This is a genomic window from Leeuwenhoekiella palythoae, from assembly GCF_900130045.1.
Taxonomy (GTDB): Bacteria; Bacteroidota; Bacteroidia; order Flavobacteriales; family Flavobacteriaceae; genus Leeuwenhoekiella; species Leeuwenhoekiella palythoae.
This window is the reverse complement of the sequence record NZ_FQXT01000001.1, coordinates 461,372-519,042: the sequence shown is the minus strand read 5'-3', so window position 1 is coordinate 519,042 and position 57,671 is coordinate 461,372. Positions and strand designations below refer to the sequence as shown.

The 57,671-nt window shown below is 41.5% G+C and carries 46 protein-coding genes (2 of these 46 running past the window's edge); 23 read left to right on the top strand and 23 right to left on the bottom strand.

Translation table 11 applies throughout. The features are described 5' to 3' along the window. On the top strand, positions 1-3,640 hold the 3' portion of the coding sequence (locus BUA96_RS02190) for a DUF7379 domain-containing protein (RefSeq protein ID WP_072979902.1). Its footprint begins 1,640 nt before the window's first position; only the last 3,640 of its 5,280 coding nucleotides appear in the window; the start codon falls outside the window, past its left edge; it ends in the stop codon at positions 3,638-3,640. Positions 3,641-3,670: 30 nt separating this feature from the next. Here BUA96_RS02190 and BUA96_RS02185 read toward each other — a convergent pair whose 3' ends face one another. Then, the gene (locus BUA96_RS02185; RefSeq protein ID WP_072979900.1) at positions 3,671-4,327 is read right to left on the bottom strand and encodes an endonuclease III domain-containing protein; all 657 of its coding nucleotides are present in this window, start codon (positions 4,325-4,327) and stop codon (positions 3,671-3,673) included. Positions 4,328-4,416: 89 nt separating this feature from the next. On the opposite strand from BUA96_RS02185, the gene bcp reads away from it, so the two are divergent. From bcp to BUA96_RS02160, 5 genes are all read left to right on the top strand, one after another. Then, positions 4,417-4,872: a thioredoxin-dependent thiol peroxidase gene (gene bcp / locus BUA96_RS02180; RefSeq protein ID WP_072979897.1), complete on the top strand. Its 456-nt coding sequence runs from the start codon at positions 4,417-4,419 to the stop codon at positions 4,870-4,872. A gap of 297 nt (positions 4,873-5,169) precedes the next feature. After that, positions 5,170-6,738, top strand: coding sequence for a PhoX family protein (locus BUA96_RS02175; protein WP_072979895.1), 1,569 nt, complete (start codon positions 5,170-5,172; stop codon positions 6,736-6,738). 76 nt (positions 6,739-6,814) lie between these two features. Next, positions 6,815-8,635, top strand: a complete 1,821-nt coding sequence (locus BUA96_RS02170) for a cytochrome-c peroxidase (RefSeq protein ID WP_072979893.1) — start codon at positions 6,815-6,817, stop codon at positions 8,633-8,635. 75 nt (positions 8,636-8,710) lie between these two features. After that, on the top strand, positions 8,711-9,076 hold the full coding sequence (locus tag BUA96_RS02165; protein WP_072979891.1) for a hypothetical protein: 366 nt from the start codon (positions 8,711-8,713) through the stop codon (positions 9,074-9,076). 158 nt (positions 9,077-9,234) lie between these two features. Beyond that, positions 9,235-9,738 carry a hypothetical protein gene (locus BUA96_RS02160; RefSeq protein ID WP_072979889.1) on the top strand — a complete coding sequence of 168 codons (504 nt, stop codon included), beginning with the start codon at positions 9,235-9,237 and terminating at the stop codon, positions 9,736-9,738. Positions 9,739-9,822: 84 nt separating this feature from the next. On the opposite strand, the gene BUA96_RS02155 is transcribed toward BUA96_RS02160, so the two are convergent. The 8 genes from BUA96_RS02155 to BUA96_RS02120 all read right to left on the bottom strand — a co-directional run bounded on the left by BUA96_RS02155 (position 9,823) and on the right by BUA96_RS02120 (position 20,307). Beyond that, positions 9,823-12,069, bottom strand: a complete 2,247-nt coding sequence (locus BUA96_RS02155; protein WP_072979887.1) for a S9 family peptidase — start codon at positions 12,067-12,069, stop codon at positions 9,823-9,825. Positions 12,070-12,072: 3 nt separating this feature from the next. After that, positions 12,073-13,464, bottom strand: a complete 1,392-nt coding sequence (locus tag BUA96_RS02150; RefSeq protein WP_072979885.1) for an aminopeptidase P family protein — start codon at positions 13,462-13,464, stop codon at positions 12,073-12,075. Positions 13,465-13,657: 193 nt separating this feature from the next. Further along, positions 13,658-14,050, bottom strand: a complete 393-nt coding sequence (locus BUA96_RS02145; RefSeq protein WP_072979865.1) for an acyl-CoA thioesterase — start codon at positions 14,048-14,050, stop codon at positions 13,658-13,660. 105 nt (positions 14,051-14,155) lie between these two features. Beyond that, positions 14,156-17,179 carry an SbcC/MukB-like Walker B domain-containing protein gene (locus BUA96_RS02140; RefSeq protein ID WP_072979864.1) on the bottom strand — a complete coding sequence of 1,008 codons (3,024 nt, stop codon included), beginning with the start codon at positions 17,177-17,179 and terminating at the stop codon, positions 14,156-14,158. Position 17,180: 1 nt separating this feature from the next. Further along, positions 17,181-18,398 (bottom strand): exonuclease SbcCD subunit D C-terminal domain-containing protein, encoded by a 1,218-nt coding sequence (locus BUA96_RS02135; protein ID WP_072979863.1) that lies wholly within the window; start codon positions 18,396-18,398, stop codon positions 17,181-17,183. A 124-nt stretch (positions 18,399-18,522) separates the two neighbouring features. Beyond that, positions 18,523-19,341 carry an oxidoreductase gene (locus BUA96_RS02130; protein ID WP_072979862.1) on the bottom strand — a complete coding sequence of 273 codons (819 nt, stop codon included), beginning with the start codon at positions 19,339-19,341 and terminating at the stop codon, positions 18,523-18,525. Positions 19,342-19,385: 44 nt separating this feature from the next. Then, entirely contained in the window at positions 19,386-19,922 is a 537-nt protein-coding gene (locus tag BUA96_RS02125) for a hypothetical protein (RefSeq protein WP_072979861.1), read from the bottom strand. Positions 19,923-20,028: 106 nt separating this feature from the next. Further along, on the bottom strand, positions 20,029-20,307 hold the full coding sequence (locus BUA96_RS02120) for a hypothetical protein (RefSeq protein ID WP_072979860.1): 279 nt from the start codon (positions 20,305-20,307) through the stop codon (positions 20,029-20,031). A 211-nt stretch (positions 20,308-20,518) separates the two neighbouring features. Between BUA96_RS02120 and BUA96_RS02115 the strand changes: the two genes are divergently transcribed. Beyond that, positions 20,519-22,075, top strand: coding sequence for a M61 family metallopeptidase (locus BUA96_RS02115; protein ID WP_072979859.1), 1,557 nt, complete (start codon positions 20,519-20,521; stop codon positions 22,073-22,075). 69 nt (positions 22,076-22,144) lie between these two features. On the opposite strand, the gene BUA96_RS02110 is transcribed toward BUA96_RS02115, so the two are convergent. Then, positions 22,145-23,329 (bottom strand): BamA/TamA family outer membrane protein, encoded by a 1,185-nt coding sequence (locus BUA96_RS02110; protein WP_072979858.1) that lies wholly within the window; start codon positions 23,327-23,329, stop codon positions 22,145-22,147. A gap of 200 nt (positions 23,330-23,529) precedes the next feature. Here BUA96_RS02110 and BUA96_RS02105 point away from each other — a divergent pair, with 200 nt between their 5' ends. Continuing rightward, a complete protein-coding gene (locus tag BUA96_RS02105; protein ID WP_072979857.1) occupies positions 23,530-23,994 on the top strand; it encodes a (2Fe-2S)-binding protein in 465 nt (154 codons plus the stop codon). A 6-nt stretch (positions 23,995-24,000) separates the two neighbouring features. Further along, the gene (locus BUA96_RS02100; protein WP_072979856.1) at positions 24,001-26,193 is read left to right on the top strand and encodes a xanthine dehydrogenase family protein molybdopterin-binding subunit; all 2,193 of its coding nucleotides are present in this window, start codon (positions 24,001-24,003) and stop codon (positions 26,191-26,193) included. A 78-nt stretch (positions 26,194-26,271) separates the two neighbouring features. On the opposite strand, the gene BUA96_RS02095 is transcribed toward BUA96_RS02100, so the two are convergent. The 7 genes from BUA96_RS02095 to clpB all read right to left on the bottom strand — a co-directional run bounded on the left by BUA96_RS02095 (position 26,272) and on the right by clpB (position 35,257). Beyond that, entirely contained in the window at positions 26,272-28,590 is a 2,319-nt protein-coding gene (locus BUA96_RS02095; RefSeq protein WP_072979855.1) for a TonB-dependent receptor, read from the bottom strand. A 416-nt stretch (positions 28,591-29,006) separates the two neighbouring features. After that, positions 29,007-29,189 carry a type II toxin-antitoxin system RelE/ParE family toxin gene (locus BUA96_RS17360; RefSeq protein ID WP_233430592.1) on the bottom strand — a complete coding sequence of 61 codons (183 nt, stop codon included), beginning with the start codon at positions 29,187-29,189 and terminating at the stop codon, positions 29,007-29,009. Continuing rightward, positions 29,186-29,422, bottom strand: coding sequence for a ribbon-helix-helix domain-containing protein (locus tag BUA96_RS02085; protein WP_072979853.1), 237 nt, complete (start codon positions 29,420-29,422; stop codon positions 29,186-29,188). The genes BUA96_RS17360 and BUA96_RS02085 overlap by 4 nt, the downstream gene beginning before the upstream one ends. Before the next feature lie 330 nt (positions 29,423-29,752). Then, positions 29,753-30,313, bottom strand: coding sequence for an REP-associated tyrosine transposase (locus BUA96_RS02080; protein ID WP_072979851.1), 561 nt, complete (start codon positions 30,311-30,313; stop codon positions 29,753-29,755). A gap of 568 nt (positions 30,314-30,881) precedes the next feature. Next, a complete protein-coding gene (locus BUA96_RS02075; RefSeq protein WP_072979841.1) occupies positions 30,882-31,136 on the bottom strand; it encodes a hypothetical protein in 255 nt (84 codons plus the stop codon). A 382-nt stretch (positions 31,137-31,518) separates the two neighbouring features. Next, entirely contained in the window at positions 31,519-32,436 is a 918-nt protein-coding gene (locus tag BUA96_RS02070) for a hypothetical protein (RefSeq protein WP_072979828.1), read from the bottom strand. Between the two features lie 217 nt (positions 32,437-32,653). Next, positions 32,654-35,257 (bottom strand): ATP-dependent chaperone ClpB, encoded by a 2,604-nt coding sequence (gene clpB, locus BUA96_RS02065; RefSeq protein WP_072979825.1) that lies wholly within the window; start codon positions 35,255-35,257, stop codon positions 32,654-32,656. Between the two features lie 200 nt (positions 35,258-35,457). On the opposite strand from clpB, the gene ytxJ reads away from it, so the two are divergent. Beyond that, the gene (gene ytxJ / locus BUA96_RS02060; RefSeq protein WP_072979823.1) at positions 35,458-35,850 is read left to right on the top strand and encodes a bacillithiol system redox-active protein YtxJ; all 393 of its coding nucleotides are present in this window, start codon (positions 35,458-35,460) and stop codon (positions 35,848-35,850) included. 189 nt (positions 35,851-36,039) lie between these two features. On the opposite strand, the gene BUA96_RS02055 is transcribed toward ytxJ, so the two are convergent. Next, entirely contained in the window at positions 36,040-38,484 is a 2,445-nt protein-coding gene (locus tag BUA96_RS02055; RefSeq protein WP_072979821.1) for a TonB-dependent receptor, read from the bottom strand. Between the two features lie 385 nt (positions 38,485-38,869). On the opposite strand from BUA96_RS02055, the gene BUA96_RS02050 reads away from it, so the two are divergent. After that, on the top strand, positions 38,870-39,235 hold the full coding sequence (locus BUA96_RS02050) for a CoA-binding protein (RefSeq protein ID WP_072979818.1): 366 nt from the start codon (positions 38,870-38,872) through the stop codon (positions 39,233-39,235). On the opposite strand, the gene BUA96_RS02045 is transcribed toward BUA96_RS02050, so the two are convergent. Continuing rightward, positions 39,206-40,651 (bottom strand): sodium:solute symporter, encoded by a 1,446-nt coding sequence (locus BUA96_RS02045; protein ID WP_072979816.1) that lies wholly within the window; start codon positions 40,649-40,651, stop codon positions 39,206-39,208. The two genes, BUA96_RS02050 and BUA96_RS02045, sit on opposite strands and share 30 nt — an antisense overlap. 232 nt (positions 40,652-40,883) lie before the next feature. Between BUA96_RS02045 and BUA96_RS02040 the strand changes: the two genes are divergently transcribed. From BUA96_RS02040 to BUA96_RS02025, 4 genes are read left to right on the top strand one after another with little or no spacing between them, the layout of a single operon-like run. After that, positions 40,884-41,114 carry a hypothetical protein gene (locus tag BUA96_RS02040; RefSeq protein WP_072979813.1) on the top strand — a complete coding sequence of 77 codons (231 nt, stop codon included), beginning with the start codon at positions 40,884-40,886 and terminating at the stop codon, positions 41,112-41,114. After that, positions 41,115-41,687 (top strand): phosphatase PAP2 family protein, encoded by a 573-nt coding sequence (locus BUA96_RS02035; protein WP_072979811.1) that lies wholly within the window; start codon positions 41,115-41,117, stop codon positions 41,685-41,687. Position 41,688: 1 nt separating this feature from the next. Next, positions 41,689-42,633 (top strand): NAD-dependent epimerase/dehydratase family protein, encoded by a 945-nt coding sequence (locus tag BUA96_RS02030; RefSeq protein WP_072979809.1) that lies wholly within the window; start codon positions 41,689-41,691, stop codon positions 42,631-42,633. A gap of 9 nt (positions 42,634-42,642) precedes the next feature. Beyond that, positions 42,643-42,906: a hypothetical protein gene (locus BUA96_RS02025; RefSeq protein ID WP_072979807.1), complete on the top strand. Its 264-nt coding sequence runs from the start codon at positions 42,643-42,645 to the stop codon at positions 42,904-42,906. 57 nt (positions 42,907-42,963) lie between these two features. On the opposite strand, the gene meaB is transcribed toward BUA96_RS02025, so the two are convergent. Further along, positions 42,964-44,004 (bottom strand): methylmalonyl Co-A mutase-associated GTPase MeaB, encoded by a 1,041-nt coding sequence (gene meaB, locus BUA96_RS02020; RefSeq protein WP_084673021.1) that lies wholly within the window; start codon positions 44,002-44,004, stop codon positions 42,964-42,966. 177 nt (positions 44,005-44,181) lie between these two features. Between meaB and BUA96_RS02015 the strand changes: the two genes are divergently transcribed. Beyond that, positions 44,182-44,610 (top strand): organic hydroperoxide resistance protein, encoded by a 429-nt coding sequence (locus BUA96_RS02015; protein ID WP_072979803.1) that lies wholly within the window; start codon positions 44,182-44,184, stop codon positions 44,608-44,610. 163 nt (positions 44,611-44,773) lie between these two features. Here the strand turns inward: BUA96_RS02015 and BUA96_RS02010 are convergent, their stop codons facing one another. Then, on the bottom strand, positions 44,774-45,424 hold the full coding sequence (locus tag BUA96_RS02010) for a hypothetical protein (protein ID WP_072979801.1): 651 nt from the start codon (positions 45,422-45,424) through the stop codon (positions 44,774-44,776). A 188-nt stretch (positions 45,425-45,612) separates the two neighbouring features. Between BUA96_RS02010 and BUA96_RS02005 the strand changes: the two genes are divergently transcribed. From BUA96_RS02005 to BUA96_RS01990, 4 genes are all read left to right on the top strand, one after another. Continuing rightward, positions 45,613-46,104 carry an RNA polymerase sigma factor gene (locus BUA96_RS02005; protein ID WP_072980443.1) on the top strand — a complete coding sequence of 164 codons (492 nt, stop codon included), beginning with the start codon at positions 45,613-45,615 and terminating at the stop codon, positions 46,102-46,104. Beyond that, entirely contained in the window at positions 46,088-46,687 is a 600-nt protein-coding gene (locus BUA96_RS02000) for a hypothetical protein (protein WP_072979799.1), read from the top strand. Before BUA96_RS02005 ends, BUA96_RS02000 begins: the two co-directional genes overlap by 17 nt. Before the next feature lie 16 nt (positions 46,688-46,703). Beyond that, positions 46,704-48,422, top strand: coding sequence for a hypothetical protein (locus BUA96_RS01995; protein ID WP_128755714.1), 1,719 nt, complete (start codon positions 46,704-46,706; stop codon positions 48,420-48,422). 90 nt (positions 48,423-48,512) lie between these two features. Further along, positions 48,513-49,205 (top strand): peptidoglycan DD-metalloendopeptidase family protein, encoded by a 693-nt coding sequence (locus BUA96_RS01990; protein ID WP_072979795.1) that lies wholly within the window; start codon positions 48,513-48,515, stop codon positions 49,203-49,205. Here BUA96_RS01990 and BUA96_RS01985 read toward each other — a convergent pair. Continuing rightward, a complete protein-coding gene (locus tag BUA96_RS01985) occupies positions 49,202-50,047 on the bottom strand; it encodes an AraC family transcriptional regulator (RefSeq protein ID WP_072979793.1) in 846 nt (281 codons plus the stop codon). The genes BUA96_RS01990 and BUA96_RS01985 overlap by 4 nt on opposite strands. A 334-nt stretch (positions 50,048-50,381) precedes the next feature. Here BUA96_RS01985 and BUA96_RS01980 point away from each other — a divergent pair, with 334 nt between their 5' ends. From BUA96_RS01980 to BUA96_RS01970, 3 genes are read left to right on the top strand one after another with little or no spacing between them, the layout of a single operon-like run. Then, positions 50,382-52,754, top strand: coding sequence for an alpha-L-arabinofuranosidase C-terminal domain-containing protein (locus BUA96_RS01980; protein ID WP_084673020.1), 2,373 nt, complete (start codon positions 50,382-50,384; stop codon positions 52,752-52,754). Positions 52,755-52,766: 12 nt separating this feature from the next. Then, positions 52,767-55,463, top strand: coding sequence for a DUF5695 domain-containing protein (locus BUA96_RS01975; RefSeq protein WP_072979791.1), 2,697 nt, complete (start codon positions 52,767-52,769; stop codon positions 55,461-55,463). Between the two features lie 3 nt (positions 55,464-55,466). Then, positions 55,467-57,140 carry a M1 family metallopeptidase gene (locus tag BUA96_RS01970; protein ID WP_072979789.1) on the top strand — a complete coding sequence of 558 codons (1,674 nt, stop codon included), beginning with the start codon at positions 55,467-55,469 and terminating at the stop codon, positions 57,138-57,140. Between the two features lies 1 nt (position 57,141). Here BUA96_RS01970 and BUA96_RS01965 read toward each other — a convergent pair whose 3' ends face one another. Continuing rightward, positions 57,142-57,671: the 3' portion of a DUF1684 domain-containing protein gene (locus BUA96_RS01965; protein ID WP_072979787.1), read on the bottom strand. It continues 76 nt past the right edge of the window; only the last 530 of its 606 coding nucleotides appear in the window; its start codon lies beyond the right edge, outside the window; it ends in the stop codon at positions 57,142-57,144.

The following is a 57,671-nucleotide window of genomic DNA, read 5'->3' as shown; positions in this document are numbered from 1 at the left end:
CGCAAGTGGCGTGATCAAAAAATATTATGATGATTTTGCTCAGCATTTGGGTAAAACACACGATGTGATCACGTTTCCTTTTGATTGGCGGAAAAGTGTAAAACACGCAGCACAGCTTCTGGCAGAAAAAATAGATCAGTTGCTCGTTGAGCAAACGCAGCCTATTCAGATCATTGCGCATTCTATGGGTGGTCTGGTCGTGAGACAAGTAATGATCGATTTCCCTGAATTGTGGAAAAAGCTCATCGATAAACCTTCAACCAAATTTATCATGCTGGGAACTCCTTGGTTGGGTTCGTATCTAATTATGGAAGTGCTCACAGGGCACAGCAGCAGGGTTAAACAACTTGCGATGATGGACTTTAAAAACACTAAAAGAGATCTCTTGTATGTGTTTAGAGAATACCCCGGGATATTTGAATTACTCCCCATTGAAAACAATCAAAAGCGAAAATTCTGGGAGACTGATTTTTGGAAAAAGATAAAAGAGGAATGCGATGAAGCAATGGTTATTCCGCTTAAAAAAGAGCTGGATGCATTTAAAAAATACCGCGAAAAGGTGCTGGATTTTGTGACGAAGATCAAAGAAGAAGATCTAAAAAACGTGTACTATATTGCCGGACACGCGGAGCAAACCGTTTACGATTATACCTCAAAGTCCAGATTTCTGTCTAAAAAGAAAAAGTTAGTATATCTGGCCACAACGCACGGTGACAGTAGTGTGACTTGGGCAACCGGTATTCCGTCAAGATTGCCGGAAACCAATTTGTACTACACCGAAACTTCGCACGGTGAATTGGCTAATGACCCAAAATTATTTGATGGAATCATAGAACTCTTACAAGAGGGGAAAACGCAACTATTGTCTAAAACAAAACCGGTGAGCAGGGCAGGAGAAGTGATCACTGAAATGCACGGCGTGCCACAACCATTTAGCAATCAACAGGAAGCAGCAGATGCACTTTTCGGGATTACGCCAGTGCAACAAGCAACTGCAATACAACAGCCCAAAGTAAAGGTTGAAGTGATCAATGCAGACCTTAAAGTGGCGCGCTACCCGGTGATGGTGGGACACTTTAATAATGACGGCGTGCATAGTGCAGAAAAAGCCCTTAACCGCTGTTTGGGCGGTAGGTTGATGCAGCGTTACGATATGGGCTATTATCCCGGCAAAATTGGAGAAAGTGAAGTCTTTTTTAATCTGAATACTAACCCGCGGGGAGCTATCGTTTGTGGATTGGGCAATACGCAGGAACTCACGCATTACCTGCTGGCAAAAACTACAGAAATGGCGACTTTAAAATACGCCATGTTTATGCGCGATAATTACACGCTAGCGCGAGCTAAATCTTTTGCTGAAGGGATCTCGTTCATTTTTATAGGAACCGGCTACGGAAGGTTGCAGGTAGAAGATTCGCTCAAAGGAATTTTGTTAGGGGTGAGTAATGCCAATGCCTACATCCGTCAACATCAAGACGGCTTAATGCCCATTACCGAAATTGAGTTGATCAATCATTATGAGTCTTTGTCAAGTCAGGCGTATTGGGGCTTAAGCAGATTACAACACGCAGATAACCGCTTTAGTTTTGAGTTGGTTAAAGGAGTGAAAAGTAAAGAAGGCGCCAAAAAGAAACGAGCATTCATTAGCGATCGTGATGATTGGTGGCATCAATTTAATATTGAAAGTTTGCTCACCAAAGAATGTATCAAAGGGTTTGCATTCAATTCATCAAGCGGTTTGGCGCGTATTGAAGAAGAAGAGGTACATAATGGGTTAGACCAGGTTGAGGTTCTGCTAGAACGTATGTCGCACAGTGCTGCTTGGGATAAACGCTTGTCAAAGGCGTTGTTTGAGCTGCTCATTCCCAATCGGTTTAAAGATATAATTCGCAATCAAAACAATATTTTACTTAAGTTAGATCTTGAAGCAGCACAATTTCCGTGGGAAATGTTTCACGATTTTGATTCAGATGAAACTCCGGCTGCCGTTAACAGTGGACTCATACGTCAATTACTCACTTCAGAATATGAAAGCCTTCCGTTACGAGCTTCTAGCAACTCGGCGCTCATTATTGGCGATCCACTTTATAATGAAGAAAATTTGCCACAGCTGCCGGCAGCAAAAAAAGAAGCTCAGGATGTCAATGCAAAGTTAGAGCAGGCTGCATTTGAAACCTTTTCCCTTATTAATGCAGAACCGGCAGAAATTATGCTGGAGCTCTATACCCGCCCTTATAAGATCCTGCATTTTGCCGGTCATGGTCTTTATGATTTAGCAAACGAGCGCGTGGGGATTGCCATCGGGGATGGTATTTGCATCAATCCCGCAATGATCAAGCAACTGAGTTACGTGCCGGAATTCGTTTTTATCAATTGCTGTTATTCGGGAACCTTAGATGCTAAAGATTCGGCATACACGCAATCCCGATTTAAGCTTGCCGCCAATGTGGGAACGCAGTTGATCAATATGGGAGTTAAAGCTATTGTGATAACCGGTTGGGCAGTAGATGATGCGGCGGCTGCGACCTTTTCTGAGCATTTTTACAAGCGCATGCTTATGGGTTATGAATTTGGCGAAGCGGTGCAAATGGCGCGTAAAATGTGTTATCAAAATCACGGGCATACCAATACGTGGGGAGCGTATCAATGCTACGGAAATCAGCATTACAAGTTTTTTGATCTTAGTAAAGCAAAAGATGACGACTACGATTATGTGTTGAGTTCGCAGGTTTACATTGATCTTGAAAATCTCTATTCAGAAGTAAAGCATAATGCAACTAAAAAGAAGCAAGGTCAAAAGCGCTTGGAAACAATTCTAAACAATGCGGCGAGCAATAATTTGATCGATGGTGTCATTCGAGAAAAAGAGGCACTTATTTACGATGAATTGAATGAGCCGCTAAAGGCATTAGAAACCTTTGGTGCAGTGCTTACGCTAGAAGATGCTAACTTTTCTCTGAAAGTATTAGAGCATTTTTGTTTGTTGCGTTCTCATAATTTTTCGGAAGATGCTGAAAAACGTTTGGCAGAATTAGATCAGGTGACCAAACTCGCTATGATAGGCAAAACCACTTTGCGACTGGGTGTGGTGGGTAATGCCTATAAATTTGCTTCGGCCTATGAGCAGCCAAAAAAGCGCGATTTGTACCTCAAATTTGCACTGGATTATTACACCGAAGCTTTTATGATCAACAGCGATCTTTATGATGGCAACAGTCTGGATGCTTTTTCAAATATGGTGTTTATTGCGTATTTGCTAGAAGGTTATGGACACGGAAGTCTCAAAGCCTTGTTTGAACGGTTTACGACTAAAGATCCGCTGACCTATCTGAGGGATTTTCATAAGCAACTAGATGATGTAGATCCGGAAGATTTAGATATTTCGGTACTTCTCGGGATGACAGAAGTCAGCTTTTGTTTACTACTATTAGATAAAGACGAAACTCAAGAAGAGCAGATTTTTGCAGAGATTAATAAGCGTTTTAATGAAACCTTCAGATTGCTTCATAGCGCACGACAAATACGCATTGAGATTGCTCAGATTGAATTTTTAACCAAGCATACAGCTATTATTTCCGAGAAAAAAATCAATATCTTGAATAAGATAAAACGCGTTCTTGAAGAGAAGAATAAAAGCTAGAAAAGAACTTTTAGGCCTGCCAAGAATCGCTCATTTTTTTGACTTATAATATTCTTTTAAGACACTTTTGCGGCCTATGGTTGCGGTGATGATATCTTTTTCTAGATCCCAGCCTCGGGCCGGACTGTACTGTCGACCATACCAGATAATTTGTAGGTGCAGTTCATTCCAAAGATCTTTTGGAAAAAGGCGTTTAGCATCTTTTTCGGTTTGAACTACGTTTTTTCCATTGGTTAAATTCCACCGGTACATCAAACGGTGAATGTGCGTATCTACAGGAAATGCCGGAATGTTAAATGCTTGAGAAACCACTACGCTTGCCGTTTTGTGACCCACCGCAGGGAGCTGCTCTAACGCTTCGATACTTTCAGGAACTTTTCCATCATATTTATCGATAAGTATATGAGAAAGACCGTGAATACCTTTTGCTTTCATCGGCGATAAACCCACAGGTTTAATGATCTCGCGAATTTCTTCCACAGAGAGTTTGACCATATCATAAGGGTTATCGGCGACCTCAAATAGAAGCGGCGTGATCTGATTTACCTTGACATCAGTACTCTGCGCACTCATCAAAACCGCGATAAGCAGCGTGTACGGATCTTTATGATCTAACGGAATGGGAATCTGAGGATAAAGTTGCTTTAACGTATCTATAACAAAGGTTACCTTCTCGGCTTTAGTCATTATCTGTAATTTTGAAAACGAAAATACAAAGAAGGGATTTTTTGAAACCTTAAAAAGAATCAATTCTACACATTAAAATATAGAAAATCATGAATATGCTAAAAGAAGGAGATCAAGTACCTGCATTTACCACTAAGGATCAGGACGGAAACGAAGTACAATGGAGCGATTATGCAGACAAAAAAGTCATTGTGTTTTTCTACCCAAAAGCGTCAACACCGGGTTGTACTGCCGAAGCTTGTAACTTGAGAGATAATTACAAAGAATTACAAGCAGAAGGTTACGAACTACTAGGCGTGAGTGCAGATTCAGAACGTCGTCAAACCAATTTTAGAAATAAGTATGAGTTTCCTTTTCCGCTTTTAGCAGATGAAGATAAAACCGTGATCAACGCTTTTGGTGTTTGGGGACCAAAAAAGTTTATGGGCAAAGAATATGATGGAATCCATCGTACCACCTTTATTGTAGAAAACGGAACGGTAACCCGTGTTATAGGAAAGGTAAAAACCAAAGACCACGCCACTCAAATTTTAACCGAAGCATAAAACGTTTCAAAACATACTATTAGAAATCCGCTCCTGCAGCGGATTTTTTTTTGCAACCTATTGAAGGTGAGTTTTCTATTGGTTTGCATTTAAAGCAGCTACCTCGCAATCTTCAATTTTACCCTCAAATGAGCTTCTTAACATAAAGCCTTAGAACAATTTTAAATAGTAATGTTGAGGTAACTTTTTTAACCTTCAATTGATTTAAAATTAATTCAAGCACGATACTGAGTTAACGCCGAAAAATGCTGGTCTAGATAGATTTGTTTCCAACTAAAAATCAAATTTCTATTAAACATGACTACATTAAAAAAACTTTTATTCAACCTTATGATGCTTGCATCTGTGGGTGTAGTATTTATTGCTTGTGAGGGTGAAGATGGCCTTGATGGGGCAGACGGCGTTGATGGCGTTGACGGTACCGATGGTGTTGACGGCCAGGATGGTGAAGATGGAGAAGACTTTACTCCAACCGCTGAGCTTTTTGCAAACAAATCAAGTTTAGAGCCTTTAGTACAAATGTCTCCGGCTTTCAACTTTGTAAAGCCTTATTCGTTGATCAGTACTTCTGATGTGATCGGGGAGACCAATTTTCAAATGGCAGGTTCTGCAGACGGTGCCGGTTTCTTAAAAGATCCTAATAGCGACGGATATATTTATGTAGTTAATAACGAAGATCACTATGCGGTATCTCGTATTTTCTTAGACGAGAACTTAATTCCTGTTAAAGGTGATTACTTATTGAATTCTGGTGTGGCAGATTGGGCACGCCAATGTAGTGCTACAATGTGGGAAGCAGACATTCACGGAGGTAGCGAAGATATTTTCTTATCAGCATCAGAGAGCTACAGCTATAAAGTAAAAGCGATTGATCCTTATGTAGAGACTCCAACTCCCACTGCAGATTTTGGTCTGGCAGCATTGGGCGAATTCTCTTGGGAAAACGCGGTTCCATTACCTAAAGATGCTTATACCGGAAAAACGGTGATCATCGGTGGTGATGACGATTCTAGCGGTTCTGAAGGCCAAGTTGTTCTGTATTATTCAGAAAACGGCGACGCAGATCTTGAAGGAGGTAAAGTTTATGTTTTAAAACTGAAGCAAATCTCTGACGGAAACGGTGGCGTAATCGCTGCTGAAGAAGGCCAGATCTACAACGAAGGTGATCTTGATTTCAAAGCAACTTATGATGTAGAATTTGTTGAAATTCCTGACGCTGCAAACCTAAGCGCAAGCGAGATGGAAGATGCTTGTATTGAAGTTGGTGCTTCGGCATTTATGCGTGTTGAAGATGTAGATTATCAGAAAGGTTCTGATGCTAATGGTCGCAATGTGTATTTTGCTGTAACCGGTAGAGGTCCCGGAGCAGGAACGTATAATGACTGGGGAACCGTTTATAAATTAGAACTTGATGCAGATGCTCCGTTAACCGGAAAGCTTACCCAAGTAGTAAGCGGAAACACAGACACAAACAATATGGACGGGAACCTTGCAAGCTTGCAGAGCCCTGACAACATTTGTGTGACTGAGAACTATGTATACTTTCAAGAAGATCCAAATTCATTCAACAGAAATCACAATTCATACATCTATCAGAGTGATTTAAATGGAGATAATATCGAAGTTGTATTGCGCTTACGCGTTGACCAGAACTTAGCTGAAGATCCAGGTGTGGTTTACAACGGAGAGTTTGGTTCTTTGATTGACATTTCAGATAAAATAGGGGTAGACGGTACTTTTGTACTGGCACTTCAGCCTCATTACTGGACTGATGATTTCTTCCAAGGATTAGATGGTCACATCATTTCTGGACGTGAAAACAGACAAGGTTCTCAAGTAATTTTATTACAAGGCTTACCAAGATAACAACCAACCATTATAGTCTTTAAACCTCCACAAATTCTTGTGGAGGTTTTGTCATAAATACCTAGTACCTGTTTCTATGAAATTACTTACCCGACTCGGCCTGATTGTATTATTGTGTTTTTCGGCTTGTAAAAACGATAAGAAGGCTGACGAAACGCTTACCGCTTTAGTAGACTGGCAACCTACTCAGGACTATTATAAAATGCATTTAACCGAAGCGATGCAGTACTTAGATTCGTTAGCGGTCACCCCCGCTGAAAGCGCTAAGGCCAAAATCTATTTTAGTAAAGCACGTGTGGCTTTTAAAAAAGCCGAACCCTACGCTTCATACATCAATCCTGTGGTAGGGCATCGCGCCAATGGTCCCGCACTGCCTTTTTTAACAGATGATTCTCAAAAGGTTTTGGAGCCTGTTGGACTTCAAAAAATTGAAGAATCTATTTATGAGGGAATTGAGAACGAAACTACTTATCAAAAAGAACTGCGTCTCACCAAAGGTTTACTAGAAATTTTAAAAGGAAATATTGCAGAGCGCGAAATTAACGCTGAACGGTTCTTTATCGCAACACATCAACAGTTGATGCGTATGGTGAGTCTTGCGATCGCTGGTTTTGATACACCCGTGAGCGGATTAGGTTTGGGAGAAACTCAAGAATCCTTACAAAGTCTCAGAGATGTTTATGCATTGAGCATACAAGAGCGTGTAAAAGCTGCTGATGCACAGTTAGATCTTCAATTTCAAGATCAGGTTGAGAAGGCTATTGCGTTTATTGCAACCAATAAAGATTTTGCAACTTTTGATCGCTACACATTTATTCGGGAATATTTTAATCCCATTACGCGCAGCTGGGTGGCGATACGCAAAGCTTCAGACGTATGGGAACCGGTGACTAATAAACCCTATAATTTTGATGCACCTACCTTTTTTGAAGAGGATTCTTTTAATGTGGAATATTTCAGAGAGATCACAAATCGTAATCCTTCCGAAGCACAAATCGCATTAGGAAAGCGTCTGTTTTTTGACAAAAATCTTTCAAAAGGAAAAGATATGGCTTGTGTTACTTGCCACGATCCCAAACTAGCCTACACAGATGGGAAGGTAACCAATATGAATAATACCGGTTCGCCGTTAAAACGGAATTCTCCCACCTTGATCAACTCGGTTTTTCAACGCGCATTTTTCTGGGATGGCAGAGCCGAAACCTTACTTGCTCAGATTTCAGGGGTATTTACCAATAAAGAAGAATTCAACAGTACAGTACACGAATTCTCTGAAGAAGTGTTAACCGATTCCACCTATTACGAAGCTTTCAAAGAAGTATTCGGTACGCGCAGAAGTTGGACTAACGACGAAACCATCAAAGCACTTTCGGCATACATCAGTACGCTTAATGGTTTCAGTTCAAAGTTCGATAAAAATATGCGTGGAGAAGAAAACACATTTACTCCTGAAGAAAAACAGGGGTTAAACCTATTTATGGGAAAAGCGCTTTGCGCTACCTGTCATTTTATGCCGCTCACCAGTGGGACAGTGCCTCCCTTTTTTACCGATACAGAAAAGGAAGTGATAGGTGTGCCGGAAACTGCTGCAAATAAAGAGCTTGACGACGATCTGGGCTTTTACTTTATGTACGAAGAGCCCATACAATTGGGAATTTTTAAGACGCCAACCGTGCGTAACGCAGAGCTTACCGCGCCCTATATGCATAACGGTGTGTATGAAAGTTTAGAAGAAGTTATTGACTTTTATAATAAAGGAGGCGGCGGTGGCCTTGGCTTTGATCTGCCGCATCAAACACTACCGTTTGACAACCTCGAACTTACCTCCGAAGAACAGCAAGCTTTGGTCGCTTTCTTAAAAACCCTCACGGATGTACCCGAAGAGGTCGTTTATTAAGCGTTTGGGATTTCATTAAATTATTTAAATTTTAGCAGCAACTTAACAGGTTGCTGCTTTACCTTTGTGCCTAATATGAAGGCATTTGTAAAATCTGTTTTTCTCTTCTTGCTGCTCCTTTTGGGAGCTGGAGAGTTTTCTTTTGGAGTTACTCCGGCAGATACTTTTGCGCCAGTTGTGCCGGGAGAACACCGTGCATCTGTTCAAGAGGGCAATGACAAGGCGGTTGCAGTCGAGCAACTTTTGCTTACTGCTCCTGAAGTTTCTTTGCATCAGCAAAAGGATCACTCTTTTAATGGTTCTGATTTTTGGGCAGGTCTTGCTTCAGAGTCTACTGCGCTACTTACGACACTAAACCTTCAGTACTTGACACTGTGTGAACGTATTACCCCTTCGCTCAGTCGGCTAGATCTCATTTTCCCTTTTCATTTATTTCCGTAAAGAATTTTAATTTTTTGACTTTAAAAGTCGGGTTTATCTTTTTAAGCTTCGGCTTAGATGCACTTTATGCATCAAAATGTATTTGGCATCGCTAAAGGTGTTAATACGCAGTCCTGATAGCTATTGGGACGCTAAAAAATTAAACAACTCTTTATCTTATGAAATTAAATATGATTTTGGTTTTTGCCGTTGTGGTGGGAGCCGTAGCAGTACCTTATATTCTTTTTATCCTTTTTGGATCAAACACTAAAAAACTCAGTACTTTTTTTAAAACCGAAGCAACAAAACAAAACCTCGCTTTTGATAAAACAGAGCAGTGGGCTTCGCGAATCATTGGTATTGATCTTAAAAATAATGTGCTGTTTTACGCACAGTTAGTACAAGAGCAAATCGTGCACAAAGCGGTTGATCTTTCTACAATTTCTCGCGTGAATCTTCTTGAGGATCTACAAACTAAACGTATTGACGGAAAAGTAAGTAGCACTTTAGAGAATCTTACTTTAGAACTGATACCACAAAACAGTGGAGCGCCAATACTTCTTAATTTTTACGATTCGCTCATAGATTCAGCTCAGAATTTTGAGATGAAGCGTGCAAGCGCCTGGAAGTCTGATATTCAAAACGCTTTAACCGCAAAGCAAGCTGCTGTTGTAGCTGCTTAATTTTGTCTTTTACCCCTTAATTGACGAAAAAACCTCGGCTGAAAAGCCGAGGTTTTATTTTTTAACAAAATAGCTTCTTGAAGCTTATTTTTTGTTGTGTTCAAAAAGGTAATTGGTGAGCAAGGTATATAAATGTCTGCGGGTATTCATTCCCTCGTAAATACCATGGGAGCGATTAGGATAAGACATCATCGTAAACTGTTTGTTTTGTTTGATGAGTTCGTTTACCAGATACTCCATATTTTGGTAATGCACGTTATCGTCGCCGGTACCGTGAACCACCAGTAAATTTCCTTCTAGATTTTTAGCATAGGTTACCGGAGAACCTTCAATAAAATCTTCAAGATTTTCCTGCGGAAGTCCCATATAACGCTCTTGATACACATTGTCATAAAACAGCTGATTCGCCACTGCGGCTACCGCCATTCCGGTTTGATAGATCTCAGGATAACGGAATAACAGATTTAACGTCATTGAGCCACCGCCGCTCCAGCCCCAGACTGAAACCCGATCTTCATCAAGAAAACTCCATTTTTCTAGTAAAGCTTTAGTCGCCATCGCCTGATCACGCGAATTCACCACACCAACCTTGCGGTAGATCGATTTACGCCACGCGCTACCTTTTAAAGATGGCGTGCCGCGGTTATCCATATTGATGATCACAAAGCCTTGCTGCGCTAAAAAGATATCGTACAAACCAATGAAATTGTCGGTGGCCATTTGCCCCCAAGGTTCGCCATATACATGAAAAAGCACAGGGTATTCTTGAGATTCATCAAAACCTACAGGCTTGGTGATTCTACCTTCAACCAAAATACCGTCTTCGGTTTCTACTTGAAAAAATTCGGTTGCCGGAAGCGCCAGGCTGCTTAGTTTCTCTTTTAAATCGGCATTGTCAACCAAGACTTTTATGGTCTTGTGATTAGGCAGACTTATCAGGCGTACAGTAGTTGGTTCATCAACACTCGTGTGCGAATGAATCGCATACTTTCCGTTTGGTGCGATTTGATAGGTATTGATCCCTTCAAATTCTTCAGGCGTAAGGCGTTTGGGAGTGCCTTTTCCTTTTAATGAAGTCGAGAACAAATAACGCTGCGCAGGATCTTCCGGCGAAGCCGAAAAGAATACTTCCTTAGCTGTTGCGGTATAAAAAGCCGCCACATCATAGTCGCCCGGAGTTAATAACGTACGCTTGCCGGTTTCTAAACTTACTTTGTAAATATGCCGCCACGCATCATTTTCGGTCATTCTTAAGAACTCAGACTTATCTGGTGTTAAGAGCAAATCATTTTTACCCCATTGGTTGGCAGAAACATCGGGGTAATCGAGATCTACCCAGGTTTCTTCGGTTTCAGTATATACTTCTTTTAGCGCCTTAGAAGAAGGTACATAGGTGTAGATCTTCAGTGTATTTTGCTTGCGGTTCAATTGCTGAATCAACAAAAGATCTTCGTCAATCCACTGTAAAGCGGGCAAATAATGCTGAATAGGATCACCTGGAACCGGAATCCAGGTAGTCTCTTTGGTCTTAGTATTTACAATGCCCACCTTAGTCGAAGAAGGATCGTAACCCACTTTGGGGTACTGCAACGGAATAGGCTTAGCATACACAGAATCGGTGGTGTTAATCATATAAAACGTCCCGATTTCTGATGCATCAAGCTGCCAATAGGCGATGTGTTTTCCGTCAGGATTCCATCTAAAACCATCACGCGCACCAAACTCTTCTTCATAAACCCAGTCAAAGGTTCCGTTGATGATATCGCCCGTTCCGTCTGTTGTAAGTTGGGTTACTTCGCCGGTTTTAAAATTCTCTTCATAAAGATTGAAACCTGAAACATAGGCTACGTTTTCATTAGAATCAGAGAACTTAGCAAACATCAATGACGACGAAGGAAGCGCCGCGCCCAATTGCTTCAAAGATTTGGTATCCAGATCATACACCCAATAGTCACCTTTGGTATTTGAGCGCCAAACCCGACTGGTGTTGGTGAAAATAAGCACCTTGCTTTCATCGTTTGAAAGGCTGAAATCAGCAATTTGAAGCGCTTGATCTTCACCCGAAGGCGTAAGGGCTGCTGCGCTTAAAAAGACTTCTTGAGCATTAGATTTACTTGCATACTTGATGAGTTGGTCTTGACCGTCTTCGGTTTGCTCGATAGTGACAAAGGCGTCTCCATCATCGATCCAACTTATTGCTCGCGCGCTCTCCCCGCGAAATTCAGAGGAATAAATTCGATCTAATGTTAATTGAGAGGCGTCTTGTGCATTTGTTGTACTATTTACTGCAATTGTAAATAAGCAAAGCAGGCCTAGTTTTATGGCTTTCATAGGTTAGTTATTTCTAAGTTTTTCGATGGCTTCAGGCGTTTTGGCAAGTGGTTCACCCAATAGTTTGCTTCCGTCTTTGGTAATGACAAAATCTTCTTCAACGCGTATGCCGCCAAAAGATTTGAATTTTTCCACTTCGTCATAATTCACAAAGTCCATATACTTTTTCTGCGCTCTGCGCTCATCGATCAAGAACGGATTGAAATATAAACCGGGTTCTACCGTGAGTACAAAATCCTCTTGAAGTTCTTTTCCTAAGCGTAAAGATTTCAGACCAAACTCAGTGCTTTTCTTCAGCTCAGGAGTATAGCCCACATATTGCTCGGCCAGATTTTCCATATCGTGAATGTCTAAGCCCATCATATGACCCAAACCGCATTGAAAGAAAAGCGTATGTGCTCCGGCAGCAACTGCTTCGTCAGCGTCACCTTTCATCAGGCCAAGATCAGTAAGACCTTCTACGAGCTTCTTGGAAGCCAGCAGGTGAATGTCTTTAAAACGCGTACCCGGTTTTAATGCAGCAATGGCACTTTCGTGCGCATTAAGGACGATATTGTAAACATCCTTCTGCAACGGACTGAACGTTTTTCCGACAGGGAAGGTGCGCGTCATATCACCACCGTAGCCCATCGTGTTATACGCGCCGCAATCGCAAAGTACCAGATCGCCTTCACTCAGGACGGCTGTGGTTGCGTGATTGTGCAGGTATTGGCCATCTTTGGTTAGAATAATGGGGAAGGCGAGTCCGCCGCCACCGCTTACTGCAATACCGTTAAGCGTACCTGCCATTTGCATTTCGGTCATTCCGGCTTTAGTATTGATGATGGCATACTCGTGCATTTTGCGGGTAATATTCACAGCTTCTTCAAGTTGTACCAATTCTTCAGCCGATTTGCGCTCGCGCTGAGCAACGATTGCCTGAATCAAGGCTACAGATTTGTTAGCTTCTACCTCTTGGAGCGGAATATCTAAAAGTTCGCTGATCGCAATTTTTTGAGCCGAACGATAGGGCGGAAGGTAATGTACTTGTTGTCCTTTGGCTAACTGCGCTTTTAAATAAGACGCTACCTGATCTAAAGGTTTTACAGTGCTGAAGCCTGATTTTTCAGCAAAGCTTTCTAATTTTTCAGCAGAACCGATCCATACTTTTTCTTCCGGAGTGGCATTGTTTCCGAAGAGGATTTCTTCCCCGGTGTCGATGTTGATCAAGAAGTATAAATTAGGAATATGGTCGATTCCGGTGTAATATAAAAAGCTGCTATCCTGCATAAAAGGATACCAGTTATCGGCATAATTCATCGAGCTTTCGCCATTTCCTGGAAAGAGGATGATGCCACTTTTTAAGGTTTGTTTTAAAATATTTCGTCTATTGACGTATGTGCTTTTAGGGAACATAAAGTGAATTAAATTTTGTGAGTTTTATGGTTTATAGGAAACTTTAAAACCGCTAATGGCTGCTAAATTACCGAAACCTCTTTAGAAAGAATAACCGGCGATTGCCCTATTGTATGCATTTATTAGCATTCTGAATGCAAAAAGAGGCGCTAAAAGCCTCTTTTTGTGCAAACAATTCTATTTGTGATAGACCTTATCTGTCTTCCAAACGGTCTTTTACATATTCAACTTTTGTTTTTCCGTGGGGTTTGGCATTTCCGTTTTCATCTAAGCCAACCATCACGATCTTGTCGATGGTGATGATGGTCTCGCGGGTCATTTTGTTACGTACCTCACATTTTAAGGTTAGGGAAGCGGTACCAAATTTTACCGGTTCGATACCAATTTCAACGATATCCCCTTCACGCGCGCTAGACTTAAAATCAATCTCAGAAATATATTTAGTTACCGTACGCGGATTCTCTAATTGTATGATGGCATAAAGCGCCGCCTCCTCATCGATCCATTCTAAAAGTCGGCCTCCAAAGAGCGAACGATTGGGATTAAGGTCTTGCGGTTTGATCCATTTTCTAGTGTGAAAATTCATAGTTTTTCTCTTAAAAATTCTACTGTAAATTTAAGACTTATAATGCCCAAAAGCTCCCCAATTGCTACGGTTTCCTCTATGGTATGATAACCAATTTATATAGGATTATACGATTTTTAAACTGCTATAACCTTGCCCATTTTGTGTAAGTTGAATCTGCGTTGCGATACGCTCTTTTAAACTGTCTACGTGGCTGATCACCCCGATCATTTTTGAAGATTCGGCTTGCAGCACCTCAAGCGTGTCCAACGTTTGATCTAGAGTTTCAGGGTCAAGAGTTCCAAAACCTTCGTCAATAAACAGGCTGTTGATCGTAATATTGCGTGATGCGAGATCAGATAGTGCCAAGGCCAGCGCCAGACTTAAAATAAAAGTCTCGCCGCCGCTCAGCGTTTTAATCGAACGACGTTGCCCACCCATATGCTCATCAATCGCAACCAGACTGTCGTCCTCATCATCTGCCGGTTGGTCTATTTGATAACGATCGGTAAGATGTTTTAGGCGCTTGTTAGCTAGCTGAAGCAATTGCGCTAGTGTAAGGTCCTGCGCAAAATCATTGAATTTATTCCCGTTCGCATCACCGATCAGGTTATTGAGAATCAACCAATGTTCACCATCTTTAAGTTCCTGATCGATCTGTTTCTGAAGTTTTCTAATCTGCTCCAGATTATCCTTGTGATTTAATAGTTGGCGTGATAAAACAGAAGCTGAATGTTCGTGTTGCTGAAGCGTTTCTGTTTGTTCCTGATGCTGTTCTTGAAGTTTTTCAAGTGGTGCCTCACTCGCCGAATCCGTTAGGATTTGAATTTCTTCAATGAGTTTGTTGCGTAAGGTTTTTAAACGTAAAGCATCCTCGTTGATCTTTTCTAACTCTTGTTTCCAAGCTTGAGCGGTTGCGGCATTCAAACGCTTTTGTAATGCATCTTCAATAGATTCATAACCTTTCTTGTTCAATTGCTTTACTAGGCTGGCAGTGAGACTATCTAAGGTTTTTACAAGGTCGTGTTCTGTTTCTTTAGCTGCTGTGAGCAGTTTTTGTTGCTGGTTTACGGTTTGCTCGTTACGATTCCAGGAGGTTTCATTGTGACTGATGTCTTGTTCAAAATTTTTACCGGAATAGACTGCGGAAATTGCTTCTGCTTTCTTTTTACCCTTTGCCAAAAGCCCTTTTAGATCGGTTGTTTGCTGCTGAATTTGAGCAAGTATTTTAATGTTTTGCTGAAGTTTTTCAGCGGAATTTAATTCCTGTTCTTGCTGTTCCAGTTGAAGCTCCAATTCGTTAAACGTAGCGCTGCCTTTGGTTTGCATCAGGTTTTTGAATTGGGCATCAAAAGTGGTTTGCAGAGCACTCAGGTCTTCATCAAGAACTTTTATACGATGTTCGAGCTGTTGTATTTGTTGCGTTAATTGCTGAAGCGAACTTTCTTTAGTCGCGAGTTCTTTGTTCAGCGTTTTTAATTCGTGTTCTAATTGGAGCACCGCAGCTTTGAGTCCGTTTTCTTCTTGCGGAATATGGGCTGCAAAAGGGTGATCAAGGGAACCACAAAGCGGACAAGGTTCATTATTTTGTAGGTCTTTGCGATAATCTTCAAGTTGTTTTTGCAGTTGCGCTACTTCCAGCGTTTTTTGCTTAGCGATGTGCTGAGCTTTTTTCAACTCGATCTGCTGTTTCAGTTGTTTGACCTCTTCGGGCAACTGCGCTTGTTGCTTTTGAAGAGAAACGTATTCTTCATTACGTTCCTTACGCTGACTTTGCAAAGTGCTTAAAGCCATATGTGCTTTCTCAGCTGCGCGGATGTTTTTCAGTTTGGATTGAATTGTTGCCAATCGTTCTGCTACCGAAGCATTTTTAAGGTCAAATCGGTTCTCTAAAGCTGCATACGCAGAATTGGACTTCGTAAATTTCTCCTGTAAAGCAGCTTCAAAACCCTTGAGATCTTTTAGGTCTAAATGTAAATCGAATTCCCTAGCTGCCGTTTGCAACGGATTTTTACTGGTTTCGAAAGCGGTGCGCAAGGCATTGCGCTCATCGATCAAGGCACGGACTTCCGCTTTATAACGTTCCATTTTTTCCGGAAAATCAGTTGGTGTGACCGTAAGTTTAAATTGCTCGCTAATTTGTTGCGTTAAGTGCTCTCGTTCGGCTTTCGCAGCTTCTAAAGCTTCCGTAGCCTTATTGATTTCGGTTTGCTTTTCTTTTTGCTTTTCCTGCAAACTTTGCCAATGATTGAGTTCTTCTGCAAAAAGTTGAATCGCTTCGTGATGCTTCAGTGCATCTCCTTTTTCTTTTTCGAAGTTTTCCTGAAGCGCGACTACTTCGCTTAATTCTTTCTGTGTTTTTTGCAGTTCGCGTTCTTCGGCTTGTAGTTTCTTTTTAAGCTCGATCTCTTTGGTAAATTGTTCGATCGATTGCTTTAACTGTTTTTGTGTTTCGGCTAAAGTTTCAGCTTCTTTTTGCTTTGTTGCGAACGTATCTTCTTCCAACAATTGCTCTCTGAAAGTCTCAATTTTAGCGCGTTTAGCATCAATTTCCTTAGCACGCTCTTTGTTCCGAAGAAACACTTCTATCCCAATTCTGCGATAGATATCTGTACCCGTGATTTTTTCAAGAAGCGCACCGCGTTCCTTTTTGGGCACTTGTAAAAACTTGGCAAATTCGCCCTGCGCCAACACTACCGACTTGATAAACTGATCATAATTCAAACCGATCAGCTCCTCATTTTTTCCCGGCACATCCGATTTTTTTAAATCGAGAATTTCGTTGCTTACTGTGTTTATGAGCTCCATATGATAATCGCGCAGATTACCATTTCGGTTGGTCGAAATTTCCCAGCGCGAGGTGAAAATCCCTTGATTGCATTGATAGGTGATTTGCGCATTCGCATCTTCCTGATTGCGGGTAAGAATAGCTCCTTTTTTGAGCACCTCGTTCGTACTCATCTTCCCTAAACGTGGCACATGATTGAATAACGCCAGGGAGATCACATCAAGGATCGTGGTTTTTCCGCTTCCGGTTGGGCCCGTGATCGCAAAAAGGCTGTTTTGCAAAAAAGGTTCTTGGGTAAAATCGATCTCGTGCTCACCACGCAGCGAGTTGATGTTTTTAAAAGCAATTTTTAATATTTTCATTTTAAGCGGGATCTGCGGTGTTGAGGTGTTCTACAAGTTCCTGAAATGCCAAAGTTACTTTCGCCTTGGTTTCTGCGTCATACGAGTTTTGCTCTAACATTTTAGTAAAAACTTCAAGCGGTTTAAGATCTTCTAGATGTTGCTGCGCATCAAACAATTTTCCGGTTGCTTTTAATCGGTTTTTAAAAGTCGCCCGATGTTTAACGATCTCCAGACCAGGCGTATTAAATTCGGTAACTAGCGTGTCGAGCTGTGCAATGCGGTTGGCATCAAAGTTTTCTTCGATCAACTCTACTTCGATGAGGTTGGTGAGTTCGCCTTCAGATGTTAATGCTTCCAATTTGCTTTGTATACGCTCCAGATCGCCACTCACTTTGTTCAACTTTCTAAACGTAGGAATTGCAATGCTTTTGGGTTCAAAACCCGTTGAAGTATCTAAGATCAGCACCCGTTTTTCATCGGTACGCTCGCTGAAAGAAAGCGGTAAAGGCGAACCGCTATAAAATGCGGGAATTGCAGCACTCACGCGTTGGGGTTTATGTATATGCCCCAGCGCCACATAACTGAAATACTCTCCAAACTGACTCGCCTGAAAGGCAGCCTGATTACCGATTTGAATGTCGCGTTCGCTCTCTGAAGATTCAATGCCTGCTGCATACAAATGCCCCATAGCGATCACCGGTAGTCCGGAAAATTTTTTCTTACAAAGCTCTGCTGCCTGAGTAAAGACCGCTTCAATCCCTTTTCTTATGGCTTCAATGCGATTTTCATAGGTAACGCCAGATTCTGCGGCACGAATATCTCCATCCCGTAAAAACGGAATCGCAGCAACGACAAGCTGGTCATTATCCTGTTTACCTTGAACGGGAATCAAGCAATCTTCCGGATTTTCAGGCATTCCGCCAAGGATATGCACATTAAGTGCTTCTAGTATTTCGCGAGGCGCATCAAGCATCGACGGCGAATCGTGGTTTCCGCCGGTGATGATGAGTTTACAATTGAGATTGCTTAACTGCTTTAAAGCTTTATAGTATTGTTTGCGCGCTTCGGCGGAAGGATTAGCAAGGTCAAAAACATCTCCGGAGACCAAAACGAGTTCGATTTTTTCCTCTTGAATAATAGCAATCAGCCAAGAGATAAAGCGTTCAAAATCGGTATATAAATAGTGTTTGTGCAGTTTTTTGCCAATGTGCCAGTCGGCCGTATGCAGGATTTTCATGACTTTGAATTTAATCGCGTAGGAGGAGGCGTGAAGTTACGAAAATTGAGAGGTTTGTAGGATTGATTCTTGACTTTAGAATATGCTCAAAGGTCAAGGTATTTTTACGTAAGCTATTAAAACCTTATTTGAATTGCGACCTAATAAGTTTTTCATAGATACCATCACCTAACCATTTGCGTAGGGCCATTGCCGGTTTTGCCATAAAGCCTTTAGCATAGCGGCGGTTAGGTTTTTTTATGGTTGCTGCTTTAGCGATAGTTTTTCCTAAAACGTCTACATCGGTGAGGCGGTCACCGGTGTAAGCTTCATGCATACCCTCTGCCGCGGCATTAGCAAATGCAGCATAAGGCCCAGATCCTGACTTTTCTTTTAAATTTTTAGCAGCAATTGTACCCCAGTCTGTTTTTATAGCGCCCGGTTGTACAATCACTACATCAATATCAAAGGCTTTCAATTCTAAGCGTAAACAATCACTCCAGCCTTCTAGAGCGTGTTTTGTTGCGTGATACCAAGCCCCAAATGGCGTGTAGATTTTACCGGCCATCGAGGAGATGTTTACGATACGACCCTTTTTATTTTTGCGCATTGCAGGCAGCACCAATTGCGTAATACGGGCCAAACCAAAAAGATTGACCTCAAACTGGCGTTTGGCTTCTTCTATTGAAACATCTTCAACAGCGCCGTAAGACCCATAACCGGCATTGTTGATCAACACATCAATGCGTCCTTCTTTTTTTAAAATATGTTCTACACAGGAAATTATGGATTCGTCTTTGGTAAGATCTAAAAAATGGGTGTGCATTCCTAAGTGTTCTAGCTCTTGCATTTCATCAGTTCTTCGAGCAGCACCGTAAACGATATGTCCCTTTTCGAGTAACTTTTTGGCTGTAGATTTACCGATCCCCGAGCTGGATCCAGTAATTAAAATAACGTGTTGCATAGCTAACTTTAGTTTTTAAGTTTGGCAATATTCCTATGATAGAATCACGATTTAAAGAGCAACCAGCCTAAACGTAGACCCAGTATGGGTGAGAAAAAACTTTCGCCAGACTCATTAAAACCATATCCCGCACCTAAGTTAAGATCTAGTTTTAATCCTCCTTTATAATATCGTTGTAAGCCCCATACCGGCCCGATAGCTCCAAAATAAGACTCATAATACTCTAGGCTTCCTATTATAGGTTTCCCAGTTTGTACCGCAGCGCTTAAAGCGAGATAATTAGCGCTGTTTTTCGTAATGTTTTTCCCTTTATCCATTCGCTTTTTGAAGTTATAATAATAACGGTATTGCGTGTTGAAAATAGGGTAAACGCCATAACCTTCTCCAAACATTCCTTTTTGATAAGCAAAACCCGTTCCTACCCTAAAATCTAAGGTTGTTGTTGGAGTGAGCCCCAATTCATACTCTAAACCCGGAGTTAAAATATTTACAGAAAATATACCTTTTTCAACTGTGGGTTGTTGGGCATAAGATGTGAAAAGGCTACAAAAAAAGATACTGAAGAGTAGGAGTTGTTTCATAAATTCAAAAATGCTTTTTGACTGAAAAGTAAATATATAGAAGCACGACGTATTATTTGAAATTATGATTTTTAATTTGAATTATTTTTTTAGGGAATGTTGAACTTCATTTTAGTGAGTTAATACTAGTTTCAAATAGAAAAATGAAAATAGCTAGTAAGATTAGCGCTATGCAACAATACACATAAAATTTCCCATAGCTTTTGTGAATAGCCTTGAGCTCTTCCACTTTTTCAAGTTCCCCGAACTCCTTTAAGGCTTTTAATTCTTTATCTTGTTTTTTCTTAAGTCGATCAGTATAGTTATGCCGAAAACCGGTAAAAACAACTTCAATAGGAGTGAGGTAATACCCTAGTTTTTCAGTTCTAGCTAGTTTTGTATTCATAGATAAACTTTAAAACACCTTATTCTCAATTTACATACTAAATAGAGTCTTTCAGTATTTTAAAATTACGCTAACTTGATAGGTAGTTGTTTAAATAGAGGGATGTATTTTAGGTTAACATCGTATCAGCTCTTGCGAATAATTAGGGATAAACGGCAACTATGTTTCGACATACATTGAGTAATTTCACAGGCACAATTAATTCCCATTTATGATTCTACGTGTTTATTTGGCTTGTGTTATTCTTCTGATTTCCGGAACTGTTTTCGCGCAAAAAGGCGATCCACAAATGCAGTATCAACTATCCTTTCCTCAGGCGGAAGCGCATTATGTTGCAGTGGAGTTGCATCTGGACCAGCAGGATACTACCCAAACCACACTCGTTTTGCCGGTTTGGACTCCGGGATATTATATGATTCTCGATAACCCGGCGCATATTATTGATTTTGAGGTGCAGGCTTCTGAAGGTGTTGCGATAGCATGGAAGAAAACTTCTAAAAACAAATGGACGATCACGCATCCTAAAAATACCGAATTAGAGGTGACCTACCGGGTTTATGCTAATCGTACTTCGGTAGCAGAATCTAATGTGAAGGAGACTCGGGCTTTTCTGGCGAATACAGATATTTTTATGTTTCCCGAAGGGCAAAAAGAAGCGCCCATTTCAGTGACCTTTCAACTTCCGGAAACTTGGGAGCACATTGCGACTGGACTAGAAAAAGTAAATCAAACCACTTTTTACGCTGCATCAGCAGACATGCTTTACGACAGTCCGTTTTATTTAGGAAATCAAAAAATGATTGAGTTTCAGCAATTGGGTAAAGCGTTTACGCTGGCTATCGCAACACCAGAGGGATTAGATGAGCAGCAATTTGTAACAGATTTGCGAGAGATCATTCTGCGTACGACCGATTTAATGCAGCACATTCCTTTTGAGGAATATGCTTTTATTATGATGGAACCCGGCGGAGGCGGACTAGAACACGCCAACTCGCAAGCGGTATTCACCTATGGAAGTTTTGACTTTAAAACCGATGCTGACTACAAGGCCTTTCTCAATTTTATCACGCACGAATATTTTCACCTGTATAATGTAAAAGCTTTACGGCCTATTGAATTGGGACCGTTTGACTATAGCAAAGAAAATTACACGACGATGCTCTGGGTGGCTGAAGGTTTTACGGTGTATTACGAATATCTCATTATGCGTGATGCAGATTTGATCACTGAAGAAGATATGCTGCAGTATTTAAGCAGTCATTTTCAGGCGATCGAAAATAAAGAGGGGAAAGAGCATATGTCTTTAGAACGCTCTAGTTATGATGTTTGGAATCATTTCTTGAACAACGATGCTGTTTCAGATGCCACAACGATTTCCTATTATCATAAAGGTCCAATAATAGGGCTGTTGCTTGATCTTGCCATCCGCCACGAGAGTGAAAATGAAAAGTCATTAGACGATGTGATGCGAGCGATGTATAAAACTTATTTTCGTGAACAACAGCGCGGCTATACCGAAGAAGAGTTTTGGGAAACCGTTACTCAAATGGCGGGTAAACCTTTAGACGAATTGCGCCATTACGTTGAAACTACAGAGACCCCAGATTATGAGAAGTATTTAAGCTACGGAGCGCTGAAGCTTGATCTGACAGAAAACGACGACCCGTCAACTGAACGTGTAGAACGCGCTTATCAATTAAAGCGAAAAACTCCTGAAAATAAATTGCAAGAAGAAATTAGTAAGGCGCTCTTCAGAAATTATTTTTAGTAGTGGGCAAGGGGTTGAATAGCCAAAAGCTTATAAAATGATTGTCTGAAAATTTTTGGTCAAGTAGGACTAAAAAGCTTCTCCTATACTCAGATAAAAGTTATTTCCATCTTTGGTAAAAGCATAATCAAAGCGAATAAAAATATCTTTTTCTCTAAAGATCAAAAAGCGCGCACCGGCACCAGCAGACCATTTGATCTTGTTCATCTCCAGCTCGTTCCAATCGTCAAAGACTTCGCCTACACCGGTGAAAACAGTTGCTCCTAAACGGTCAGTAAAACCCAGTTTAAGCGGTAGAAAACGATATTCTACTTGTGCTGCGACTTGATTGCGATCTCTAAACCTTCCGCTAAAATAACCCCGCATAATATTCTCACCGCCTAAGTACGATAGCTGGTTAAAGGGCACTTCGCCACCAAAACTAAACTGACCAATTACTTGTGCTGCCAGTACATCTCTTTTGCCTATGGGTGTAAAAAACCGGTTGTCTGTGGTGACGGTCTGGTATTTTACATCGCTTTTCCAGAACGGATTGTAATTGAGGTAAGCCAATTCGCTAAAGAAGGCGTTGCGTTCATTCAATACATTGTGTCGGGCATCGTAAACAAGACCGGCGCCCATACCAAAATTGGTCGTTCCTTCGGCACCAAAGGGAAGCTCAATATCTAAAGCTTCCTGACTATCTTCAGGAGCATCAAAAGAAACATTAGACAGACTTCTAAAATCGGTTTCAAGACCAACATAAAAGTTCTTTAAAACCTTGCGCAACACCCGTTCTTTGATCTGAATTTGCGTAGCATCTACCAGTGCAATATTGTCTTTAGGAACATCATTTCCTATCCCGTAATACTTTAGCGGAAAACGTTCTGCATCTAGATCACCTAAGAAAAACCATTTGTCCTGATCAGAATAGACGGCGTGATTGATGCGTATTCCATACTGCCCGTTGAAGGTAAAAAATGCGTAAGTATTAATTTCACTAAGTCGGTTATTAGTGTCTTCATTGGCATAGAATACAAAGAGTGGCGCAACGGCAAATTCCAAGCCTGTTTCAGGGCGAATACCTAAAACCGGATAGATCAAGAATTGTGGTTTTTCTTGAGATACGGTATCGTTAAAAACCCTGTTGAGGTAGCGGGAAATAAATCCTTTTTTGGGAGTTTCGTTGGGAATTGAAGTGTCTTGCGCTTGCAGCTGAACAGCTAAAAGCAAGAAGGGCAGACCCAATAAAAGCGCGCGTAAGTTTCTCGGCATTGTTGATTTTCAGGCAAAAGTAGCCCTTTAACAGCGGATAGAATCAGCTCAAATTGTAAGGAAATGCTAATTTTTTAAAGGCTTTTAGCTTAAGATTTGGTTTGAAAAGTATAAGTGGAGCACGTTTAAAATAAGTAACTTTAAAGCATTGCGCTTTTCTATTGCGCTCAATTACAGATGTTTCACAAAAATAACGCGCTATGCCACAGTATTCCCTAATGATTAACGAGCAAGAACATCAAGTAGATGTCGCCGCAAATACTCCCGTTCTTTGGGTGTTGCGAGACCATCTTAAAATGGTAGGAACCAAGTACGGCTGTGGTATTGGCCAATGTGGAGCCTGCACCATTCACTTAAACGGAAACGCCGTGCGCTCGTGTTCGCTACCAGTGAGTGCCATCGCAAATGCTTCGATGAAGATTACTACAATAGAAGGACTTTCAGAAACCGGTGATCATCCGGTACAAAAAGCCTGGGTAGAAGTTGACGTTCCGCAATGCGGATATTGTCAGGCTGGTCAGATTATGAGTGCAGCCGCTTTACTCAATCGCAATGCAACTCCTTCTGAAGATGAGATCAAAAACGCAATGAGCGGTAACCTTTGCCGCTGCGGAACCTATACCCGAATCAATAAAGCTGTGGCTCTTGCAGCAACAAAAAAATAATCGATTATGGCACTTATTAAAACAAAACACAACCGTAGATCGTTTTTAAAAGTTTCTGCTGCCGGCGGTGCGGGACTGCTTTTGCAATTCAGTTGGTTTTCGGGCTTGGCTCAAAGCGATGCGCAGCCTGAAGATATCGCGTTTGACCTCAATGCATACATACGCATAAATGGGAATGGTACGGTGACTATCTTTTCACCCAATCCTGAAATCGGTCAGAACGTAAAAACCTCGATGCCGCTAATTGTGGCCGAAGAATTAGACGTAGCCTGGGATCAGGTAACGGTAGAGCAAGCACCTCTGGATACTAAAAAATTCAGTCGTCAGATCGCCGGAGGAAGTCAGTCTATTCGTGCCGGTTGGGACGGCTTGCGTATGGCAGGCGCTACTGCGCGGTATCTATTCTTGAATGCAGCTGCAAAACTGTGGAATATTCCTGCGGAAGATCTGGTGACCGAAGAAGGAATGGTAAAGCATTTACCTACCAATAAAACTATTGCGTACAAAGAACTGATCGATGAGGCTTCAAAAATTGAAATACCGGAAGAAGTGCCGCTGAAAGCGCCTAAAGATTTTAAACTTATTGGTACCGCGGTAAAAAACGTAGACGGTGTTAAGATCGCTACGGGAAAACCCTTATTCGGATTAGATTATATGGAGGAGGGCGCAGCCATCGCCATGCTCATTCACGCACCCGCTTTTGGAATGAAACTTAAAAGTTTTGATGCTACCGAAGCGAAAGCGATGCCGGGAATCAAAGACGTATTTACCGTAGATACTTCTTTACAAAACCCAAGCTGGGCAGATGTAAATGCGTTTAACGAACTCATCGTAGTCGTAGGAGAAAGCACCTGGCAGGTGATGCAGGCTAAAAAGGCGGTACAAGCCGAATGGGAAACCGAAGCAACTGCGGAAAGTACTGCGACGCATTTAGAGCAATTTGCCTCAGTATTTTCTAAAGGAAAGGGAGAAGTAGCGCGCCAGGACGGAGATCCTGATGCAGCTTTTGCCAATGCCGATACCGTAATCGAGCGCACATATTTCGGGTCGTTTTTAGCGCATAATACGTTAGAGCCGATGAACTTTTTTGCCGATGTCAAAGCAGATTCGGCGCGCTTGATCGGGCCTATTCAAACGCCTGAAGCTTTACGCGGTTCAGCTGCTGCAATGCTCAATATTCCTGGAGATAACATTCACGTAGATATGACACGTATGGGAGGCGGTTTTGGTCGCAGATTATATGGAAACTTCGGTCTTGAGGCTGCTGCCATTTCGCAGAAAATAGGTGCTCCGGTAAAACTCATTTACACCCGGGAAGATGATATGACGCAGGGGACCTATCGTCCTTCCTACACTTTAAAATATAAAGCCGCATTAGATGCTAATAAAAACCTGACGGCTTTTGAGGTGCAGGGCAGCGGTATTCCATCAAGTCCGGTGTTTGCAGATCGCTATCCGGCAGGAACACTCGCCAACTATCGTGCTGAGAATTTTGGTATTGATACTAATATTTCAACTGGAGCCTGGCGTGCACCGCGTTCTAATTTTACCGCAGGAGCAGAGCAATCGTTTATCGATGAGGTGGCTGAAGCCGCAGGTAAAGATCCTATTGATTTTAGATTAGAACTTTTTGATAATGCGATCGCCAATCCGGTTGGGGAGCGCAATGATTATGATGCTGAACGCTATGCCGGCGTTTTAAAACTTGTGCGCGAAAAGAGTAATTGGGGAACCGAGATCGACGGGGTTTACCGTGGTGTTTCGGCGTATTACTGTCACAATTCCTATGTAGCACAGGTGATCGATCTGGTGATGGATGATCGCGGAAATCCGGTAGTGCAGAAAGTATGGTGTGCGGTAGACTGTGGAATTGTAGTCAATAAAGAAGGTGCTTTAAATCAAATTGAAGGTGGAATTGTAGACGGACTAGGTCACGCGATGTACAGCCAGTTAACATTTAAAGACGGGGCGCCAGAACAACAGAATTTTGACCGCTACCGATTGATCAGAAACAACGAAGCTCCGCTGGAGATCGAAGTATTTTTTGCAGAAAACGAAATCGCACCTACGGGATTGGGCGAGCCCGGTTTGCCTCCGGTTGCAGGAGCTCTGGCCAGTGCTTTGTATAAAGCGACGAGCAAGCGCTATTACCGTCAGCCGTATATGATCTTGGAGCAAGAAACAGCTATTTTAGGATAATCAATATTATTATAAAAAGTGAAAAGCTATCTCGCGAGAGATAGCTTTTCTGGTTTAAGAACGCAAAGCACGAGCGTTCTAAAATTTATAATTCAAGCTGAGTCTAAAATTGCGACCCGGCTCGCTTTGCCAATATACATACGAGCCATAATCAGCACCGCTATAGAGGTACTCATTCAGCAGGTTGTTGAGGTTAAGTGCCACGCGGAATTTGTTGTTTTCCCAAGACAGCGCACCATCCATTCTGAAGTAATCAGGAAGGTCGGTTTCTCCATCAGCGCCCCAAGCCCAAGTAGAGCGATCTACGAGGTATTGATAACCAAGTGAAACCCCAAAGCCTTCTAAAGCACGTTCTTGAAACTTATAGTTGAACCATCCGTTTGTGATGTGTTTAGAGAAGCCTACGACTTTGTTTCCGTCTGCATCTTCTACATTAGTGTTGGCATAATTAAGCACAACACCCAGACCGGTAAAAAGCTCACCACGCAGGTCAAATTCAAACCCACGAGAAGTCACATCACTATCAATCTGAATAGAATAATTAGGATCTGGCCCGGGAACTAAGATTTTATCTTTGGTAATGTTGAAGTATCCTGCGGCTACATTCCATTTTCCATCGCCAAATTCATATTTGATTCCTCCCTCGATATCTTCGGCAGTAACGGGATCAAAAGAATTCCCTTCGGCATCTGCACCTTGCGTTGGTAAAAATGACTGATCAAACATAGCATAAGCGCTCAAATTGTCTAAAATAGAGTAGGAAACTGCGACACGCGGGGTGAATACTTTATCTGTAGAGATAGAACCGTAACTATTGGTCTTCATTTCGGTGTACCTACCGGCAAGGGTAAGGCGTAAATCATCATTAAAAAAGCCCAATTCATCTTGTGCGTAATAGGCCAGATACTCATAAGTGATATAACCTACGGCACGCTGGGTAAGAGGAGTAGAACGGTCAAAAACAGGAGCGATGGCCGCCGGCTGCGGATTGTAAATATTAAACGGATTTTCTTCGGTATCAATATTGATTCCGGTAGACCAATCTGCGATATACGAACTATTTCCAAAATCAAGTCCGCCCAAAATTTTATGACTCACGCCACCGGTTTGTGCGGTTCCGTTTACGAAAGCCTGCCCCAGTTTTTTCTCTTCTTTGGCATCCCAAATGCTCACGCGACGAATTAAATCCCCATTGGCTTGAACACCAAAACTACCGTCTAACCAAAGGCTAGAGCCTTCGTGCTGGTAATTAAGATACGCGAGTTGTGCGCTAACTGACCAGTTGTTACTAAGCTGATGCTCAAAATTTACAAGTCCGTAATGTTCTTTCATAATTGACGGGCCTAACTTAGGATCGTTTAAAGTAAAATCTCTGTCGAGGCTAGCGTATTCTTCAGGAGCAAATACATATGCAGAACCTATTAAACGGGTTTTGTAATACTGAAACGTGTATTGCGCAGTTACCGAAGTTTTATCGTCAATCAAGTATTTTACCGAAGGAGCAAACGTATAGCGATTTTGGTCTTCGTACGCGCGGTGTGCTTCTTGCGTAGTACCGGCACCCACAAAGCGGTATTGTAATTTATTATCATCGCTAAGCTTGCCTTCTACATCTAAGGTGGCTCTCAAAGTGTTATAACTACCGGTCACTAAGCCAACTTCACCGTGAGAAACGCCGGTAGGTTTTTTAGTGACCACGTTATAAAGTCCGCCGGGTTCGCCGCTTGATAGCATAAATGCAGACGGACCTTTAACCACTTCGATGCGTTCTACAAGCGCCATATCTTCGGCGAGAGGTCCCCAAGTAGACAATACATTTTGTCCATTTCTAAACGGCGGAATTCTAAATCCACGCATATTGATACGTGCAAAATTACCCCAGTGCTCAATCATCTGCGCACCACTCACGTTACGGGTAATGTTTTCCATCATACTGATGGCTTGCTGATCTTTGATCACGTCTGCGCTAATCACCTGTATGTTCTGCGGAATTTTATTAAGATCCTGTTGCAGGCGTAAAGAAGCCGAAGGGTTGCGTTCTACATATTCAGATTTTCCGGCACCTGAGATGATCACGTCGTCCAGCGCGCTCACATCTTCCTGAAGTTTCACATTAAGCGTTACTGCACCATTGATCGTGATCGCTTTTGAAGTGAAGGTTTTAAAACCCATTTCAGAAACTATAAGCACATAAGTACCGTTACTGATATTGCTTATTTGATAAAAACCATCTTCATTAGAAGAGGTGCCATAATTGGTGTTCTCTAGATATACATTGGCGTTGGGCAATGCATTACCATTTTGGTCGACTACCGTACCGCTAATAGCATTCCCTTGTTGTGCAAACATTGAAAAACTTAGAAGCGTTAGGGCGAGCAGTGTAGTTAGTTGTTTCATCTGCGTCGTTATTTTGAATAGTTGTTAAAGGTTAAAATTTACGATGCGAATGTATAAAATGTTTTTATTTAGAATAAATAAAAATAAGTCAAGTTTAAAAATGACGCCTTTGCCGACCCTTAAAATGATTCAACTATTCTGAACGATCGAGTGGGAGAAATGCCTTAAAGAAATTTGATTTTTATGGGCGCTAATGTGGGAATTACGCCTTTGAGGCGAGCACTGCAGTAGTTTTTTTGATTTTTGATGGATCTGTATAAATCAGTCAATTCAATACCAATAGATATCGAATTAAGCCTAGCAAATGAATACTATTAGATTTTAGTTTGAGTGTCTTGCCTGCCAATGATGGTCATAATCTCCACCGTGTTTTTGTTGATTCTGTAATAAATACTATCGACACCGCAAACGCAACGTCAGTATTCTATTTTAATAAAATCAACTGCTTCAAAAGCATATGGATTTTCGGCAATGCGATCAAAATACAGAAAGAAGTTCTCAAAATACTGCTCAGCCTGAGCACTGCCAAATTTGTAAACGCCGTATTTGTAAATGCGAATTAAATCTTCTTTAGCGGTATTGCTAAGCCGGTAATTCATTTAAAAGAAGACTTAGCCTGAGCTAAAATTTCTTGTTTGCTTTCACTTGTAAAGCCGCTTTGTTCGGCGTCGTCAAGCTTAGTGCGTATCCAGTCTATCTCAGCTTGCTGTTTGCGGGCCTGCCTAACAAGATCATTGATCAATTCACTTTTACTGGTGTATTCTTGAGAGTCTACCTGTTCTTTTAACCAATCATCATTGGGTTTTGTAAAGGAAATACTTTGACGTGCCATAAGATACTATTTGGTGTAAATATACATCAATTCTGCATCAATTAATTGAAGGTTTTTTATGCGATAAATTGCCTATATACTTTGGGACAGGCAGCTCGGTAAGATAGGAATCTAACCAAAGTTTAGATTTGGTAAAGAGGATGATTTTTGGTTTTACCACGCGATACAATCGCGCGGCAACTGGGCTTTCTTTCTTTCTTTCTTTCTTTCTTTTCCAGGAGGCCGCGCGGTAACGGTATCTAATCTTTAAAGCTAGTTTTTTCTAATATTTCTGCTCCTGCGCGATTGTATCGCGCAGCTCCGCATTATAGAACACAAAATATTTCTGGTTTATCCAAAATATTGAAATACTAATACGTCTAGCAAACCTTGTTCATCTACATAGTTTTTGGCACTGCTATAGTTATAATCTTCCGGATTTTGAATATAGCCTGCTTTTACGGGATTATTATGGACATAGTTGATCTTTTGCCATATCACTTCATTACTCCAGAGTTCAATAGGATGGTTGTCGTGTTGCCAAAATTGATAATTATTGACATTTGATGATTTCTGAGCTGCCTTTTGAAAGTGCTTTAGAAGAAACTCCTTTCGGTTGTCTTCAGCATTTTCTTGAATTGCTCTGACTAGCGCTTTGCTGGTATGTCTTTTAAAATCTCCTAAAAGTAATTCTGGTTTTTGCCCGACACAACTTCGATAAATCAGATGCACGTGATTGGTCATTATGCACCAGGCTATAAGTTCCATTCCCTTATTTGATTGGCAGTACTTTAAACTGTCTACAAGAATATCTTTATAGTAATCTCTTGTAAAAACATCAAGCCATTCTATAACTGCAAAGCTTACAAAATACAAACCCTCAGGATTATGGAATTTATAGTTACTGCTCATTTTAAATAGGATTTTTTCAGTTAAAAAAGCTGCTCAAGCGCGAGTATCACGTGGCTCGTTGTAGCTTACCACGCGATGCAATCGCGCGGCAACGGTGTCTATTCTTAAAAGGTGGTTCTTTTCTAGTTTTTATTACTGCGCGATTGTACCGCGCTGCTTGGGATTAATTGTTTACCTAAAATACTAGAAACTAGAGCAGTTTTGCAAATAGGCTAGCCTCTTTTTTCAATTTGAACATTATACCACGCGATACAATCACGCGGTAACGGTATCTATTCTTTAAAGGTAGTTTTTTCTAGTTTTTTGCTCCTGCGCGATTGCATCGCGCAGAGGTAGCAACTTATACTATATGATTTATTATTCGTTTATTCTGTGTAATTGATTTTAGTTAGAGTAATTCTAACTTTTTACCACGCGATACAATCGCGCGGCAACATAAGATGAGTTTGTTTTTTATGTTGCTCCTGAGCGATTGCATTGCGCAACAACAAAAACAACGCCTACATCAAAAGATATAGGCGTTGCTGCGTTTTGGCTGGTTGTTAGAAATTCTCTGAAATTTTGAAGACTAACTTTCTTCTTCACCCACTTCTTCGGCTTGGGTAGTGACCGAGCCGGTGCTGGCGTTACCATAAACCGGCGTTTCGTTTCTAAGGATGTCGATGACGCGGGCAAAATTTTCTGCGGTCATATACGGGGTTTCTTCGCGTTTCCCTTGAAAGGTGGTAAAATAGAATTTACCCAGATCGATCTTAGGATCCCAAAGCGCTTGATATCCCTTTAATTTGGTCCATCCTGAAGTTCCTTGTGCATAATGTGGCATAACTTAAGTTTTTTTAGATTCGTTTGATACAAACTTAACCAGGCTATGCATCACATTATCAGAGCGGTTAACCCTTTTTAAAAAGGAAATCGCTCTTATTTTTTATAGGAAATGACCCTAAAGGTAGTGGGTTTTTGGGGTAGTGGGTAGGATCTTCCCACGCGATACAATCGCGCGGTAACAAGAGGGTAACTCGAGGTGGGGTTATTTCTTTATGTTGCTCCTGCGCGATTGTATCGTGCAGAGGTTATTCTAGCTTCTATAAAAGATTTAATCGTGCGGTAGCGAGGTATTGTGCTTAGTTAATTCTAGCTGTTTACCACGATTTTCAGAAGTAGGCGAGAACCAGCAATTACTTATAGCCATTGTTGTAAGCAGTTATTTATTGTTCAATTTTATATTCTTTCGGTTCGTAATCTACCCATTTAAAATTCGAGTTCAGAGGTCCAAATTCAGTTGCGTGTTTAATTGGGGAAATCAACGAATTTTCTCCATTTTTAGTAACTCGAAACATTGCAGCAATTTCTAATTCCAGAAACTGTTCAACTGCTGCTGGTGTTAATACAACATTATGTCCTTGATAGTCACTTTTTACACTTGGATATTTAAGTCCAGGGAAATTGTTCCAAGTCATTGCGAAATCTGCATATGCAGCAGAAATCATATAGTCCGTATCATTTTCTATTTCTTTTTTCGCAAACTGATTAGAAAAGAATTCCAAGATTAATTTAAACTGATCTAAATTTTCAGGATGTTCTTTTGTTAATCTTTCAAGGTGATGTTTATATGATTTTTGGACATCTTTAGAATTTTTAATTGAGTTTTCGTTAAAAACCATTTCAACTACTTCGATGTCTTGTTTTATTCTCCACTTGCCAAGTGTCATTACAAAGTCCGCCTTATCAACTTTTATTTTATCAAGGTTTCTAAATATTTGACTGGTCTCAATTAAATTTACTAAACGAGGATGTTTAATTACATCGGATTCAATAGCTCCATAAAATAGTGATTGATGTTTGACATTTGCTCGTCCATAAGTCTTTATGTTTTCATAGTCATTTCTATATGAAATATCTTTTTCTGAATAAAAAATTTCGCCAGGTCTGTTTATTCTTGCTCTTTCAATATGATAACCTTGATGTAATTTAGCTGTCAAAAATGGAATCCATTTTAGTCTTCTTAACTGAACTGATAATTTATTAAACGAAACATTTTTTAAATCAGCATTTTCATACTCATTAATTAGAGTTTTTATTTCTTCAACACTCGGTAGTTCTGGGAATTCAGGTTTTTTTTCCATAATTGCTTACAACTGGTTATATCTTGAAATTTATTCTCGATACCCCATCTCTTAAACGGTTTGCCACATTATTTAGAATTATAAAACTAACCTTTTAGAAAACGCAACCTGCAGTAAATCAGAAGCTCTTATCAACGAGTTATCAACGCGACAATCCAAAACATAAAAAAAGCGACATCACTACGATGTCGCTTTCTGTTTATACGAGCAATGCTCTTCAGTCGTTTTCTACAAGATCGCTTTGGTTACGAAACACGAGTTCGTCATCAAACGCATCGAGTAAAATGATACTGTCTGTGGTGACTTTTCCGCCTAAGATCTCTTTAGACAGTTTGTTCAACACTTCTTTCTGTATGGTACGTTTTACAGGACGTGCCCCAAACTCCGGTTGAAAACCGCGGTCTGCTAAAAACTTGATGGCTTCGGCCGTAGCATCTAGCGTGATGCCTTGTTTTGCCAGCATACGGGTCACGCCTTTGAGTTGCAAACTCACGACCTGCTCGATGTCTTTTCGCGTAAGCGGGGTAAACATCACGATATCGTCGATACGGTTTATAAACTCAGGGCGTATGGTTTGTTTCAACATCCCCAGCACTTCGGTTTTTGCACCTTCCATCGCGGTCTCAGGATCTTTGATGGTCTCAAATTTCTCCTGTATGATATGACTTCCCATATTTGAGGTCATAATGATGATGGTGTTCTTAAAGTCGGCTAGACGGCCTTTGTTGTCTGTAAGTCTACCTTCATCAAGCACCTGTAACAAGATATTAAAGGTGTCTGGGTGCGCTTTCTCGATCTCGTCGAGCAAGATCACACTGTACGGCTTGCGACGTACGGCTTCGGTCAACTGCCCGCCTTCATCATAACCCACATATCCCGGAGGCGCACCTACCAGACGGCTCACGCTGTGGCGCTCCTGATATTCACTCATATCTATACGGGTGATGTTGTTCTCATCATCAAACAGGTATTCTGCCAGCGCTTTTGCGAGTTCGGTTTTACCCACCCCGGTGGTCCCGAGGAATAAGAACGAACCTATAGGGCGTTTTTGATCCTGCAGGCCGGCGCGGCTTCTGCGCACCGCATCACTCACGGCGATGATCGCTTCTTCCTGGCCTACCACACGTTTGTGCAGTTCGCCCTCGAGGTGTAGCAATTTCTCGCGCTCGCTTTGCAGCATTTTGGTAACGGGGATTCCCGTCCATTTGGCTACTACTTCGGCGATGTCTTCGCTGGTCACTTCCTCTTTGATGAGGCTGTTATCGGCTTGTGCGGCCAGTTGCTCCTGCAATTTCTCGAGCTCTTCCTGAGCTTGCTTGATCTTGCCGTAGCGTAACTCGGCTACCAGACCATAATTGCCTTCACGCTCGGCACGCTCGGCTTCTAGCTTAAAGTTTTCAATATCCTGCTTGGCGTTCTGGATGTTGTCTACCACATCTTTCTCGCTCTTCCATTTGGCGTTGATCTCGTTGCGCTCTTCTTTAAGATTGGCAAGATCGGCGCGTAAGGACTTGAGTTTATTCTCATCTTGCTCGCGTTTGATCGCCTCGATCTCGATCTCGAGTTGCATAATCTTACGGTCGAGTACATCAAGTTCTTCGGGCTTGGAGTTGATCTCCATACGCATTTTTGAAGCCGCCTCGTCCATCAGGTCGATCGCCTTATCGGGTAAAAAGCGGTTGGTGATATAGCGTTGCGAAAGCTCTACCGCTGCAATGATCGCATTGTCCTTGATACGCACCTTGTGGTGGGTTTCATACTTTTCTTTGATCCCACGTAAGATAGAAATCGCAGACTCGGTATCGGGCTCAAAAACACTCACTTTCTGAAAGCGGCGCTCTAAAGCTTTATCCTGCTCAAAGTATTTTTGATACTCATCTAGCGTGGTTGCACCTATGGCGCGTAACTCCCCACGAGCCAGAGCAGGCTTGAGGATATTTGCAGCATCCATCGCGCCTTGACCGCCACCGGCACCTACAAGCGTGTGGATCTCGTCTATAAACAAGACGATATCTCCGGCACTGGTAGTTACTTCTTTGATCACGGCTTTAAGTCGCTCTTCAAACTCTCCTTTATATTTGGCACCGGCGATCAAGGCTCCCATATCCAGCGCCCAAATCTGCTTCTCTTGAAGATTTTCAGGCACATCGCCGTCGATGATTCGGTGGGCGAGACCTTCGGCGATCGCGGTTTTACCGGTACCGGGTTCACCGACCAAAATCGGGTTGTTCTTGGTTCTACGTGAAAGGATTTGTAGAATTCTACGTATTTCTTCATCACGGCCAATCACCGGGTCCAGCTTCCCGTCGCGGGCGAGTTGATTGAGGTTTTTAGCGTATTTGCTTAACGAATTATAGGTTTCTTCAACGCTTTGCGAAGTCACGCGGTCGCCTTTGCGCAATTCTTCAATCGCGGCTTTGAGGTGCTTTTCAGTAACGCCTTGATCTTTTAAGATCTGTGCGATCTTGCTGCTCGATTTAAAGATCGCCAGGATCAAATGCTCTATCGAAACATACTCATCGTTCATTTTTTTTGCGATGTTGCTGGCTTCGGTTACCGTTTTACCGGCTTCACGAGACAGCATAATATCGCCACCGCTTACTTTAGGAAAACTTGTAAGCGTGCTCTCTAAAATCTGCTTTAACAGATTTACATTCACATCCAGTTTCTGGAGCAGAAATGGAGTAACGTTCTCATCAACTTCAAGAATGGCTTTAAAAATATGCTCATTCTCGATTTGCTGATGGCCATACCCTTGAGCAAGCGCCTGGGCTTGCTGTATGGCTTCTTGTGATTTTATGGTGAAGTTATTAAAGTTCATCGTGTTTGTATTTCGATGTTGATATGGCAATTGCTGTACCATTTGTTAAAACCGACTTTTAGTCAGTTGTAGCGCAGAATTAGCTGTCTTTTTGTCGGTTGAAGGCTTTGGATTTTCTTAATACAATAGCCGGTTTAGTTTCCTTAAATTTACAACTGCTTAGGAATTACAAGCGTTAACAAACCTTAAAAAGAAAAACTATGGGACTTTTTGATATGTTTAAAAGTCAGCGAGACATTGCGAAGGAAGAGATTAAGGAAATGAACTGGATCCCACTCGAGCGTATGGAACAGCTTGATGAAATTGTAGAGATCTCTAATGCGGTGCCGGTGCTAATCTTTAAGCATAGTACCACCTGCGGAATCAGTAGAATGGTACTGCGTAGTTTTGAGAAAGCATACGATTACGACAAAAAGGAACTAGAGCCTTATTTTCTGGATCTTAAAGCGCATCGCGACATCAGTAATGCAATTGCAACAAAATTCAACGTACAGCACGAGAGTCCGCAATTGTTATTGATCAAAAATGGGGTGGTTACTTATCACACTTCCCACGGCGCTATAGAGGCCGAAAACTTGCTGGAGAAGCTCTAAAAGAGAAAACATTTTTAAAATTGAAAACCCGGAGCAGGCGCTCCGGGTTTTTTTTACCCATTAATTGGTTATTCGTCTGTAGAAGGCTAACTCTAATAAACAATAACCGTATGTTTTAATAGGTTAATTGATTATATGTTACCAAATATTCAATTCTATTGCAATTATAACAAAAAAATTAAAATTGTGTTAAAATAATCCGCCTCCGTCTTTTTCATTGTCATCACGGTTTTTGCGTTTCTTCGCTCTGAACTTACTATCGCCAAAACGATAGTTAAATCCTACGTATACCGTGTTGCTTTCCCAATTGAACTGTCCCTCTACACGATACGGACTCACAGCCGTAAAGCGCGCTTTCATCGTATTAAAAATGTCATTGTAGTTTAAGCTGATGGTCCCTTTACCGTCAAAAATGCTATAACGGGCGCCAACATTGGTCATAAACATCGACTTGTTTCTAAACTGAATGCTTTCCGCAGGACCTCTAAACATCGCAAACGCGGTAAAGGTAAGTCGCTGAGTAGCCGTAAAATTATTGATAATACGAGTGTTAAATATAGAATTGGTCACCTCACGTTCCGTAAGCATAATATCTGCTGCCGTTGGATTCTCAATGTCCGGATCTAAGGATTCAGAAATACCGGTCTGCGTTTGACTAAACAGATCAAAACTTGCATTCAAGCTCCACCATTCGGCAGGTTTATAATTGGCACTTACTTCAAAACCGTATGCAGTGGTTGAATCAAAATTATCGTTGGTCAAAACCATTCGGTCTAGATTGAAGCGATCTACATAAACCGCCTGATTGATCTGATCTTCAATGATGCGGTAAAACACACCTGCGGTGATGCTTCCCTTGTCTAAAGAACGTGTATAATTTGCTTCTAGCGAATTAGTAAATTGCGGACGTAAATTCACGTTTCCGTATTCGGTTACCAATGGTGAACTCCATTCTCTAATAGGATTGACCTGCCCAACGCCCGGGCGATCAATTCTTCGGCTATAACTTACCTGATACTGATTTTTTTCCGAAGGATTAAAGGTTACATAAGCCGAAGGATACAACTCAAAATAGTCGTTGGTGAATGCGCGAACGCTATTGGTATCTGCAGCTACGTTCACCTGCTCTGCGCGCACTCCGACTTGATACGACCACTTCTCGTAGTTTTTTCCATAAGTCACATATGCCGAATAAATATCCCTACTGTAGTCAAAAAGCGTGTTGGGCGTAGGAACCAGATCGCCTTCTGCGTTAAAGGATTGTCCGGTACTGCTGTAGCCAATATCGGTATTGAACAGGATGGCCTGTAAACCAACTTCGAGCTTTTCACTTTCAGAAAGCGGATTTACGTAGTCTAAATTCAACGTGGTGCGATCACGCTTGGTATCTACAAAATCTTCATAATCGGGTAGAGGCGTAGCGCCTGTAAAATTAAAGAAGGTATCTTCATCAGCGTCAAACGTATTGTAATCGGCTTCAAACTCGATGTTATGCCCTTCTTTTTCAAAATCAAGTTTGTAGTCAAAGTTGTACTGCTGCGAGTAATTGTCCATATCTGCGCCAAAATCCTGCATCAGATTGCGGGTCATATCATCAGCATAAACAATATTTATGTTTCCGCCGGGAGTGCCTATAAAGCTATTTTGAGATGTGAAAACGGAAAGCGTGTTCTTATCATTAAGATACACGTCAAGACCTACTTTAAGCAGGTGCGAATTCTGGTCGTTCAGCATATCAAAAAATTGAGTCGAATTATCGCCTTCGCGAAAGATCGTCCCGTAGTTAGCACGTTTTGCGATGGTGTTACTGTAATTAGAATACAGGTTGAATTTACCGTTGCGGTAGTTCAAATTCAATCCACTGTTAAACTGTGGATTTTTCTCATAAGCCAGACCGGCGCTTACATCCCCGTTAAAACCAATATTCACATTCTTGTGCAACACAATATTGATGATCCCGCTCATTCCGTCCGGGTTGTATTTGGCTGAAGGATTAGTGATCAATTCGATCTTTTTGATCGAGTTAGACGGAAGCTGTTTTAATAATTGATCTGCAGGAATGTTGGATAATTTTCCGTCAACCATCACTTGTACGTTGCTGTTTCCGCGTAGCGTAAGAGCTCCTGATTGCTGGTCTAAATTCACCGAAGGGATATTGTTCATGATATCTGCTGCAGAAGCTCCTGCAGTAGTCAGATCTTTCCCAACGTTGATCACCTTACGGTCAATTTTTTGCTCGATCGTTGTGCGTTCTGCGACGATATTCACAGCATCTAATTCTGCCGGAACAGCGCTAAGATTTAGGTTGCCCATATCGTGCTTGCGATGGTCACGATCAATTTTTAAATCGCGTTCAAAAGCTTCATACCCTATAAATTGAACCCTAAGCGTGTAAATCCCTTCCGGAATTTTATTGATTTCAAAAGCCCCATCGTCGTTGGTGATACCACCGGTTATCGTTTGTTCTCCCGAAGTTATAACTACGGTAGCGTAGGGAATAGGCTGGTTTAGGTCGGCGTCAAGTACAACACCACTTACAGAGCCGGTAACTACCTCATTGGGTTTTGGCTGAGCAAAAAGCAGCGTGGTACATAGCGTGAAGAGCAGGCATAATAGCCCATGGTTAGATTTCATAACTGTTCGATTTTGTTGGTTGATAAAACATAATACTTTGCAATGCATAATAGCTAAAACAAAGTACCCCGTGATTAGCGGTTTATAAATAGACGAACGTGTTTTAAATCTGTTACAGTAAAAGTTACATTTATTCTGTAAAGCCTAATTTAAACGCGCTAGTTCACTGAATTTAAAGCGGTTGTAATCGGAATAAATTTGATATACTAGAATAAAAGAAAACCCGAGACCGCTAAATCTCGGGTTTTCAAGCTTGAACGCTAGAAATTAACACTAACCATCAAAACTAATTTATAAACGATTCAAACTTGGAAGTCGACTTCTATTACATAGACTAGTCTTAAAAGCTATTGTTACAGCTGCAGGAAACCTTTAACTTTGATTTATGAAAGCAAAGAAAACCTTGGTGCTTGGCGCCTCTCTAAAACCTATACGCTACTCATATATGGCGATACATAAATTGGTGAAAAATAACCAACCTGTGGTGGCGATCGGTTTAAGGGAAGGGGAAGTCGCCGGGATAACCATAGACACCGGTATGCCAGCATATGAGCATATAGATACGGTTACACTTTATCTCAACGCGCAGCGCCAAGAGGCGTATTACGACTATATCATAGGATTGCAACCTAAACGCGTGATCTTTAATCCGGGTACTGAGAATCAGGAGTTTTATAAACTCCTGCAAGCCGCAAATATCGAAGTAGATCCTGCGTGTACGTTAGTGCTTTTGAGTACGAATAATTACTAAGCCCAAAAAGGTTAGGAGTCCGTTTAAGATCAAGATAAAGAAACCAAATTCAAAATTAAGGTAGGTCAAGGTCAACTGACTGATGATGTATCCTAAAATGGGAGATGCTACGGCAGCGACCGGGACAAACCTGTCTTTTACCTGCCATTTTGTAAATAATCCGAAAGCATATAAGCCTAATAAGGGCCCGTAGGTGTAGCCTGCAAAAACAAACAATCTGGCGATCACGCTTTCATCAGCAATGAGGTATTTGAAACCAATGATCACAAGGATTAAAACCAAGGAAGCCGCAACGTGTATTTTTTTACGAATGGCGATCTGCTTCGCCTGATCATATTTTTTCTCGATCCCTAAAATATCAATACTGAAAGATGTTGTGAGCGAAGTCAATGCGCTGTCTGCGCTCGAATAGGCTGCAGCGATCAAGCCTAAAATGAAACAGATGGCAATCCCAAAGCCTAATCCGCTTTTTGTTGCGATGTATGGGAAAAGATCGTCTTTTGAGGCTTCGATCCCATTTTTCTGTGCATAAACGGTAAGCAAAACTCCAAGTGCGAGAAACACAAAATTCACCACGGTGAGTACGATCGTAAACCAAAACATATTTTTTTGAGCATCCTTAAGGCTTCGGCAGGTGAGGTTTTTTTGCATCATATCCTGATCGAGACCGGTCATCACAATTGCGATAAACGCCCCGCTGATGAACTGCTTAAAGAAGAAATCTTCGCTTTTCCAATTATCAAAAAAGAACATTTGTGACATGTCGCTTTCCGCAATAAAATTAAAAATCCCGCCGGGCTGTAGGCCTAAATCAGTTGAGACAAAATAGATCGCAACACCCAGTGCGGTAAGCATAAACAGGGTTTGCAGCGTGTCTGTCCATACAATGGTCTTGATACCGCTCTTAAACGTGTAGAGCCAAATGAGCAAAATGGTGATGGTCACTGTTACCCAAAACGGAACTTGCATACTGTCAAAAACCAAGAGTTGTAGCACATTTGCCACGAGGTATAATCTAAAACTCGCACCAACCACACGGCTGAGTAGAAAAAAGGATGCGCCGGTTTTATAACTAGCAACACCAAAACGCCCTTCAAGATAAGTGTAGATCGAAGTTAGATTCAATCGGTAATAGAGTGGAAGCAAAACAAGGCTGATAACAGCATATCCCACGGTATAACCTAAAACCACCTGAAAGTAGCTAAACTGTGACGCTTCAACCCAACCCGGCACCGAAATAAACGTCACTCCCGAAAGCGAAGCTCCGATCATCCCAAATGCGACCAGATACCACGGCGATTGTTTACTCGCTTTAAAAAAATCTTCATTAGAGCCACCTTTTCCGGTGAAATAGGAGATCAACATCAAGGTGATAAAATAGCCAGCAATTAATAGGAGAATGGTTGTGGGCTGCATAGCGCTTGAGGGTTTATAGAATTGGGCACGAAGATACGGTATAAAATTGCAACAATGTGGCGTCGCTGTTTTGAGAACTTAGGGCTAGGGCGGGCTTTTAAGGCGGTTCTCTTTAGGAAACTTACCTTTGCTCAGAATAATGCAATTTTCGGCGGACTTTTAAATTAAATGTTAGTTGAGATGCCTAAATTTGCCGACCGTTTTATCAAGACGTTAAACCTAAATTTCATTTATGGAGCTTCCTAAATTTATATTGGGCGATAACACTGATTACCCAGAATCTATCTTTGTGATTCACACTGATTTTCCGCGGTTTATCATTGACCTTAAAACTGACGATGTGGAGTGGCTGGAGGATTTTGATAAAAATGATGAAGAAGAACTAGCTACCGAAGCCGAAGGTTTAATTCAAGCGGCAACTGATTTTTACGATAGAGAAGTAGCACGCTACGAAGAAGATTAAATGAATCAATTAAAAGAACTGGATTATGAGTTGTATCTCTTCCTCAATAATTTGGGGTCAGAGACTTGGGATCCATTCTGGTTATTTTTGACCAATAAATGGTCGAGCATTCCGCTGTATGCGTTTTTGCTGTTTTTGATTTTTAAGAAATTCGGTTTAAAAGGTACACTGTATACGTTAGTGGCTGTCACCCTTTTGATCACGGCAACAGACCAGTTGGCCAATGTTTTTAAACATGGTTTTGAGCGTTTGCGTCCGTGCGGGCAAGAAGGAATTATGGAGCAGGCGCGTTTTATCGCAGTACGCTGCGGAAGCTACGGGTATTTTTCGGCACACGCAGCAAGTACGATGGCACTGGCCATGTTTGTAGGCTTGCTTTTGCGCTCAAACTTCAAATGGATTTTTCCGTTTTTGATCGTGTGGGCGCTGCTTGTAGGATACAGCCGAATTTACGTAGGTGTGCATTATCCTGGCGATGTACTCACCGGATTTATAATTGGCGGCCTCATTGGTTTACTGATGCAGTGGCTGCATCGTTTTGGCTATGCCAAAATTTTTAAAGAAACATATTAGTATGAAAATATTGGTGACCGGAGCTGCCGGTTTTATAGGATCACATTGCGCCGAACGTTTACAGGCAATGAATCACGAAGTAACAGGAATAGACAATTTCTCTCCTTATTACAGTCCGGATTTAAAAGATCGAAATGCCAAAGCGCTGGAGCGTGCGGGAATCCCAATTCTTATTGTAGATCTTAGAACGCCTAAAGATTTTGAAAAGCTTCCTACAGATTTTGATTATATCTTTCACTTTGCCGCACAGCCCGGTATTGCAGCGACTTCAAGCTTTGAAGATTATTTGATGAACAACCTGGTGGCGACTAAAAACCTGATCGATTTTGCGTTAAAATGTAAGGGTCTTAAACTGTTTGCTAATATTTCTACTTCGTCAATTTACGGTTTACGAGCGACCTTGACCGAAGATGCGGCTCCAGAACCTGCGTCCTTTTATGGCGTGACCAAACTTGCAGCAGAGCAAATCGTACTCTCTAAAACCAGAGAGCAAAAAATGAATACCTGCTCATTGCGTTTATTTTCGGTTTATGGCCCGCGTGAGCGTCCAGAAAAGTTATACACGAAGTTAATAGGCTGTGGCTTCTTCCATCAAGAATTTCCGCTGTTTGAAGGTAGCGAGGATCACGTGCGTAGTTTTACGTTTGTAGATGATATCATTGATGGTGTAGTTAGCGTTATCGGAAAAGAAGATGTGGTGCGCGGCGAAGTGATCAATCTGGGTACTGAACAAGAACACACCACCGGAGAAGGTATTGCGATTGTTGAAGAACTTCTGAATACTAAAATTCGCAAGGATATTGTACCGAAACGTGGCGGGGATCAGATGTTTACCAAAGCCAATATTGAGAAGGCGCGTCGCTTGCTGAATTACAATCCTTCAACGACCTTAAAAGAAGGTCTTCAGAAACAAATAGAATGGTACCGTCAAGAATTTGTAGACTAACTATTTGAGATGCGACTAGACCCAAAAGACCGAAAATTTTTAACCGACTGGAAAGAAAAGCGAGAGACTAAATTTCAATTTATTCTCGGGGTTACACTACAAGTTATTTTAGGAGCGCTCACCTATAAATTGGTAATTACTTATTTTATGGGTGGTATTTTTGATACTACAGATTTTATACTTTTTGGTATAATCGGTTTGATTTTAGGTATTGTCGTAGGCTTTTTAAAATACCGAAAGAACGAAAAGCGGTATGCGCGTTTAAAATCCTGATCAAGTTTTGTTAGTAGTTAATAAGTGTCGCTCATCGATAGAATTACCAGAGGTAGCTTACTTGAAGTTTTTTAAGAGTTCTTGTGCCGCCTGAAACGCCGAAACCTTACCTGTGTTTATGGCGTCTAACAGTTTCGGTAATTGCTGTTTAACCGTTTCATCTTTATAAAATCGATCTTTTAAAGCATTGACAACAGTAGCTTGTAACCAGTATTTATTTTGATCTTGACGATTGCTTTCAAAAAAGCCATTAGCCTTTGTATGCGCTTCAAATTCTAGAAGCGTCTGCCAGATCTCGTCAATGCCTGTTTCTTTGAGTGCGCTGCACAACATGATTTTTGGTTGCCAGGCGCTTGCTTTAGGTCGGTATAAATGAAGCGCTCTTGAAAATTCGGTTTTAGCATGTTTGGCCGCTATGGTATTTATACCGTCTGCCTTGTTGATAACGATCGCATCGGCCATTTCAATAATTCCACGTTTAATACCTTGTAACTCATCTCCCGCTCCGGCAAGCTTCAGCAGTAAGAAAAAATCAGTCATTTGATGCACGGCTATTTCACTTTGACCTACGCCCACCGTTTCAATAAAAATGAGGTCAAAGCCTGCCGCTTCACAAAGGCTAATGGCTTCCCGGGTTTTACGAGCCACACCGCCCAAAGCGTCACCTGCCGGTGAAGGCCTTATAAAAGCGTTGGCGTCAGCCGTAAGTCGCTCCATTCTGGTTTTATCGCCCAGGATGCTTCCTTGAGAAATAGTACTGCTGGGATCTACGGCAAGAACAGCAACTTTTTTTCCTTGCTCGATGGCGAGCATTCCTAGCGCTTCTATAAAGGTACTTTTTCCAACACCCGGAACACCGGTGATCCCTACGCGGAATGCTTTTTTTGTGTGCGGAAGACAGGCCGCCAGAATTTCTTGAGCAGTTTTCTGATGTGCTGAGGTTGTACTTTCGATCAGCGTGATTGCCCGGCTGAGCGCAATGGTATTTCCAGCTAAAATTTCGGCGCTTAACATTTGAGGATCAATAGGGCGCTTTCTGTTCTTAATCAGTTTTTGAGCTGCAGTAAGGTCTATATGCTTATTCTTCGGTGTTTTCAAGTCTTCTATTCTGAACTGTTAAAGGTAAAAGAAAACCTTACTGATACCGCTCTTACCGTTCAAAAATCTTGGCTCTAAATTCGGCTTGCGGATTTTTGTGAAATCTTTAAGAATCTCACGTTGATTCCTCTCTAAAGGAATGGTATATTCAAAATATTAATCAACGAAAATTTTATTATGAAAGCTTTATATAAGGCAAAGGCTACCGCCACAGGTGGTCGTGACAGTAGTGTTTCAACAGATGACGGAACTCTTGATCTTGATTTGAGTGTGCCTAAAGGACTGGGTGGAGCCGGTGGTGAAGGTACCAATCCTGAGCAATTGTTTGCTGCGGGATATTCGGCGTGTTTTGGTAGTGCATTGGCGCACGTAGCGCGTGGAAAAAAGGTAGATCTTGGCGATTATACGGTGACTGCTACGGTAAAGATCGGTAAGAATGAAGAAGATATGTTTCAACTTGCAGTGGTGCTTGATTGCTATTTACCTACCGTGGATGTTGAAGAAGGAGAGGCTTTAGTAAATGAGGCTCACGAAGTATGCCCATATTCTCGCGCTACGATGGACAATATTGATGTGACGTTAAACTTATTGTTAGACGACGAGTAACTCATACTTACTTTAAAGATTGAGACCCGCTTTTTAAGCGGGTTTTTTTTGGCACCGCCAAAGGGTTTAATACGCCGTCTTACAGCTGACGGATCCCTCGAAATCGAAAATTTGTTTTAGTAATGCTCGGGCTTGTCCTGCGGTTTTCTTCGTTTAGAATTCCCTAAAAAAATGGAGGTGGAGGCGGTGTGAAATTGGTTTTGTCAATTTCTATAAAATAAGGGATATCTAATTGATATGCGTCCTGGACTTTAGCCATTGTACTTGTAATAAGACGTAGTGTATTTTTTAAATTTTCTATTGAAGTATTCTGTCTATTATTAGAGTAGTCAATACTTATTAAAATACTTTTTAAATCTTCTTTATTAAAAAATGGAGCATTAATTTGTGTATCTAAGGACTCTTGGATTTTTGCAGTAAATAATTGAGGAGAAATATTGGTTTCAAAATTTGATCTTAAAGAATCATTTTGAAAATCAAATAGATCTACGTGCCCAAAGCAAGCGAATGAACTTTCCTCAGCACAGGTTTTAAAAACTAGAATTTTTAGTACTGTATTTTCTTCTGTAAAACGCAGAATATTGCCTTTTCCGTTACACGCATTTTGGTCCATTTCTGCGATTAATTCTGCGTATGTTTTGAAATCGTTTAGATCGATTATTACCTTTTCTGTTTGAGTGGTTTTAAACCGATCTTCACTTGGAAAATATAAGGTTTCGAGATCTTGAGAAACTTCAGGAATTTGCTCTACCTCTTGAGAACAGGAAAACACTCCCAATAACGGTATTAGTACCAAAAGATAAAGTTTCTTCATTTATTCTATTTTCTATTTTAAAATCAAATAACCTGCCACTTATAGTTTATCTAAAATATTTAATCACAATTTTGCAACGCAGACGAAAAAACTTCGTCTTTAGAAAAGGAATTAGCAACTAACCATTTACCATTTTGCAAATTACCGAAATACTTGAACGATGTAAGCAAAACGACCGGCGTGCGCAAATGCAACTTTATAATAAGTATAGCGAGGGCATGTATTATGTTGCTTTTAGGTTTTTAAAGAATTCTTTTGAAGCCGAAGAAGCGATGCAGGAAGGTTTTGTAAAAGCATTTACTAAAATGCATCAATACAACGGAGAGGTGACTTTTGGGGCTTGGTTAAAGCGTATCGTGATCAATAAAAGTATTGATATGCTGAAGGCTAAAAAACTAGAGCTGGTCGCCATTAATGAGCAAGTATTGGGTACGGTAGATGAGCATAATGACTGGTCTGTAGATGATGGGATTACGCTAGATCAAATCAAAGCAGCTATTGAAGAATTACCAGAGCGGTATCGCTATGCGGTGATGCTCTTTTTAATAGAGGGATATGACCACCAGGAAATATCAGAAATATTAGAAATAACCGAGGTTGCATCGCGTACGCTGGTGCACCGCGGGAAGAAAAAATTGCAGGAGAAACTTAAAACTAAATATCATGGCACAGGATATTAGAGAAATGTTTAAAAATGATTTGAGCATTCCTGATGAGGGGCTTAAACGAGGGCACGAAGCGCGATTTAATGCGCGTCTGGATGCGCACTTCGGGAAGGAGGCAAAAGCCAAAACCGAAGGATATCTCTGGATGAAAATAGCAGCCGTTTTGGTGGTGCTGATCGCAATTAGTGGGCTGTTGCTAAACAATCCATTGAGTACCGGCACTCAGGCTGAGCAAACTGTAGAGGCTAACTCGCTTGCGACCACCCAGCCGGTAAAAGTGCAGCTAAGCGACTTCTCTCCAGAGTACAAGCAAATTGAAGATAGTTATCTGGCAACCATTCATATGGAATTGGCGCAACTTAACGTCACCGATGATAACAAAGCCATCGTCGATGCTTATATGGGCCAGCTCGAAGAGTTGAATCAAGAGTATGACCGTCTTAATGCTGATCTGGTAGAAACAGGAGTGAACGATTATAATATTCAATCTTTGATTGATAACCTTCAATTTAGATTGGATTTATTGAACAAGTTGAAAGAGAAATTAAACGAGTTACAAGTGTCTCAAAATAATGAGATACAAACCAATACCTTATAAATCGATGATGAGGATTATGAAGTGTTATGCGAAGCTTTTGGCGGTTTTGGTTTTTATTCCGCAGGCAAACGCACAAACTATAAACAGCAAGCTCAATGAGCGCTTTGCTACTAATGCGAACGTGGCCATCCTTACAGAGTCACAATACGCAGACATTGTTTTTGAAGATTGGAATAAAAATGAAGTCGAAGTCGAAGCTGTTATTGAGTCTGAAGATTTAAGTAAAGAAGAGATCAATCAGCTGCTTAAAGGCTGGCAAGTCAACGTTCAGGGCAATAGTAGAGCTGTACGTATCATTAGCAGTGGTGCGCCTTCAACGGCCAGTATAGCTTTAGGGGATACCCAAGTTCGTGGCATCAATGACTTGATCACTGCATCTATGCAGCAAATGATTCAGCCGGTGATGCAGCAACCTAATGTTTCACCCATTTTGCAGCAGTTTGCATCTATGCAGATTCCTGCTGAATTCTACAAAGGAATGAATGCTGTTTCATTTGACTACCAGGCGTATAAACGTGACGGGGCTAAATATTTAGAGCAGTATAAGCGCAAGATTGAGCAGAATCTGGGAGAAGATTTTGATGTGGTAATGAAAAAATGGGAGCAGAATAATAAAAAGCGAGTTGCCGCAGGGCAAGGTCTTGCCGGAAGCAGTCTGCTAGGGATGCCAAAATCACCTTTTGGAAAAGATATGAATTTTGACAGCGCTGCTTTTAATCGTGATAAGAAAGCCTATGTTGCCGCGATGAATAAAAAATACGGAACCAATGTAAGTGTTTCTCAAGTAGATCAGTGGCGTACTGCTATTGAAGATTGGGGCGATGAGTTTAGTGCAGATATGAAGGCTTGGGGAGAGCGTTTTGGTAAACAACTGGGCGGTTCTAGTGAGGCTTTGGGAGCTACCTTTGGCCGTGCTATTGAGAGTGATATGGCGGCTTTAGGGCAAAATGTTGAAAAGGCGATGCAAAGCTGGAGTAATGACTTTGCAAAGAAATTAGAGCAAATGGCCGAAGCACAAGGCGGAAGTCTTAAAAAAACGGTTACTACAGACGCTAACGGAAATGTGAGCACGCAAATGACCTATAGCTATTCGGGGGCTCCTTCCGGGGCTGCTATCGCAGTAAAGCCTAAAGGCACATTTTCTCGTAAAATTATTGTGCATATGCCTAAAGCGGCACAGCTAGATCTTAACGTTCGCCACGGTAATGTGAAAATCTCTGAGGCTACCAATGCTCGAGTAACGCTCGCACACGGAGATTTTATGGCCAATACTATTTCAGGTGAAAAAACCTTGATCAATGTTGCGTACAGTCCCGTTGATGTGACTACTTGGGATTACGGTACGTTACGCGCAAATTATATTAAGAACTGTGTGATTGATAAAGCAAAAAGCATCAATGTAGATTCTAGAGCAAGCAGTATCGTGATCAACGAACTTGAAGATGCTGCGGTGATTACGGGAAGCTTCGGCGAACTTTCAATCCCAAAATTGGGTAAGAATTTTAAAACCTTAAACATTAGTGTAGAGAACAGCGATGTAGTACTCAACCTGCCGGAAACACCTTTCCATTTTAATTTTAATGGTGTGCGCAGTCGTCTAAATTACCCGAGAAAGATCGAGGCTAAAGTTATGGAAGGCTACAACAGCAGTATGGTTAACGGCTTTTATAAATCAAGAAATACAGACAGTATTATAGCGATTTCATCTAAGTATAGTGATATCGTCCTTAATTGAGTTTTTTAGTTTAATTGTTGTAAAAAGTCCGTTCCTGCCAGAACGGACTTTTTTGTTTTAGACTGCATAGAGAATTGTATTTTTGGCGCGATGGAACACAGGCTTTTTTTAAACCGAATCGCAGAATGTACTGCCCAATTCACACCGGTGGTAGATGCGGCATACGCGGATTCAGATTATCGATTTTTGGATCTTTCTACGACTAACGAGATCCTAAAGGAAGTAGATACAAGTTCTTCGGAGGCGATTCAGCTTTATATCAATACATTTCTTGCAAAAACTGGTGGGCGTGTCGCATATGGCGGTTATCTAGAAAAGCGTAGTATTTATGACCGAAGCCTATATTTTAATAATGATAATCCAGAACTTAAGCGCAACATCCATCTGGGATTAGATGTCTGGGTTCCCGCCGGAACAGCGATTTTAGCTCCGGTAGCTGGTACCGTTCATAGTTTTAAAGACAACACAAACTATGGAGATTACGGTCCGTGTATTGTTTTAGAACACCGTTTTGAAGATTTCCATTTTTATACACTGTATGGTCACTTGTCTAGGGCTTCCTTATCTGCTTTGACCGTTGGACAAAAGATCTCGGCGGGTCAAACCTTTGCGCATCTGGGAACCTCAGAAGAAAATGGCGATTACGGGCCGCACTTGCACTTTCAGATCATAAAGGATATGCAAGAGTTTAAAGGCGATTATCCCGGAGTTTCCACGCATAAAAAGCTGGATTTTTATAAGAATAATTGCCCTGATCCTAATCTATTGCTCAAGATCTCTTAAGCTACGTGCAGGCGGTATTGTGACGGTGTAGTATGCTTTAATTCTTTAAACTTTCGGTTGAAATTGGCTATGTTCTGAAACCCGCACAGTTCAGAAATAGCGGCTACAGAAAGCTCTTTTTCTTTGTACAAAAGTTTACACGCGTGCTCGATACGCAGTTCGATCAAAAACTGTAAAAACGTCTTATTGGTACGCCGCTTAAAATAACGACAGAACGCATTTTTGGTCATATTGGCAATTTCTGCGATAGTGTCAAGCGTAATATTTTCTTGAAAATGATCAAGCGTGTATTGATACACATCACTCATACGTTTCCCTTCGATATCTGTGTATTTTTTATGGTAAACAAAGGATGAAAGTGGAGTTTTGTCTGACTGCTGAATCAAATCAAGAATTTGAAGAAATGAAGCCAGGCGTTCAATACGGCTTTGATGCTTCAACTTAGAAAATTTTCTAATGAGTGATTCGGTATTCGTTTCGATCTTCATTCCGTATTCGGCTTCATCAAAAAAACTATCGATTCCTGACATTTCAGTAAGCTTGAAAAACTCTTTTCCGAAGGAATTCTTGGTGAAAAACAGCGTGTACATAATAGATTTATCGATCGCGTTATCATCGCTTCTAAACACGTGAGGAACGTGTTCGCCAATGACCAGAATATCGCCTTCACGATAATCATTGATCGTATCGCCAAGAATTAAATTTCCCGAACCTTTTGCAATATAACTGATCTGGATCTCCTCGTGCTCGTGAAGTTTGTCGTAGAATTTGAGTTCGTGATCTTCTTGGTAAACAAGCGCTTCTTTACCGGGCTTGGGTATTTTAAAAGGAAGAACTTTCATAGGGGTAAGGGTGACTATTTGTTTGTGCTTGCTATAAAATTGGCATTAAAAAATGATTCATGTCAAGTTTAGGGATAATATAGTATCAAGATAGGTTACTTATTCATCATAAAAAAGGGACTTTAACATTTTGACACTACTTGAAATGCATAAAACGTTTTATTTGGGCGATATTTCATCAGTATTAGTACTTGATTAACTATAACGGTATAGTAAAAACTGTTTTTCAGTTAATATGCTATTATCTTTCGCTAACTTTAACAAATAAGGTCTTAACGAATTACATTTATTTTAGTCAGACCTTTTTTCTGTTATTTTAAGACTTCTTCCGAGTATGAATTTCTTGACTAAATCGCTTCACGCTGTATATAAAATCAATTTTATAGGTATTCTGTTTGTGTTGGTTTCTGGTTGCGCTCCAACCGAAAAACAACCATCTAAGGTGTTTTTATCGCCAGATAAAAACTTTGCATTCAAAGATGCCGGATGGGAAACAGAATATTGGAGCAATCAAGAGAATTATTCAGACAGTATTTTAAAGGATACCGATGCTAAAGTATTAGTGATCACGCACGACAGCCTTCAAACCGGACGTATTTTTAAGAAAGTAAATGTCAAGCCCTATGCTCAATATAAGGTTAGCGGATTCATAAAAGCAGAGGATGTTTCGACTGAAAAATCCAATGCCGGAGCGGGATTCGGTTTAGGTAAGTTTTCTTCTAGAGCCGATACAGTATTCACAGGAACCACAGCCTGGACACCGGTCGAAATGACATTTAATACCGAAGGAGACGACAGTTTTATTATAGAATGTCTATTAGGGAAAAATGCGCCTGCTTCCGGAACGGCTTATTTTAAGGATATTAAGCTTGAAGAACTTTCGTCGCAAACTCTTGAGCCCAAAGTTAGCATTAATCTGGAAGCGCAAAAGGAGCCAATGTCACCGTATATCTATGGGCAGTTTATTGAGCATATGGGAAAATCTATTTACGGCGGACTTTGGGCAGAAATGCTTATCGACCGTAAATTTTATCATAAACCAGGTACTTTAGCATCGCCTTGGGAAGTTTCAGTAGACAGTACAGCGATAACTTTAGACGAAAAAAATGGCTTCTCAGAACAGGCATTGCCGGTTTTTAAATTAGATGGGAATCAAATTTTCTTGAAACAAGACTCAATCGCTGTCAAACCGAATACGAATTATGTAGGTCGAATTGTTTACAAAACTAAAGGATCTTTTAAGGAGGTCAGTATTGGTCTGGAGGCGCTCAATTCTAAAAATACGGTTGGTTTCAGTATTCCGGAATCGGAAGCATTTGTTACCAAAGAATTTGAATTGCATACAGGGGAGAATTCAGGAAGTTTAGCAAGTCTAGAGATCTCTTTTGAAGGAAAGGGTACGGTTACGCTCGCCGCAATTTCCTTAATGCCGGAAGATAATATTGAAGGTTTTCGCCCGGATGTGATCGCCTTGTTGAAAGAATTAGATTCTCCAATTTACCGCTGGCCCGGTGGAAATTTTGTCTCGGGTTATGATTGGAAAGATGGTATTGGTAATCCCGATGCACGCCCTACCCGATATGAGCGCGCTTGGAATGGCTTAGAATATAACGATGTGGGAATTCACGAGTTTATGCAACTCTGCGAAATTCTAGATGCCGAAGCCAATATTGCTGTGAACACCGGCTTAGGTGATGCAGCATTGGCTGCAAATGAAGTGGAATATTTTAACGGTGCTGCAACTACGCCTATGGGAAAACGCCGAGCGGCAAATGGTCATCCTGAGCCGTATGATGTTCAACTTTGGGCGGTAGGAAACGAGATGTTTGGCGATTGGCAATTAGGCCATATGCCAATCGAAGAGTATGTAAAAAAGCATAACAAAGTAGCCGAAGCAATGTGGGCAGTAGATCCCGATATAGATATCATCGCTGTGGGTTATCCCGGAGAATGGAATGATATGATGTATCAAAATACTGTTGAAAATATGACTTACATCAGCGAGCATTTTTACCGTCAGGATTGGCACGCAGGCGGTTTGCTTACGCACGTTAAGCAAATGCCGGATGCAATTAGAGAAATCGCAGAAGAACACCGTCGGGCTCGCAGGGAAATTCCGGAGATTGCTGACCGAAATATAAAAATTGCACTTGATGAATGGAATTATTGGTACGGTCCGCACGAGTTTGGATTATTGGGTACGCGTTATTTCTTGCGTGATGCCTTAGGAATTGCCGCCGGATTGAATGAGTTCTCGCGCCAATCTGAAATGTACTATATGGCCAATTATGCGCAAACGGTAAATGTGATCGGAGCGATAAAAACAACACCCACCGACAGCTGGCTTGAAGGAACGGGATTGGTTTTAAAAGTGTATCGAAAAGAATTTGGGACAATTCCTGTTGCGGTTTCGGGTGCTCCCGAGCCTTTAGATGTCGCGGCGACGCTAACCGAAGATGGAAACTATTTAACGCTTTCGGTTATCAATGCTACGCATCAGGAATATCAATTGGCGCTTGACTTTATTACAGAGGACATTCCAACGCAAGGAATAGCTTTTGTGATCACAGGAGCCAACGATATGGTGTATAATGATGTTACACATAAAAACAGTATCTACCTCGAGGAAACTTCTTTTGAGTTGGAGCATAACAGCTTACAGGTCGCTAAGGAGTCGGCAGGAATCTATAAATTCAAATTAAATTAGAAAGCAACGTATATGAACACGTACAAAAAAGCATTAGGGGTATTTATTCTTCTTTTTATAGGCATTACAGCCGATGCACAAGCCCAGGAATATTGGGACAAGGTCAAAGAGCGAGAAGCAACTTTAGGTTTGGACTCGGGCTTTGAAACCTTAGAAACCGATCAATTTATACTGAAGTTGGTCAAGGCTTCGCAAACAGTGGCTTCCTTGGCTCCAAAATCAGATCCTGGATTTGATTTTACTCCCGGAGATCGCTTGGAGATCAGAGCCGGCAACGGACTCTACCATTTGGGAGATATCAATTTTAGATACCGCCTAGAAGGTTCAAATGAATGGAGTACGGTCTCAACCGCGACTTCTAGAAAACCTGTGGAAGCGATAGCTAAAGAAGGCGCTTTGGCTGCTGCAAATTTAGCCAATACCTTGCCGGAAGATCTTCCGCTTGACATTACACGCAACTATACCGAAGCCGACGGCGACTTGATTTTGGCTTTTGATTTTCAGAATAAAACCGATCAACCTGTCGAGTTAGGCGCGCTGGGAATCCCGATGATCTTCAATAATATTTTAGAAGGAAATTCGCTGGAAGAAGCGCACGCTAAGAATGTATTTTTTGATCCGTATATCGGGCTGGATGCAGGCTATCTTGAAGTAAAACGCTTAGACGGAAAAGGCAAAACCTTACTCGTTCTTCCTGAGAACAATATGCCATTTGAAGCCTATCGCCCGTTGCTTGACGATCCTTCGCCGCGCAGTATTGTGTTTGAAGGGTTTCACGAGTGGATGGCCAACAGCAAGGCTTATGCTTCAGATGAATGGAAAGGTGTAAAGCAATGGAATACGCCAACGTCAAGTTTCTTAAAACCAGGCGAACTCAAAACATTTTCTGTACGATTAACACTCGCTCCGGAAATCAAAAAAGTACAGCAACAACTGACCGAAAAAGATATGTCGGTGGCTGTTGGTGTACCGGGATATGTGCTTCCGCAGGATGTACAGGGAAAACTGTTTTTAAAATATAATTCTGATGTAAACAGTATCAAAGTGGCTCCTGAAGGTGCGCTTTCGGTTGAGAAAGATGCAGCTAAGAATGCGTATGATGTGTACACCGTTACCGGAAATCAATGGGGAAGAGCCCGAGTTGAGATCAAGTACACGAATGGAAAAACGCAAAGTATCAACTATAAAGTGATTAAGCCCGAAAGTGAACTGGTTGCCGATTTTGGGAATTTCCTTTTTGACAAGCAGTGGTTTGATGACGATGAAGATCTGTTCAATAGAGCACCTTCATTGATTTCGTATGATTATCAGAACAAGCGTCAGGTTACGCAAGACGGAAGGGTTTGGATTGCCGGTTTGAGCGATGAAGGTGGCGCTGGAAGCTGGTTAGGCGGAATGATGAAACAATACCTTCAGCCTGATCAGGAACAGGTTTCAAAACTGGAAGATTTTGTAAACCAAACCGTTTGGGGCGTGTTACAAAATGCTGAGGGCGAACATAAATACGGCGTGCGTAAAAGTGTGTTGTATTATGAGCCGGAAGAATTTCCGGCAGGAACTTATAACGACACGATAAATTGGAATACCTGGGCGGCCTGGAATAAAGAAGGGGCTGCAGATCCCGGAAGATCGTACAACTATCCGCACGTGGTTGCTGCATATTGGACGCTCTACCGCTTGTCACGCTACCACGATAATCTGGTCACACAAAAAGACTGGAAATGGTATCTGGAGCAAGCGTATCAAACCACATTGGCGATGACTACTCAGGCACCCTATTATGCGCAGTTTGGTCAGATGGAAGGAAGTGTTTTTCTGCACGTACTCGAGGATTTAAAACGCGAGCAACTCACAGAAGAAGCTACCAAACTTGAAGCCGAAATGAAAAAACGTGCCGACCATTGGGAGTCGCTGGCATACCCTTTTGGTAGTGAGATGCCGTGGGATTCTACCGGTCAGGAAGAGGTGTACATGTGGTCTGATTATTTTGGCTATGACGCTAAAGCAGCGGTGACTTTGAGCGCTATTTTAGCCTATATGCCCACAATGCCGCACTGGGCTTATAATGGGAATGCCCGCCGCTATTGGGATTTTCTTTATGGTGGTAAACTATCGCGTGTAGAACGCCAGATTCATCATTACGGTTCCGGGCTTAATGCGATTCCTGTACTGGACAATTATCGGGAAAATCCTGAGGATTTACATTTGTTGAAAGTTGGTTACGGCGGCTTGCTGGGTGCGGTTTCTAATATAACGGAAGATGGTTTTGGAGCGGCAGCTTTTCACAGTTGGCCTTCAACGCTAGAGATCGATTACCTGTCGGGTGATTATGGTTCTAATTTCTATGGCTATGCGATCAATTCTTCGGCGTATTTGGTTGAAGATGCAGAATTGGGCTATTTGGCCTTCGGCGGAAATCTTACAGAAGAAAAGAATTCTGTTACAATGCAATTAACAACCGCTGCTAAAAACGCTGTGTTTGTTCAGCCGTTAGCTTTGTGGATCACTTTAGATGCCGGAGCGGTTCAGCAAGTTAGCTTTGATAAGAAAACGAAAGAGGTACAGCTTACGTTAGCGCCTAAATCTGAAATCACTCCGTTTGCCTACGTAAACCTTCCAGAGGAATATACATTAGACTACGAGAAGGTGCGCGGTGCATATAAAATTCCGCTTCAAGCAAAACCGATCACACTTACCCTAAAACATTAAACATTGAACAGAAAAGTCATATTGCTGACATTTTTCGGACTTATTTTGAGTCTTTCTGTCGCTGCACAAGAATTTACAAGAGCCGATAGTTTACGCGGAAGCATTACTCCACAACGGGCGTGGTGGGATGTGATGCGCTACGATATTGAGGTGCAACCCGATTATGATAAGCAGTTTACTTCCGGGGCAAATCAAATCACTTATAAAGTAGTTCAGGAAAAGCATCCTGATGTGATGCAAATCGATTTGCAAGAACCGCTGGTGATCGACCGCATTCTTTTTGACGATGATGCAACCGAACTGCAATTTAAAAGAGAAGGCAATGTGTATTGGGTCAATACGCTTCCGCAGGAATTAGATTCTGAGCATACCGTAAAGATCTTTTTTAGTGGAAATCCGCACGTAGCGGTACGACCACCCTGGGATGGTGGCTGGTCGTTTTCTAAAGATGCAGAAGGCCGACGGTTGATGACCGTCACGTGTCAAGGTTTGGGCGCTTCTATCTGGTACCCCAATAAGGATCATCAAAGCGACGAACCCGATCGTGGCGCTTCGTTAACGATGCGTGTTCCTGATGCGTTGACTGCCGTGGCTAACGGTCGCTTACTCGATAAAATCGAACATCAAGATGGTACCACGAGTTATAAATGGGGCGTTGAAAACCAAATAAGTAATTATACGATCATTCCGTATATCGGGCATTACGAGAATTTTAAAGAGGTATATCCGGGTGTAAAAGGTGATCTTGATCTCAATTATTGGGTGCTGGATTATAACCTGGAAAAAGCCAAAGAGTATATGCCCAAAGAAGTGCGTAATATGCTGAATGCCTTTGAGTATTGGTTTGGGCCGTATCCGTTTTACGAGGATGGTTACAAACTGATAGAAGTAGACAATACCGGGATGGAGCATCAATCGGCGGTTTCTTACGGAAATTACTACGCCGGTGGCTATCGCGGTCGTGACGGCTCAGGCACCGGATTGGGCTTGACTTGGGATTTTATTATCATTCACGAAAGCGGTCACGAGTGGTTTGGCAACAACATCACCACAAATGACCTCGCTGATATGTGGGTGCACGAAAGCTTTACCAATTATAGCGAGACCCTGTTTGTAGATTACAACTACGGTCCTGAAGCTGCCAATGCATATAATTATGGTATTCGCCAAGGGATCGGTAATAAAACGCCTATTATTCCGGCGTATGGCGTGAACGCTCAGGGGAGTGGTGATATGTACCCCAAAGGAGGAAATTTGCTCCACAGCATTCGCCACAGCATCAATAACGATCAATTATTTAGAAACATTTTGGCCGGATTGAATCAGACTTTTCATAACAAAACTGTTGATGGCAGTGAGGTACAGGAGTATATTTCGCGCAAAGCCGATTTCGATTATTCTAAAGTTTTTGAGCAGTATTTGACTATGACCGAGATTCCAACTTTAGAGCTTTTTGTAGATGCTGAAAATAACCAGATCAAATACCGCTATGTCAACTGTATTGAAGGTTTTGATTTACCCTTAAGTCTGGTGGGAACGCACGAGGAGCTAAAAATCTTTCCGGTAGCGAATACCTGGAAAGCAGTAGATATTACGATGAAAAATCAATACCTGCTTACGCCAGATCGTATTGAAAAAATGTATTACCTCAATGTAGCTTTGGTCAAAGAATTGTAAGCTAATGTTCTTCTGGCCCTCGTATTCCCGCTTTAATTTCTAATTTAAGATCATTGGCTTCCGGTGGAATTGGACACGAATAATTAGGGCTATACGCACAAAAGGGATTGTACGCTTTGTTGAAATCTATTACAATCGTATTGCCTTCGGGGATTCTAAGATCTATGTAGCGACCGGCGCCGTAGGTTTCCACACCGCTGGTGTAATCTGTAAACGGTAAAAAGAGATAGTCTTTGTATTCCTCCATTTTACGTAGCATGTGACTTTGATAAATGGGTAATTGATAGGTTTTTCCTTCCAGTTCAAAAGTAGCAAGGGCATAGGTATCATAGGTTTTGATCGCACCCGATGAGGTTGGAAATTGAATCTCTTCCGGATCTTCTATTTTTTGAAATTGCGCCACAACCCGATAGGTCGAATCGATAGGGTAGAAGCTATGTTTTTTAAATTCCTTTTGCTCTTTTGGAGTTAAAGGCGATTCTTCCGGATTTTTATATTCAGTGTTTAGGTCATTTTGAAATTGAAGGATTT

Bases quoted from the DNA above. Each gene is read 5' to 3' on its own strand.
- BUA96_RS02185 (WP_072979900.1), bottom strand. From the start codon at position 4,327: ATGACTAAAGCCGAGAAGGTAACCTTTGTTATAGATACGTTAAAGCAA.
- bcp (WP_072979897.1), top strand. From the start codon at position 4,417: ATGAATATGCTAAAAGAAGGAGATCAAGTACCTGCATTTACCACTAAG.
- BUA96_RS02175 (WP_072979895.1), top strand. From the start codon at position 5,170: ATGACTACATTAAAAAAACTTTTATTCAACCTTATGATGCTTGCATCT.
- BUA96_RS02170 (WP_072979893.1), top strand. From the start codon at position 6,815: ATGAAATTACTTACCCGACTCGGCCTGATTGTATTATTGTGTTTTTCG.
- BUA96_RS02165 (WP_072979891.1), top strand. From the start codon at position 8,711: ATGAAGGCATTTGTAAAATCTGTTTTTCTCTTCTTGCTGCTCCTTTTG.
- BUA96_RS02160 (WP_072979889.1), top strand. From the start codon at position 9,235: ATGAAATTAAATATGATTTTGGTTTTTGCCGTTGTGGTGGGAGCCGTA.
- BUA96_RS02155 (WP_072979887.1), bottom strand. From the start codon at position 12,069: ATGAAAGCCATAAAACTAGGCCTGCTTTGCTTATTTACAATTGCAGTA.
- BUA96_RS02150 (WP_072979885.1), bottom strand. From the start codon at position 13,464: ATGTTCCCTAAAAGCACATACGTCAATAGACGAAATATTTTAAAACAA.
- BUA96_RS02145 (WP_072979865.1), bottom strand. From the start codon at position 14,050: ATGAATTTTCACACTAGAAAATGGATCAAACCGCAAGACCTTAATCCC.
- BUA96_RS02140 (WP_072979864.1), bottom strand. From the start codon at position 17,179: ATGAAAATATTAAAAATTGCTTTTAAAAACATCAACTCGCTGCGTGGT.
- BUA96_RS02135 (WP_072979863.1), bottom strand. From the start codon at position 18,398: ATGAAAATCCTGCATACGGCCGACTGGCACATTGGCAAAAAACTGCAC.
- BUA96_RS02130 (WP_072979862.1), bottom strand. From the start codon at position 19,341: ATGCAACACGTTATTTTAATTACTGGATCCAGCTCGGGGATCGGTAAA.
- BUA96_RS02125 (WP_072979861.1), bottom strand. From the start codon at position 19,922: ATGAAACAACTCCTACTCTTCAGTATCTTTTTTTGTAGCCTTTTCACA.
- BUA96_RS02120 (WP_072979860.1), bottom strand. From the start codon at position 20,307: ATGAATACAAAACTAGCTAGAACTGAAAAACTAGGGTATTACCTCACT.
- BUA96_RS02115 (WP_072979859.1), top strand. From the start codon at position 20,519: ATGATTCTACGTGTTTATTTGGCTTGTGTTATTCTTCTGATTTCCGGA.
- BUA96_RS02110 (WP_072979858.1), bottom strand. From the start codon at position 23,329: ATGCCGAGAAACTTACGCGCGCTTTTATTGGGTCTGCCCTTCTTGCTT.
- BUA96_RS02105 (WP_072979857.1), top strand. From the start codon at position 23,530: ATGCCACAGTATTCCCTAATGATTAACGAGCAAGAACATCAAGTAGAT.
- BUA96_RS02100 (WP_072979856.1), top strand. From the start codon at position 24,001: ATGGCACTTATTAAAACAAAACACAACCGTAGATCGTTTTTAAAAGTT.
- BUA96_RS02095 (WP_072979855.1), bottom strand. From the start codon at position 28,590: ATGAAACAACTAACTACACTGCTCGCCCTAACGCTTCTAAGTTTTTCA.
- BUA96_RS17360 (WP_233430592.1), bottom strand. From the start codon at position 29,189: ATGAATTACCGGCTTAGCAATACCGCTAAAGAAGATTTAATTCGCATT.
- BUA96_RS02085 (WP_072979853.1), bottom strand. From the start codon at position 29,422: ATGGCACGTCAAAGTATTTCCTTTACAAAACCCAATGATGATTGGTTA.
- BUA96_RS02080 (WP_072979851.1), bottom strand. From the start codon at position 30,313: ATGAGCAGTAACTATAAATTCCATAATCCTGAGGGTTTGTATTTTGTA.
- BUA96_RS02075 (WP_072979841.1), bottom strand. From the start codon at position 31,136: ATGCCACATTATGCACAAGGAACTTCAGGATGGACCAAATTAAAGGGA.
- BUA96_RS02070 (WP_072979828.1), bottom strand. From the start codon at position 32,436: ATGGAAAAAAAACCTGAATTCCCAGAACTACCGAGTGTTGAAGAAATA.
- clpB (WP_072979825.1), bottom strand. From the start codon at position 35,257: ATGAACTTTAATAACTTCACCATAAAATCACAAGAAGCCATACAGCAA.
- ytxJ (WP_072979823.1), top strand. From the start codon at position 35,458: ATGGGACTTTTTGATATGTTTAAAAGTCAGCGAGACATTGCGAAGGAA.
- BUA96_RS02055 (WP_072979821.1), bottom strand. From the start codon at position 38,484: ATGAAATCTAACCATGGGCTATTATGCCTGCTCTTCACGCTATGTACC.
- BUA96_RS02050 (WP_072979818.1), top strand. From the start codon at position 38,870: ATGAAAGCAAAGAAAACCTTGGTGCTTGGCGCCTCTCTAAAACCTATA.
- BUA96_RS02045 (WP_072979816.1), bottom strand. From the start codon at position 40,651: ATGCAGCCCACAACCATTCTCCTATTAATTGCTGGCTATTTTATCACC.
- BUA96_RS02040 (WP_072979813.1), top strand. From the start codon at position 40,884: ATGGAGCTTCCTAAATTTATATTGGGCGATAACACTGATTACCCAGAA.
- BUA96_RS02035 (WP_072979811.1), top strand. From the start codon at position 41,115: ATGAATCAATTAAAAGAACTGGATTATGAGTTGTATCTCTTCCTCAAT.
- BUA96_RS02030 (WP_072979809.1), top strand. From the start codon at position 41,689: ATGAAAATATTGGTGACCGGAGCTGCCGGTTTTATAGGATCACATTGC.
- BUA96_RS02025 (WP_072979807.1), top strand. From the start codon at position 42,643: ATGCGACTAGACCCAAAAGACCGAAAATTTTTAACCGACTGGAAAGAA.
- BUA96_RS02015 (WP_072979803.1), top strand. From the start codon at position 44,182: ATGAAAGCTTTATATAAGGCAAAGGCTACCGCCACAGGTGGTCGTGAC.
- BUA96_RS02010 (WP_072979801.1), bottom strand. From the start codon at position 45,424: ATGAAGAAACTTTATCTTTTGGTACTAATACCGTTATTGGGAGTGTTT.
- BUA96_RS02005 (WP_072980443.1), top strand. From the start codon at position 45,613: ATGCAACTTTATAATAAGTATAGCGAGGGCATGTATTATGTTGCTTTT.
- BUA96_RS02000 (WP_072979799.1), top strand. From the start codon at position 46,088: ATGGCACAGGATATTAGAGAAATGTTTAAAAATGATTTGAGCATTCCT.
- BUA96_RS01995 (WP_128755714.1), top strand. From the start codon at position 46,704: ATGAAGTGTTATGCGAAGCTTTTGGCGGTTTTGGTTTTTATTCCGCAG.
- BUA96_RS01990 (WP_072979795.1), top strand. From the start codon at position 48,513: ATGGAACACAGGCTTTTTTTAAACCGAATCGCAGAATGTACTGCCCAA.
- BUA96_RS01985 (WP_072979793.1), bottom strand. From the start codon at position 50,047: ATGAAAGTTCTTCCTTTTAAAATACCCAAGCCCGGTAAAGAAGCGCTT.
- BUA96_RS01980 (WP_084673020.1), top strand. From the start codon at position 50,382: ATGAATTTCTTGACTAAATCGCTTCACGCTGTATATAAAATCAATTTT.
- BUA96_RS01975 (WP_072979791.1), top strand. From the start codon at position 52,767: ATGAACACGTACAAAAAAGCATTAGGGGTATTTATTCTTCTTTTTATA.